Source organism: Nonomuraea rosea, from assembly GCF_039539705.1.
Lineage (GTDB): Bacteria > Actinomycetota > Actinomycetes > Streptosporangiales > Streptosporangiaceae > Nonomuraea > Nonomuraea rosea.
On record NZ_BAABDQ010000018.1, the window covers coordinates 56,939 to 114,342 of the forward strand.

A 57,404-nucleotide genomic window follows, 5' to 3' on the forward strand; every position below is an offset into this window, starting at 1 on the left:
CGTCCGGCACCGGCCCGGTGACCGGTCCGACCGGCGGACCAGGCGGCGTGGGCGTCACGCGCCGGCCGGCTCGGCGATGACGGTCCCGGCGGGGACCTCCACCGCGACCGGACCCTCTGACGGCTCCCACCGCAGCTGTTCGCTCATGCCGTTTCCCGTGCCGACGTCGAGCGCCGATTTTCGTGCGCCGCACTCAATGTAACAAGATCGGCGGGGACCGGCGCGGCCGGGCGGGCGTCGGCGCCGCACCCCGGCGACACCCTATCGCGGGCGTCGCCGGGGTGCGGCCGCGCGTGGTCAGCTCGCGCCGCAGGAGACCGACGGCCAGGTGTAGTTGCCGTTGTGCTGGATGGTCACGCCCCAGTTGTTGCCGCTGCCGTTGGGTTTGGCGGTCAGCACTTGGGTGCTGGGGTAGGTGGCGTTGATGTTCCAGGTGGACAGGACCTTCGCGGGGGAGGGGATGTTCATCGTCACGGTCCAGGTGCTGGATCCGCTGACCGAGACGTTGAGGTTGTAGCGGTCGCTCCACTGCTGACCGGCCGACAGCGTCGCGGTGCAGCCGCCGCCCGGGTTGCCCGGGTTGCCGGGGTTCGAGGTGCTGTCCACCGTCACGTTGGAGTTGCCGCTGCTCTGGTATCCCTCGGTCGCGAGGATCATGTAGTCATGGCTGCCGAGGCTCATGCCGTTACGGGCCCACGCGTCGAAGTGGTTGCCTGAGGTGATGGCGCCGCCGGTCTTCTTCGACTGGCGGACGCTCCAGTACTGGTTGAACGTCCTGGTGCCCTCGATGGAGGGGGCGTTGTAGCGCGTGGTCTGGTAGATGTCGTACGTGCCGCCGTCGCTGGTGACCGTGCCCTTGTACGTCCCCGTCGGCCGGTAGGTGCCCCAGTTGTCCACGATGTAGTACTCGACGAGCGGGTTTCTGGTCCACCCGTAGAGGGTCAGGTAGGCGTTGCCGGACGGGTTGAAGCTGCCCGAGTAGTTCACGGTCCTGCGGCCGCCGGTGCTCCAGCCCTTGCCGGCGACGAAATTGCCGGTGTTGCTCCACGAGGTGCTGTAGTTGCCGCCGGCTCCCAGCTCCATGGAGACCGTGCCGGAGCTGTCGGTCCAGAACGAGTAGAAGTAGCCGTTGTTGGTGCCGGTCTGATTCGAGGTGATGGCCGCGTGGGCGGTGCCGGGCATCGCCAGGGCCAGGAACAGCGCCGCGGCGGCGGCGCCGGCCCGGCCGATGAACGACCTGGTGCGACCGCGTCTACGGCTCTTCGGGTGGGTGGGGGCGCCGTTCATGTGCGTGCTTCCTTCCCGTGGGGGCGGGCGGGGGCGGGCAGCGTGCGTCGCGAAAGTATCGGTACGTTGGCGAAAGTATCGGCATCGGTTTGCTGGGTTGTCAATGATCCGGGTAATGTTCCGGAAACCTGGCGCGCGCGGGGGTGCGCGCCGCGCCTGGGCCGATGGCCCTGAGCTGGCCGCTGTCGCTCAGGGCCGCTCCCGGCCGAGGGCTCGGGCGCCGGGGCCGAGGTTTCCGAAAGTTTCAGAGGTGCCGGTGCTCAGCCCCGGTCCCGGGCCCCGCCATCGAGAACGTGGTCGATGCGCGCGGCCAGCTCGACGTCCCGCGCGGTCACCCCGCCCGCGCTGTGGGTGGACAGCGTGAAGCGGATGCCGTTCGCGGTGCGCTCGATCTCGGGATGGTGGTCGATCGCGCGGGCCTCGTTCAGCACCGCCTCGCTCAGCCAGCCGTAGCTGTCCGGCGTGATCGGAACGTCCTTGAGCAGCGCAGCGCCGTCGCGGCGCCAGCCTTCCAGCGCCGCCAGCGCGGTGTCGATCTCCTCGTCGGTCAGGAGTCCCTCGGCCATGCTGCCCCCCGGTGTCGTAGCTCTCGACGATGGGCTACCACCGGTCGGCGCGTTCACACCTGGCGGCGCCCGCACCCGAAATGTTTCGGTCGATGAAGACCGACGTGCGATGAATGCGGCGACGGACGTGAGCTTGGTGTTTCCGAAACATTTCTGATTGGCGTTGACATGTTTCGGAGGCGTCTCCACAATGACCGCAGGTGCAGCGACCCCCCAACGATCAAGGGATCAGCATGATCGATCGCAAACGCCGTCCAGCCCTCGCCGCCGCGCTCCTAGCCGCGATCTTCGCCGTCTGCCTGGCCGGCACCGCCACCTCGGCGGTGGCCGCCCATCGCAGCAGCGCCGCCGCCGACTGCGGCGCCGGATACGTCGGGCTGACCTACGACGACGGGCCCAACGCCGGCAACACCGCCAGCCTGCTCAACGCGCTGACGTCGAACGGCCTGCGGGCCACGATGTTCAACACCGGCCAGAACGCCCAGAACAACCAGGCTCTGGTCAGGGCGCAGCGCGACGCGGGCATGTGGATCGGCAACCACAGCTGGTCCCATCCGCACCTCACCCAGCTCGGCAGCGCGCAGATCTCCTCGGAGCTGCAGCGCACCCAGCAGGCCATCCAGTCGGCGACGGGGGCCGCGCCCCGGCTGTTCCGGCCACCGTACGGAGAGACCAACGCCACGCTGAAGTCGGTGGAGCAGCAGCTCGGCCTCACGGAGGTGCTCTGGGACGTCGACTCGCAGGACTGGAACGGCGCCAGTACCGCCGCGATCGTCCAGGCCGCCGGCCGCCTGCAGAACGGCCAGGTCATCCTCATGCACGACCAGTACGCCACGACGCTGGCCGCCGTGCCGCAGATCGCCGCGAACCTGCGCAGCCGCAACCTGTGCGCCGGGATGATCTCGACCGCCACCGGCAGGGCCGTCGCCCCCGACGGCGGCACCGGCCCGACGAGCCCGCCGCCCGGCGGCAGCTGCACCGCGACGCTGTCGGCCGGTCAGCAGTGGAGCGACCGCTACAACCTCAACGTCTCGGTCAGCGGATCCAGCACCTGGACCGTGACGATGAACATCCCCTCCCCCGCGAAGGTCCTGTCCACCTGGAACATCAACGCCACCTACCCCAGCACCCAAGTGCTGACCGCCAAACCCAACGGCAGCGGCAACAACTGGGGCGTGACCATCCAGCACAACGGCAACTACACCTGGCCGTCGGTCTCCTGCCGGACGGGCTGACGCCAGGCGGGTGTGGCGGTTCCGCGTGACACCGCCACACCCCCCGGCTTCCTAGGGGAGGGTCCATCTCTGGTTCGCGTTCGTGGTGCAGGACCAGATCTGCAGCGGGGTGCCGTCGGCCGAGCTCTGGCCGGCGGCGTCCAGGCATCGGCCGGTCGCCGGGTTGACCAGGCGCTGGGTGGCGCCGTCCCATCGCCACTGCTGGTTCGCGCTGCCTGCGGCGCAGTCCCAGAGCTGGACCCTGGTGCCGTCGGCGTTCACGCCGCCCCGCACGTCGAGGCATTTGCCCAGGGCGCGAAGCGTGCCGTCGGCGGCCACCGTCCACGACTGCGCCGTGCCGCCGGCGTCGCACGTGTAGAGCTGCACCTGTGTGCCGTTGGCCGGGTTGGCGGCGGCGACGTCCACGCACGTGCCGCCGAGTCCCTTGATCTTCCCGGTACGCGTGCCGCCGCCGACGGTGAACTCGCCCCTGTTGAGCACGCGCGGCCCGAAGTAGCTCGCCTGCACGCTCGCGTTGGTGTTGTAGGCCGGGTCGGTCAGCCATTCCGCCCACACCATGAACCAGGTCCAGCGCGGCTGCGCGTCGAGCAGCGCGGGGCTCGGGACCCGGCCCACCTCCGCCAGAGAGATCGGCTTGCCGCCCGCCACGTTCAGGAGCGCCTGGTAGTCGGCGGTGGACGGCTCCATCTTGACCCAGACGTCCAGTGACGCCACGTCCGCGTACGACGCGCCGGGCCAGTAGTCGCCGATCGAGCCCATGTTCAGGTCCTTGACGTTCCAGACCCAGACGAGGTTCGACAGGCCCTGCGCCGTGAAGTAGTCGTAGGTGATCTGGTAGAGCCTGCGGCTGCCGTTCGCGCCGGGCCGGCCGCCCCACCAGGACCAGCCGTCGTTCATCTCGTGGACGGGCCGCCACAGCACCGGCACGCCGGCGCTCTGCAGCTGGCGCAGGTAGGGCAGCGCTTCCGCCAGGCGGCTCTTGAACGCGGTGTTGAGCGCGGTGCCGTTGGTGACGAGCTGGCTCCACTGGCTGTCGGACAGGTGGCTGAGCACGCCGCCGGAGTCCCAGCCGCAGGTGGAGCCGGTCGTGGGCGGGCACATGTGCCAGGTCAGCGCCACGACGGAGCCGCCCTGCCACTGCCGGATGGCCTCGTTGACCATCGTCTGCCGGTTGGCGACGTCGGCGGCGGCGAACAGGAAGTCGCCGCCCCACAGGCCGGGCGTCTGGCCGGTGATTCCCTGGGCGACGCGGGTGTACTTGGTGGGGTCGCTGTTGGGCTCGCGGTTGTGCTGGCCGGACAGGGTGGAGCGGCCGGAGATGCCGGCCAGGTAGGTGGTCAGGTCGGTCCTGGAGGCCGACGGGAAGGCCTGTGCGGGCGACGCGACGACTGCGACGCCCAAGGTCAGTAACAGGGCCATCAGCAAGGACCGCCAGGTGCGGGGGGTGCGCATGGATCCTCCTCGATGCGGTGCGCGTGCCGCCGCAGGCCGATAGCACGCTTTACCGGATAAGTGACCTGACCATAGAACCGCTGTGACAACGATGTCAATGTCGAAGAACAGGCATGTTACGTTCTCTTACCCGGTTAATTCGGACCGGTCACGCGAAGAGCTGGCCGCCGTTGACGTCGATGGTGGCGCCGGTGACGGCGCGGGCGTGGTCGGAGGCGAGGTAGACGACCGCGCGGGCGACATCCTCCTCGGTGGCGATGCGCCGCAGCGCCATCGCCGAGACGTCGCGGGCCAGGATCTCCTCGTACGGCACGCCTTCCGCCGCCGCCCTCGTGCGCATCCACTCGTCGAGCGCGTCGCTGGCGATCCAGCCGGGCGCGACGCAGTTCACCCGCACCCCGTAGGGTCCGAGCTCGTCGGCGAGACAGTGGGACAGCAGGTGGGCGGCGGCCTTGCCGGCGGCGTAGTCGCTGCGTCCCGCGTAGCCCTTGCGGGAGGACATGGAGGTGATGTTGACGATCGAGCCCGAGCGCCGGGCCACCATGTGCGGTGCGATGAACCTGCAGGCCAGCAGCGTGCCGTAGCCGCCCGTCTCGACGGCTCTGCGCCAGGTCTCCAGGTCGCCGTCGGACATGTCGAGCACGTTCTTGCGATGTGATCCCGGGAAAGCGGCGTTGACCAGCACGTCCACCCGGCCGAAGCGGTCGATCACGGTGGCCGCGAGCCGGCGTGCGTCGTCGATGCCGGTCAGGTCGGCGGGCACGGCCAGCACGCCCGGCACCTCGTCCGCGATCCGATCGAGGGTCTGCGTGGTGCGGGCGGCCACGACCACGTGGGCGCCCTCGTCGCGGAGCAGTTGCGCCAGCGTCCGCCCCAGGCCCGGGCCCGCTCCGGCGATGACCGCGACCTTGCCCTCCAGCAACACGCCCTGATCTTACCGGCGGAGCCGTGCGACGCTTCGATCAGTTCTCTCATAATTGATGCAACTTCGATCACTTCGGATCGGTAGCATGGAGCGTCGGCGAGGAGGAGTATGACGAACACGGTGACCGGCCCAGTGACAGGCCCAGTGACGGGCCCAGTGACCGGCCCAGTGACAGGCGGGGTTGGTACGGCTGGGCCGTTGCTCATCGCGTGGGGGGCCAGGGCCGAGCCGGAGAGCCTGGCCCGCGACCTGTTGCCACCCGCGACGGCGCTGCCGGTCCCCGCTGCGGGGGCCGGGGTCTGGGGTCGTCTCCGGGAGAGTGAGGCCCTGTCCGACGTGCGCGAGCGGGCGCGAGCGGAGGCGGGGACGCCCTGGCCGCAGCCCCTGGCCTCGCAGTACGCGCGGTTCTTCCGCGAGGGCGACGGCAACCGCACGGTGTACGAGAGCCAGGTGTTCGAGCGCCAGGACCGGCTGACCAGGGCCGTGCTCATGGCAACGGTCACCGGCGCGGAGAACCGGCCGGACGGTCAGCCGGGCGGTCGGTTCGACGGTCAGCCGGGCGGTCGGTCGGACGGTCGGTTCGACGGTCGGCCGGACGATCAGCTGGGTGGTCGGTTCGACGGTCGGCCGGACGGCTGGCTGGACGAGGTGGCCGACGGGGTCGTCCAGCTGTGCGAGCAGAGCTCGTGGTGCTGGCCCGCGCACGAGGACACCTGCCGCCCTCGCGGGACGGTCCTGCCCGACCCCGCCACGCCCTGCCTCGATCTCGGCGCCGCCGACGTCGCCGCCCAGCTCGCCTGGATCGACCAGGTGCTCGGCGACCGGCTGGACGCGCGCTACCCCGGCCTGCGCGAACGCGTGCGCGCGGAGGTGCGGAGCCGGGTGCTCGACCCGTTCGTACGGCGGGACGACTGGCACTGGCTCGGGCTCGACGGCGATGTGCACAACTGGTGCCCGTGGATCTGCGGCAACATCCTCGTCGCCGCGCTGCGGCTGGGCGGGCGGCAGGAGGAGCGGGCCCGCCAGGTCGCGCTCGCCGTCGCGGGCCTCGACCGCTACCTCGCGGCGCTGCCGGACGACGGCTCCGTGGACGAGGGCTACGAATACTGGTGGAACGGGGCCTGCCGCGCGCTGGAGGCGCTCGACCTGCTTGAACACGCCACGTCGGGGGCGCTCGGCGCGGCGGACGTCCCGGTCGTGCGCGAGACGGCCCGCTTCCCGCACCGCATGCATCTCGGCGGGCCGTGGTACCTCAACGTCGCGGACGCGCGGGCCCGCCCGCCGGCCGACCAGCCGTGGCGCGAGCTGCACCGCTGGGGCCGCAGGCTCGGCGAGCCCGACGTGATCAGGCACGCGCGGTCGCAGCGTGCGGCCAGGATCGGGGCCACGGCCGAGCTCGGCCGCGCCCTCAGGGAGCTCGTGGACGACGAATGGCAAGCGCGTGGCCCTGCCGAGCCGCCCCGGGTCGAAGGGCAGGCGCCCGGCCTTGGCGAGCCGCCGCTGGTCGCGGGGCAGGCGTCCGGCTCTCACGAGCCGCCGCTGGTCGCGGGGCAGGCGCGTGACCGTGATGAGCAGGCGCGCGGCCTTGACGAGCCGCCGCTGGTCGCCGGGGTCTGGTTGCCCGGCACGCAGATCGCGCTCGCCCGGACCACCGGTGGCACGGCGCGCGGGCTGACGCTGGCCGTCAAAGGCGGGCACAACGACGAGCATCACAACCACAACGACGTCGGATCGGTCGTCGTGGCGGTGGACGGCGTTCCCGTGCTCGTCGACGCGGGGCGGCCGACGTACACGGCGCAGACGTTCGGGCCCGGCCGCTACGAGATCTGGACGATGCGGAGCGACTGGCACAACGTCCCCCTCGTGCGGGGCGCCGCGCAGGGACAGGGCCGGCAATTCCGGGCGCGGGACGTGCGGGTGTCGGACGAGCCCGGCCGGTTCGAGGTGCGGATGGACCTGGCCGCCGCCTATCCGGTGCCGGACCTGGAGCGGTGGTGGCGTACGGCCGCGCTCGACCGGGCCGGCGGCCACGTGACGATCGAGGATGCCTGGGACTTCACCGGCGGCGACGGTCCGGGCGTTCTGCACTTCGTCCTGGCCGGGCAGGTCGAGCGGCGCGCTCCCGGGCAGGTAGTCGTGCACCCGCCGGACGGCGCGCGGGCCGCGCTGGTCGCCTGGGATCCGGCGCGCGCGACCGCCGCGCTCACCGTCCGCACGCTGGACGACCCCATGCTGTCGGCCGTGTGGGGTGAGCGCCTGACCAGGCTGGAGCTGCGCCTGCCCGACACGCCGCGCGGCGCCTTCGAGGTGCGGGTGGAGGCGTGCGAGTGATGCGCCCAAGCCCCCGCTCCGGACAAGTTCCTTCGCCGGGCACCGCAAGGGTGCCTTCGAGAAAGACGGTGCCACAGTGACACTCCCGGACCCGCCGACCCCGTTGCCGGACGAGCGCCGGGCCCAGGTGGTCGAGCTGCTGCGCAGGCGCGGCGTCGTGCGCGTGAACGAGCTGGCCTCGGAGCTGGACGTCTCGGTCATCACCATCCGCCGCGACATCGCGCTGCTCTCCTCCCAGGGGCTCATCCGCCGGGTGCGCGGCGGGGCCGTGCTCCAGAACGGGCCCGTGGCCGAGACCCTCGGTCACGGGGAGCCGGAGGAGATTGCGGTCATCGCGGACGCGGGGCAGCCGCAGCCGACCATCGGGATGGTCGTCCCGTCGCTGGACTACTACTGGCCGGACGTGATCCGCGGCGTCCGCGAGGCCGCCGCGGCCTCCGGCGCGAAGATCGTCCTGCGCGGAGCCACCTACCAGGCCGCCGACGAGCGCCGCCAGCTCGCCCGGCTGGTCGAGACGGGGGAGGTGGACGGCCTGCTGGTGGCGCCGACCACGACCGGCGACGACGGGGAGGAGCTGGTGCGCTGGCTGCAGGGCACGGGGGTGCCGGTCGTCCTCATCGAGCGGGCCGCCGAGGTGGGCGACTACCGGGAGGCGATGGAGTCGGTGGTCAGCGACCACGTCTTCGGGGCCGCCATGGCCGTACGCCACCTCGCCGCCCTGGGCCACCGGCGCATCGGGCTGATCACCACCCGGCAGAGCCCGACCAGCGTGCACGTACGGCGTGGGTGGCGGCAGGCGTGCGAGGAGCTCGGGCTCGACGGCGCCGTGCCCGACGTCGACACGGTCGACCAGCGGGACCCGGGCTGGCCGAAGGCGCTCGACGACGTGCTCGACGCGTGCGTCTCCTCGCGGACGACGGCGCTGCTCGTCCACTCCGACCCGGAGGCCATCAGCCTGGTCGAACGCTGCCGGGAGCGCGGCATCCGGGTGCCGGGCGACCTGGCGCTGGTGACCTACGACGACGAGGTGGCCGATCTGTGCGACCCGCCGCTGACGGCCGTCCGGCCGCCCAAGGCGGCCATCGGGCGGGCGGCCTTCGGGATGCTCGCGGGGCGCCTGGCCGACCCCGATCCCGAACGGCCCGCGCACCGCGTCATCATCGAGCCCCGCCTGATCGTCCGGTTCTCGTCGTCGTAGGCGGCTACGACGACGAGGTTCCGGCCGTGTCCACGCGGTCCTCGGTGCCGCCCGGCCAGGTGGGCCGGGTGGTCTCCGTGCCGTCTCAGGACAGGGCTGTCGCCTCGGCTGTGTCCAGGTGGTCCTCTGTGCCGTCCGGCCAGATGACGCGGGCGGTTTCCGTGCCGTCCCAGGTCAGGGCCGGGGGGTCGGCAGGGTCCTGGGCGCCGAGGTAGATCGCCACGTCGTACCAGGTGCCCGGCTGGGCCGGGGCCGTGGTGGCGCACCACGGGACCAGCGTCCAGGCGGCGAGCGGCGCGGAGTCCGGCGCCTGGAGCACGCCGGACGTCTCCAGCCCCGGTCCGGGGACGAGCTGGGAACGCAGGGCGCCGTTCCACGCGACCTCCCGCCCCTCGCGCCCAGGCCCGTCCAGGGCGGGACCGTCGTGGTCGGCGGGGAGGGGCCAGCCGCCGATACGCAGCGGGCCGCCCGGCACCGCCGCCGCGCCGGTGCTCAGCGGGCCGCCTGGCACTCCCGCGGGCTCCGCGCCGATGGGCAGTGGGCCGCCCGGCACTCCCACGGATGCCGCGTCGATGGGCAGCGGGCTGCTCGGTACCGCCGCGGCCGACACCCGGACCAGGCGCAGCTCCCAGGGGCCGCGCACGGCGGAGATCGCCTCCAGCCACGGCCCCAGCCGGGGCGTTCCCGACCGGCCGCTGCCGTGGTCCGGCTGGCCGGCGTCGGGGGCGACCCAGTGGGCTTGCCAGCGCGACGCCCCGACCAGCGTCCCCGAGGGGAGCCGGCCGGTGAAGGTGGTCTCGAACCCCGTGCGGTGACTCGGCCGTCCGCCCTCGTCCAGGATCACGACCGACTGGTCGAAGGGCTCGGCGGAGTTCTCGCCGGCCAGCAGGGGCGAGGTCGCGGTCGAGTAGCCGAACCGCGCGTACAGCGGGGAATCGGTCAGGTTCGTCCCCGGATGCGAGTGGTCGGTGCCGTGGTTGACCACGCGGACGACGCCGTCCGAGCGGGTGCCGCTGACCAGCCAGCCGGGCGCGCGGACGGCGAGCTGGTAGTCGCCGGACTCGACCGGCAGAGGCTCCTCGACGGCCGTCCACACCGGGTGGCCGGCCGGCAGCGACAGGCCGAACAGGCCCTTGGCCGCCCAGTACGGGGAGCCGGGACCGGAGTAGGACTGCGCGATCGGCCGCCAGGCGTGGTGCCAGCCGAGCGTGAGAACCCCGTCCTCATCGGGCGCTCCGTGCTCGGCGAAGTGCCGGGCGATCCCCGAGGCGGCGCGGCGCAGGAGCCCGGGACCGGGAGACGGCGTGCCGGCGCGCGCCCCCATCCAGAACGGGGCGGCGGCGGCGAAGCGGTAGGTGAGGCTGCGGCCCTGGATGAGCGGCGAGCCGTCGGCGCCGACGAGGTGGACGGCGTCGTGCAGGAAGGGCCCGAGCCGCTCCAGGTACGCCGCCCGCCGCGTGTCCGCCACCGGGTCGCCGGCCGCCATCTCGGTCCACATCAGCGGGTAGAAGTGCAGCGCCCAGCCCACGTAGTGGTCGTAGGAGCGTTCTGAGCCGTCGGCGTACCAGCCGTTCTCCCGCACGAAGCCGTCGGTGAGGGCCAGGCCCTCGTCGATGTCCTTGGCCGAGCAGGGCCCGCCGACGGAGGCGAGGAACTGCTCGACGATGATCTGGAACCAGATCCAGTTGATCGGCGGATAGCCGGAGCCGATCGCGGGCGTGAGATAGGCGACGACCTGCTCCTGCACGAGCGGCGTGAGCCGGTCCCACAGCCACGGCCTCGTCAGGTGCAGCACCAGGGCGATGGAGGCGGCCTCGACCTTCGCCTGGTCGTGCTCGTCGAGCCGCACCCAGCGCTCCGGCGACCGGGGGTCGGTCCCCGCGGCGAGCCCCTGGGCGTACCAGTCCATCAGGCCCAGCGGGTCGCGCCCGCCCTCGCCCGCGACCCGGAACCCGGCGGCCAGGAACGTGCGCGCGAAGCCCTCCAGCCCGTCGACGTCGGACCCGTACCCGCCCGGCGCGCCGGGGAAGGAGATGCGCGCGTGGGAGTCCGAGGCGTACGGCCGGGCCGACAGGAGGAGATGGTCCGCGAGCGCCGCCCAATGGTCCCGCGTCCACCCGGTGTACGGCGAGAGCAGGCGATCGTCCAGTTCCCGCAGGGATTCGCGCAGCGTGCGCATCCATCCTCCTGAGCTGATCGAGCAAGCGCGATCAATATCGATCAGATAAACGTGATCGAACTGATTAACAAGGTATTGACGCGATTGTAACGATCGGACATGATCGGCGCCATCGGAAAGCGCTTGCCGCGATGGGGCAGAGTGAAGCGAGGCAACCATTAAGCACAGCACCATGGTCATGAGGTCGCACTCATGACGAGACGACCGCAGGCCCTGCTGGTCATGGATCACGCGACGTTCGGCGTGCAGTTCCAGGAACCGCAGCTCCGCCGGTTGCGTGCGCTCGCCGACCTGGGCGACCCTATCGTGACCGCCGACCTCGACTCGGCGGCGGGGCGGCGCAGGCTGCGCGAGGTCGAGGTGCTCCTGACGTCATGGGGCTGCCCGCCCCTGACGGCCGGCCTGCTCGCTGACGCGCCACGGCTGCGCGCGATCTTCCACTGCGCGGGCACGGTGCGCTCGTTCGCGACCGACGAGGTCTGGCGCCGCGGCATCCTGGTCACCAGCGCGGCCGACGAGAACGCGATCCCGGTGGCCGAGTTCACCCTGGCCGCGATCATCTTCGCCGGGAAGAAGGCGCCCTTCATCGCCCAGGACACGCTCATGCGCGGCGCGTCCTGGTCCTCCCTGGTCGAGCGCGAAGACCTGTCCAACCGGGGGCGCACGGTCGGGATCGTGGGCTACTCCCGGGTGGGCCGCCGGGTCGTCGAACGGCTGCGCGACCTGGAGCTGGAGATCCTCGTCGCCGATCCCTACGCCGACCCGGCCGAGGTGAGCGCGGCCGGCGCCCGCCTGGTCGAGCTGCCCGGCCTGCTGCCGCGCTCCGACGTGCTCTCCCTGCACGTCCCGGAGCTGCCGGCCACCCGCCACCTCATCGGAGCGGCCGAACTGGCCGCGCTGCCCGACGGCGCGACCGTGATCAACACCGCCCGCGGTGCCGTCCTGGACACCTCAGCCCTCGAACGGGAGTGCTCCGCCGGGCGGCTCAACGCGATCCTCGACGTCACCGACCCAGAACCGCTGCCCCTGAGCTCGCCGCTGCACGGCCTGCCCAACGTAATGATCACCCCCCACGTCGCCGGATCTCTCGGCTCGGAGACCCGGCGGATGAGCGAAAGCGCGCTCGACGAGCTGGAACGGTACCTGACCGGCCGGTCGCCCCGGGCGGCCGTGACCGTGGACGAGTTCAAGGTGAGCGCCTGAGCCCGATACCGGCTCAACGGAAAGGAACCGGATCAATGATCGCTTGGAACACTTCGCGCCGCCTGATGAGAGGTATGGGCGCGGTGGCCGCGCTCACCCTCGCCGTGACCGCCTGCGGCGGCTCCGGCGAGCCCGCCGCCGGCGGCGACGGGAGCCTCACCCTGACGGTCTCGGTGTGGAACCTCGCCAAGACCCCCGAGTTCACGGCGCTGTTCGACGCCTTCCAGAAGGCGAACCCGACCATCAAGATCAAGCCGGTGGACATCCTCGCGGACGACTATCCCGACAAGGTCACCACGATGCTGGCCGGCGGCGACAAGACCGACGTGATCACGATGAAGAACGTCATCGACTACTCGCGCTACTCCAGCCGCAAGCAGCTCCTCGACATCACCGACGCGGTCAAGTCCACCGACACCGCGAAGCTGGCGGGCCTGTCCGCCTTCGACGTCCAGGGCAAGTATTTCGCGATGCCGTACCGGCAGGACTTCTGGCTGCTCTACTACAACAAGAAGCTGTTCGAGAAGGCCGGCGCCACCATGCCGGAGCAGCTCACCTGGGACGAGTACGCCAAGCTCGCCCAGCAGCTGACCCGCGAGGAGGGCGGCAAGAAGGTCTACGGCACCTACCACCACACCTGGCGGTCGGTCGTGCAGGCCGTCGCCGCCGTCCAGACCGGCGGCGACCTGCTCAGCGGCGACTACTCCTTCTTCACCGACCAGTACGCGGTGGCGCTCGGGCTGCAGAAGTCCGGCGCGGTCCTCGACTTCGGCACCGCGACCGCGCAGAAGTCGGACTACCGCACGCAGTTCGAGACCGGCGCGACGGCCATGATGCCCATGGGCACCTGGTACGTCTCCGGCATCCTGGAGGCCAAGGGGAAGGGCACCACCGACGTGGACTGGGCGCTCGCCCCGATGCCGCAGCGCCCGGGCGGCACAGGGGTGACGACGTTCGGCTCGCCGACCGCCTTCGCCGTCAACGCCAGGTCCGAGCACGCCGACGCCGCCAAGAAGTTCGTGCAGTTCGCCGCCGGTCAGGCGGGCGCCGAGGCGATCACCAAGGTGGGCGTGGTGCCCGCGCTGCAGACGCCCGAGATCACCAAGGCGTACTTCTCGCGCGAGGGCATGCCGACGGACGAGCTGTCGAAGAAGGCGTTCCAGCCGGACAAGGTCACGCTGGAGATGCCGGTCAGCGACAAGTCATCCGACATCGACACGATCCTCAACGAGGAGCACCAGCTCGTCATGGTCGGCGAGAAGTCGGCCGCGGACGGCATCCGTTCGATGAACGAGCGCGTCAAGAGCGAGGCGCTCAACTGAGGGACGCGGCGGGCGCCCGCCGCGTCCCGTGCAGGACCCCAGTTCAGCTGTCACAAAGGACGGTCATGGCCCATGTGATGACGCCTCCGGCGCGGCCCGCGCCGGAGGCGCCGCCCCCCAGGAAGCGTGTGTGGCGCGACATCCTCATCGGGTGGAGCTTCATCCTCCCGAACTTCCTCGGCTTCGCGCTGTTCACCCTGGTCCCGATGGTGGCCGCGTTCGCGCTGGCGTTCCTGGACTGGGACTCCTACAGCACGCCCGAGTGGGTGGGGCTGAAGAACTTCCAGCGCATGCTCAGTGACGAGAACTTCCACGTCGCGCTCCGCAACACGCTCTTCTACGCGGCCGGGCACATCCCGCTCACACTGGTGGCCGCGCTCGGGCTGGCGCTCGTGCTGAACCGCAAGCTGCGCGGGATGGCCTTCTTCCGCACCGCGGCGTTCTTCCCGTACGTCACCTCGCTGGTCGCCGTGGCCATCGTCTGGAACATGCTGTTCAACCCGACGGCCGGGCCGATCAACCAGGTGCTGGAGGCGCTCGGACTCGACGACCCGCCCAGGTGGGTGGCGAGCACGGACTGGGCGATGCCGGCGGTGATCGTCACCAGCGTGTGGCGGGACATGGGCTACTACATGGTGCTCTACCTGGCCGGGCTGCAGACGATCCCGAAGGAGTACTACGAGGCCGCCACGGTCGACGGCGCGAACGCCTGGCAGCGCTTCTGGAGCATCACCGTGCCGAGCCTGCGGCCCACGACGTTCTTCGTCGTCGTGATGCTGACCATCCAGAGCTTCAAGGTCCTCGACCTCATCGTGGTCATGACCGAGGGCGGGCCGGGCCGCAGCACGAAGGTCCTGGCCCAGCTCGTCTACGAGCAGGGCATCCGAGAGGGCCGGTTCGGCTACTCCTCGGCGATCGCCCTGGTGCTCTTCCTCATCGTGCTCACCGCCACCCTCATCCAGTTCCGGCTCAACGAACGGAGGAACGGCTGATGACGACGCTGCGCGAGGCTCCGCCGGCCGCCGCGGGGCCGCGGCCGCCGTCGGCCCCGCCAGGGGCGGACCGGCCCGCCCGGGGGCCCGTCCGCGCGGCGGCGACGTACGCGGCCCTCACCGTGGTCACGGCGCTGGTGCTGGTGCCGTTCGGCTGGATGGTGTCGTCGGCGCTGAAGCGTGACAACCAGGTCCTGACCATCCCCATCCAGTGGATCCCGGACGAGCTGCGCTGGTCGAACTTCGTGGACATCTGGGAGCGCATCCCGCTGCTGACCTACCTGGGGAACTCGGCGTTCCTCGCCGTGACGATCACGCTGCTGCAGGTGCTCAGCGGGAGCTTCGCCGCCTACGGGTTCTCCAAGGTGCGCTTTCCCGGCCGGGACGCGTTGTTCGTCGCCTACATCGCGACGATCGCCGTGCCGTGGCAGGCGTACATGGTGCCGCAGTACATCATGATGCAGCGCGCGGAGCTGACGGACACGTACTGGTCGATCATCCTGCTGCAGGCGTTCGGCGCGTTCGGCGTATTCCTCATGCGCCAGTACTACATGTCGATCCCCGACGACCTGTGCGAGGCCGCGCGGATCGACGGCCTGAGCGAGTACGGCATCTACTGGCGGATCATGCTGCCGCTGTCCAAGCCGGCGCTGGCCAGCCTGGCCCTGCTCACGTTCGTCAACACCTGGAACGACTACATGGGGCCCTTCATCTACCTGACGAGCAACGAGCTGTGGACCGTGCAACTCGGGCTGCGTTCGTTCGTCGGGCAGTACGAGGCGGAGTACGCCATGATCATGGCGGGCGCGGTGCTGTCCGTGCTGCCGATCCTGGTCATCTTCCTGCTGGGCCAGCGGTACTTCATCCGCGGCATCGCGACGAGCGGGCTCAAGGGATGAGCGGGCACGGGCAGGTCACCGGGGTGCGCCGCCTGCTGCGGCCGGCCGCGCAGGGCACGTACGAGAAGGTGTTCGGCACCGTCTACGTCGGGTTGATGACGAACGTGCTGCTCGCCGTCGCCTGCGCGCCGCTCCTGGCGGCGCTCGCGATCGTGCGGGACCCGCTCGCGTCGTGGCCGTTCTTCGCCGCGCTGTCGCCGCTGTGCGCGCCGGCGCTGACGGGGGCGTTCGCCTGCTTCGCGGCGCTGGGGGAGGGGGGAACGGCCGTCGTGCTGCGCCCGTTCTGGGACGGCTACCGGCGCGGCGGGGGCCGCGCGGCGCTGGTCTGGGCGGGCGGCGCCGCGGCCGTCAGCGTGCTCGGGCTCGACGCCGCGGTCGTCGCGCGCACCGGCTGGGGGCCGGCGTTCGTCCCGTTCTTCGGCACGGCGGCGGCGCTGGTGGCGGCCGTGACCGTCGCGCTCCTGGTGCTGCTCGCCGAGCCGGGGAGCCGGCCGGTACGCGCCCTGCTCCGCCCCTGCGTCTACCTCGTGGCGCGGCGCTGGTACCTGGCCGCGCTCAACCTCGTCGTGCTCGGCCTGGCCGGGTACGTCGTGCTGACCAGGCCGGTGATCGGCGTGCTGCTCCTGGGCGCGCCCCTGCTGTACCTCGTGTGGGCCACGACCAGGTACATCGTCGCCCGCACGCCTGAGCGAACGAGCACCTCCATGTGACAACAGTCAGAGAGAGGACGGCACGATGCGAGGGAACAACCGGCTCTTACGGTTAGGGACGGCACTCGCCCTGGCGGCGGCGACGGCCGTGTGGGTGGTGGCCGCGGTCACCACCACCGCCCAGGCGGCGACGAACGGCTTCAGAGGCGTCAACTGGGCCGACCAGCGCGACAATTTCGTCGACGACACGCTCGTGCTCGGCGGCCTGAGCACCTCCGACACCTACGCGACGACCCAGGCCAAGGCGGACCGGATCCTGTCCGGCTTCCAGGCCAACCTGGGCGCCAACACGGTGCGCCTGCCGGTCAACTACCCGACCGTCTCGGGCTCCTACTGGAACTCCTACATCGGCGCCATCGACACCGCGACCGCCAAGGGCATGAAGGTCATCCTCAGCTACTGGGAGGCCGACAGCTCGCGTGACGGCCTGGTGGACGACACCACGCAGTTCTGGGCGATGTGGCAGAAGATCGTCACCAAGTACAGCGGCAACGGCCTCGTCCACTTCGAGCCGATGAACGAGCCCCACGGATACAGCGACGCGAACTGGAAGAACCTGGCCGCGCAATGGCTGACCACCTATCCGGGCGTGCCGCGGGGCCGGATCATCATCAGCGGCGCCGGCTACAACCAGCGGCTGGCCACCATCGGCGGTGACAGCCGCTTCGACGGCACGCTGATCTCCCTGCACACCTACGCGTTCTTCAACAGCAGCCTCACCAGTGAGCTGCAGTGGCGGCAGCACGTGCGCGACAGCGTCGGCGGTTACGCCGCCCGGGTCCTCATCACCGAGTGGGGCGCGCCCATGACCGACGGCCGCACCTACGATCAGCCCTCGCTCAGCGACTCGTTCGTCGCGTTCGTCCGCGGCGTCGCCGCCGAGGCCCGGTCGCTGGGCCTGGGCACGGTCTACTGGCCGGGCGTGCGCGTCAACGACTGGTACCGGCTGCAGGAGATCAACGGCAGCGGCACGAGCATCACGCTGTCGACCACCAGCGCCTCCGGCCGCGACCAGCTCCGTTACTCGTGGGGCATCTCCGACAGCCTGCCGCCGACGCCCGCGTCCGTCTACCACCGCGTGGTCAACCGCAACAGCGGCCGCGTCATGGACGTCATCGGCGCGTCGGCCGCCGCGAACGCCGAGGTCAAGCAGTACGCCTGGAACGGCGGCGAGAACCAGCAGTGGTACTTCGAGGACGCGGGCGGCGGCTACATCCGGATCGTCAACGTCAACAGCGGCATGTGCCTGGACGTGGCGAGCGCGTCGGCCGCCGACGGCGGCAACGTCATCCAGTACACCTGCGGCGCCGCCGCCAACCAGCAGTGGCAGTGGCGGGCCACCGGCTCCTACTACCAGCTCGTCGCCCGGCACAGCGGCAAGTGCCTGGACGTGTCCGGCTCCGGCACCGGCGACGGGGCCGACATCCAGCAGTACGCCTGCCACAGCGGCACCAACCAGCAGTGGTCACGCGTCCAGTCATAGGGACGCGATCCCGGCCGCCTGCCGGATCATCGCGGCAGGCGGCGTCGGGCGGCTCAGGACTCGCGGACGACCAGGTGGGCGGGCACGACGTGGACGCCCGGCGCGGGCCGCCCGTTGATGGCGTCGAGCAGGAGCTCGGCCGAGCGGCGGCCGATCTCCTCCAGGCCCAGGTCCACGGTCGTCAACGGCGGCCTGGCCGCCTCCGCGACGAGCCCCCAGTTGTCGACGCCGACGACGCCGATCTGCATGGGCAGGGAGATCCCGGCCTCGCGCAGCCCGTCGGTCACCCCGCGGGCCACCACGTCGTTGCCGCAGAAGACGCCGTCCACGTCCGGGTGGGCGCGCAGCATCTGAGCCGCGGCGAACCGTCCCCACGCCTCGGTCCAGTTGCCGAAGAACGGCTCGCCGACGAGCTCCAGGCCGTGGGCGGCGAGCGCCTCGGACATCCCCGTGGCGCGCTCGCGGGCCGAGGCGTGGGAGTGCGGGCCGGTGATGTGCGCGATGCGCCGGCGACCGGTCTTGGCCAGGTGCCGCACCGCCAGGCGTCCGGCGCCGCGCTCGTCGCTGACCACGCTGCAGTCGTGCGCGCCGCCGCTGGGCGCGAAGGCGTACACGACGGGGACGGGCAGGTCGTCGCCCAGCGGCCGGCGCACGTCGGTGCGGCGGCCGGCCACGATGATGCCGTCGACCCGGCGTTCCAGCAGTTTGCGCAGGTGGTGCTGCTCGCGGATGGGGTCGTCGCGGCTGTCGCAGAGGAAGGCGATCATCTCCCCCGCGGCGAGGGAGTCCTCGGCGCCGCGCATCACCGGGATGCCGAACCGGCCGTAGCTGTCGGTCGTGATGACGCCCACGGTGAACGTGCGCCCGGTCAGCAGGCTGCGCGCGACGTTGCTGGGCGCGAAGCCCAGCTCTTCCGCGGCGGCCCGCACCCGGGCGCGGGTTTCCTCACGGAGCCTGCCGCGGCCGTTGAGCGCCTTGGACGCGGTGCCCAGGGACACGCCGGCCCTGGCGGCCACGTCCGCGATGCCGACGCGGCGGGCGGCGGCCCTGGGGGCGGTTTCCTCGGTCATAAGTGCTGTTCCTGGTCTGTCGGGACAGCTGCTGGCTGATCGTGGCGGAAAACGGAAACTTCATCCGGTCGATTGGGAAAATTGTTTCCCAGAACCGTACACCGCGGACACCGGCGGCCGGCAAGGGGCCGACGCGCAAAGGTTGCGAAGAGTCCGAGGTAGAAGCGGATAGAGGTCTTGACCGGCGGATCGGGGAGTCTTAGGTTGACGACCGGGCAAACGTTTCATTCTTGTTTCCCGAGTGGCGGCCGGCCACGCATCACGCCCCTATCACCGATTCGAGAGGCAGCAGGTGAACGCGCACATTCAGGACGCGCCACTCCGTACCCGGACTCTGGGCCCGGCTGTGCCACGAAGGCCCGCGCGCCTTGGACCGTTGCCGTTGAGCGCGGTGCGGCTGAACCCCGCGTCGCTGCTCGGCGGCTGGCAGGAGCTCAACGCCGCCGCCACCATCCCGCACTGCGTGGCCAACGTCGAACGCACCGGCACCATCGCGAACCTGCGCCGCCTCGCCGAGGCCGGCCAGGACGGCCCGGAAGGGACCTTCCAGGGACCGTGGTTCGCCGACTCCGACCTCTACAAGACCCTTGAGGCCATCGGCTGGGAGGCGGGACGGTCCGGCACCGAGCGGTGGGCCGGGCTGCTGTCCGAGGTGGCCGGCCTGCTCGAACAGGTGCAGGCGCCGGACGGCTATCTCAACACCTACGTGCAGGGCACGCCGGACAAGGTGCCGTTCAGCAACCCCGAGTACACCCACGAGCTCTACTGCGCGGGCCACCTCATGCAGGCCGCCGTGGCGCTGCACCGCGGCAGCGGCGACGAGCGCTTCCTGGCGGTCGCCCGGCGCTTCGGCGATCTCGTCGTACGCGAATTCGGCGAGGACGGTGAGCCGGTCATCGACGGTCACCCCGAGGTGGAGACCGCGCTCGTCGAGCTCTACCGCGAGACGGGCGAGGAGAGCTACCTGCGCGCGGCCGAGCTCCAGGTCGAGCGGCGCGGGCACCGCACGCTGGCCGGCGGCCGCTTCGGCGCGCAGTACTACCAGGACCACCTGCCGGTACGTGAGGCGACCGAGGCCATCGGGCACTCGGTGCGCCAGCTCTACCTGGCCGCCGGCGTCACCGACCTCTACCTGGAGAACGGCGACGAGTCGCTGCTGCGCGCGATGGAGCAGCTCTGGGACAGCGCCTTCGGCACCAAGATGTACGTCATCGGGGGCCACGGCTCCCGGCACCGCGACGAGTCGTACGGCGACCCGTACGAGCTGCCGCCGGACCGCGCCTACGCCGAGACCTGCGCCTCCATCGCCGCCCTGCAGTGGTGCTGGCGCATGCTGCTGGCCACGGGCCAGGCCCGCTACGCCGAGGAGATGGAGCGCGCGCTGCTGAACGCGATCGCCGCGTCGATGGACCACAGCGGCACCGCCTTCTTCTACTCCAACCCGCTCCAGCTGCGCACCGGGCACGACGGCTCCAGCGAGGACGCGCCCAGCGAGCGCCTGCCCTGGTACGGCTGCGCCTGCTGCCCGCCGAACCTCGCCCGCCTGCTGGCCTCGCTGCACGGCTACGCGGCCACCGCGGACGCCGCCGGGCTGCAGGTGCACCTGCTCACCCCGGGAACGTTCGCGGGGGAGAGCCTGACCGCCGTCGTCGAGACCGGCTACCCGTGGGACGGCGACGTGCTGGTGACCGTCACCGGCAGGGGCGAGCTGGCCGTCCGCGTGCCCTCCTGGGCCGAGGGCGCCACGCTCGACGTGACCGGCGGGCAGGTGCTCGCCGGACCCGTCCCCGGCGACTACCTGCGCGTGACCTGCGCGGACGGCGCCACGGTGCGCCTCACGCTGCCGATGACGCCGCGCCTGGTGCGTGCCGACGAGCGCGCCGACGCCGTCCGCGGCTGCGTGGCCGTCATGCGCGGGCCGCTCGTCCACTGCGTCGAGCAGGCGGACCTGCCCGAGGGCGTCCTCGTCGAGCAACTGCGCCTGGACCCCGCGGCCCCCATCGCCGAGGAGCGCGGGCAGGACGCCGTCACGCCCGTCCGGCTGCGCCTGTCCGGCGTGGTCCGGCCGCTCGGCCAAGAGCTGTACGGAACGTACGACCCGGCTCCCCGCACCGGCACGCCGGTCACCTTCACCGCCATCCCCTACCACGCCTGGGCGAACCGGGGACCCGGAGCCATGCGCGTCTGGCTCCCGCTCGCCTGAGCAGACGCCGCGCCATCACACACCCCCCGCCCGCGGCGGCGCGGGCAGAAAGAAGTGACCATGAGAACCACGAGGCTCGCGGCCCTGGCCGCCGCGCTCGCGATCGCCGTCTCGGCCTGCGGTGGCGGCGGTGGCGGCCAGACGTCGGCCGCGAACGACAAGCCGACCGGCACCGCCACCATGTGGGTGCGCGACAGCGCGAAGGGCTTCATCAACCTGCTCGCCGACCGGTACAACAAGACCCACGACGGCAAGGTGCAGGTCACGATCGTGCCGACGGGGAACTTCGTGCAGAAGTTCGGCACGGCCGCCGCCTCGGGCTCCGGCCCGGACATCGCCTCGATCGACCTGGTTTACCTGCCGTACTTCGCCTCGAAGGGGGTGCTCGACGACCTCACCCCCGTGCTGAACTCCCTGACGTGGAAGGACGGCCTCAGCGAGGCCCACAAGAAGCTCGCGGTGTACGACGGCAAGACCTTCGCCCTGCCGTTCACCGCCGAGGCGTCGGTCACCTTCTACAACAAGGACCTGTTCAAGAAGGCCGGCCTCGACCCGGACAAGCCGCCGGCGAACTACGCCGACATGCTGGCCGCCGCCCGGGCGATCCGCAAGCTCGGCAGCGACTACTACGGCTTCACCATGGCCGGCCAGTGCGGCGGCTGCAACGTCTTCGAGTTCGCCCCGCACGTGTGGGCGAGCGGCGGGAAGATCCTCTCCGACGACGGCAAGAGCGCGTTGTTCGACAGCGCCGAGGTGACCGACGCCCTCACGTTCTACCGCCAGCTCTGGACGGAAGGGCTCATGCCCCCGTCGGCGAAGACCGACGGCGGCACCGTGCAGCCGCAGTCCTTCCAGAGCGGCAAGGTCGGCATGGTGAACCTCGGCGCCTTCTTCGTGCAGACCCTGGTGGCCGACAAGAAGATCGACTTCGGGGCCACGCCGATCGTCGGCAAGGACGGCGGCACCTCGTCGTTCGCCGGCGGTGACGAGATCGCGGTCACCAAGGGCGCCAAGAACAAGGCCGTCGCCTACGACTTCGTCAAGTGGGCCACCGGCGAGGAGGCGCAGACCATCCTGGCGAAGAACGCCATCGTCCCCATCAGGACCGACCTCGTGGACAAGATCTACGCGCCGCTCGACCCGCGCTACAAGGTCCTCGGCGAGGCCATGACCAGCGGGCAGACCCCGTACAGCGTGGTCGAGAACGGGATCATCAACGACAACAACGGCCCGTGGGCCAAGATGATCAACCAGGCGGTGTTCGGCACCGGCGACATCAAGACGGCGCAGGCGGCGGCGAAGCAGGCCGCCCAGCAGATCATCGACCAGGGCTGAGGGCCGCTGCCCGCCGCGGCGCCTGACCGCCGCGGCGGCGCGCCCCATGCCGGCCAAAGGAGGGCCGCATGACCGAGACGCACGTCGCGCCGGGTCCGCCGCGGGTCGCCGCTCCGGCGCGACCACGCGGACCCCGGCTCTCGACGAGACGACGCCGCCAGCTGCTGGGAGTGGCGATGGTGGCGCCCGCCCTGGCGGTCGTCACCGTGTTCTTCCTCGTCCCGCTCGTCATGACGTTCTGGATGTCCCTGCACGAGTGGCCGCTGCTCGGAGAGCACCACTTCATCGGGCTCGCGAACTATGTCAGGGCGGCCCACGACTCCGAGTGGCTGGCCGCCATCCGCTTCACCCTCGAATACACCGTGCTGATCACCCCGATCCTGCTGGTGTCGGGTCTCGGGCTGGCGTTCCTCGTGCACCGCGGGGGCCGGGCGGCGCGGGTCTTCCAGTCCGTCTTCTTCCTGCCCGTGGTCATCGGCTTCGCGGCGGCGGCCTACCTCTGGCTGTATCTCGCCCAGCCGGGTCTCGGCCCGCTGGCGGACCTGGCCGTACGGGCCGGGCTCGGCACCCGCGACACCAACTGGTTCGCCACGGCCACCAGCGGCCTGCTCGTCGTCACCGCGATGGTGGTGTGGAAGGTCACCGGCATGCAGATGCTCCTGCTGCTGTCGGGCCTGCAGTCCATCCCCGGCGAGCTGACGGAGGCGGCCCGCATCGACGGCGCCGGCCGGTGGAAGGCGTTCGTGCACGTCACGCTGCCGCTGCTGCGGCCGACCCTGGCGCTGGTGCTGGTCTTCTCGGTGGCCGGCTCGCTGCTGGCCTTCGACCAGTTCTACATCATGACCTCCGGCGGGCCGTCCAACGGCACGATCACCGCCGTCTACCAGATCTACCGCACCTCCTTCATCAACTTCGAGCTCGGCTACGGCGCCGCGCTGTCGGCCATGCTCATGGTGGTCCTGGCGGCGGTCAGCGCCCTGCAGATGCTCCTGCTGCGCAACTCGGAGCACGAATGAACACCCTCGCCGACATCCGGCGGGCACTGCCGCGGGCCGCCTGGTGGGCGGTGTGCGTGTGCGTGTCCGTCGTCATGCTCTACCCCCTGTACACGATGCTGGCCCAGTCGCTGAAGACCCCCGGCGAGGCCACGGAGAACCCGCCCACGCTCTTCCCGCACGGGATCTCGCCGGACAACTACGCGGCGCTCGGGAACACCGGCCAGGTCGGCGTCTGGCAGCACGTCGGCAACAGCCTCGTGGTGGCCGCGGGCGCGACGCTGCTGACCGTGGTGCTGGCCACGCTGGCCGGGTACGGCTTCGCCAAGCTGCGCTTCCCCGGCAGCGGGGTGCTGTTCTTCCTCATCCTGGCCACGTTCATGATCCCGTTCCAGGCGATCATCACGCCGCTGTTCTCGATCCTGCACGGCATGGGGCTGAGCGACACCCTGCTCGGCCTGACGCTCGTCTACACGACGTTCCAGCTCCCGTTCGGGATCTTCCTCATGCGCAACAGCTTCGCGGCGCTGCCGGCCGGCATCGAGGAGGCCGCGCTGGTCGACGGCTGCGGGCTCGTCGGCGCCATGGCGCGCGTGCTGCTGCCGGTCGCGATCCCCGGGCTCATCAGCACCGCGCTGTTCACGTTCTTCGCCTCCTGGAACGAGTTCTTCGCGGCCCTGATCCTGGTCACCGACGAGGCCAAGTTCACCCTGCCGGTGACGCTGACCGTGCTCGCCTCCAACCAGCTCGGCGCCCTCAACTGGGGCGTCATGCAGGCCGGCGTCGCCGTCACGGCCGTGCCGTGCATCGTGCTGTACCTGCTCCTGCAGCGCTACTACGTCGCGGGGCTGGTCTCGGGAGCCGTCAAGTGAAGTGTGGAATTTTCATGACCGGGTGGCCTGCCCCGACGGCCGTTCGCGGGGCCTTTCTGACACGTTCGGCCAGCTCGGCCTCCGCTTAACGGTTAAGGGGCCGGTCGGGGCGCGCGCGGGCCGATGAGCGGCGGCTGTACGGGCCGGGCGGTGCTGCGTACATTCCGACCGTTGCGAACCCAGCGAGGAGAGACCCGAGATGAGATCCACACCCTGGATCGCCGCGGCCGGCGCGGCGCTCGTCGCCTTAGTCCTGAGCACCGTCCTGTTCGCGCGAGTCCCGCCCGCGCACGCGGCCGTGGGGCTCCACATCAGCGGCACGAACATCGTCGAGGCCGGCGGCCAGACGTTCACCATGCGCGGGGTCAACCACCCGCACGTCTGGTACACGAACCAGACCAGCTCATTCGCCGCCGTCAAGGCACTCGGCGCCAACACCGTGCGCGTGGTGCTGGGCAGCGGCAAGCGATGGGGACCGTCCTCCGACGTCGCCAACGTGATCTCCCTGTGCAAGCAGAACCGGCTGATCTGCGTCCTGGAGGTGCACGACACCACCGGGTACGGCGAGGACGGCGCGGCGGCCACGCTCGACGAGGCGGTCAACTACTGGATCAGCCAGAAGAGCGCGCTCACCGGCCAGGAGAACCACGTCGTCATCAACATCGGCAACGAGCCGATCGGCAACACCAACGCCGCCCAGTGGACCAGCGCGACCACGGCCGCCATCCAGAAGATGCGCACCAACGGCTTCCAGCACCTGCTCATGGTCGACGGGCCGAACTGGGGCCAGGACTGGCAGTACGTCATGCGCGACAACGCCCAGACCATCCTGAACGCCGACACCCAGCACAACACGGTCCTGTCCATCCACATGTACGCCGTCTTCAACACCGCCGCGTCGATCACCGACTACCTCAACCGCTTCAGGACCAACGGCTGGCCGCTGGTCATCGGCGAGTTCGGCTGGCGGTTCGGCGCCAGCGAGGTGGATCACGAAACGCTGCTGTCCGAGGCGGTGTCGCGCGGTCTCGGCTACCTCGGCTGGTCCTGGAGCGGCAACACCGACCCGATCCTGGACATGGCGGCGAACTTCGACCCCGCCCAGCTCACCACCTGGGGCCAGCGGATCTTCAACGGCGCCAACGGCATCAAGGCCACGGCCAAGGAGGCGGCCGTCTACGGCGGCGCCACCCCGACCGTCACCCCGACCGTCACGCCCACGCCGACTCCGACGCCGGCGGGCTCGTGCAAGGTGGCGTACACGATGAACACCTGGAACACCGGCTTCACCGGCAACCTCACGATCACCAACACCGGTGCCTCGGCGGTCAACGGCTGGCGGCTGGCGTTCACGCTGCCGGGCGGGCAGACGATCACCAACGGCTGGGGCGCGTCGTACTCGCCGGCCAGCGGCCAGGTCACCGCGGTCAACGCCGCCTGGAACGGCGGCCTCGCGCCCGGCGCCGCCACCACCGTCGGCTTCCAGGCCACCCACACCGGCAACACCGCCAAGCCCGCCTCCTTCACCCTCAACGGAGCCGCCTGCCAGGTGGCCTGAGCATCAGCGACCGGTGACGTGCCGCCCGCGGCCGCAAGCGGGCGGCGCGCACCTCGGAAACATCGGATGGCACCCTTGTTGCGCGCCGGTTTCGGTGCTATTTCCTTAGGTCATGGTCCTTTGTGATCGGAGGAATCCGTGCCCCACCCCCCGAGGCGACGATTCGGAGCCGGTGTGATCGCCGCATTCGCCCTCGCAGCCGGCTTATCGGCCCCCGTGCACGCGCAAGCGGGCCCGGATCAGACACCCGATGACTTGACCCTCTGGTACGAGCAGCCCGCCACGAACTGGGAGACCCAGGCGCTGCCCATCGGCAACGGCCCGCTCGGGGCGATGGTCTTCGGCGGCGTCGCGTCCGAGCAGCTCCAGTTCAACGAGAAGACCCTGTGGACCGGCGGCCCCGGCTCCGCCGGCTACGACTTCGGCAACTGGAAGAGCCCGCGGCCGGACGCGATCGCCGAGGTCCAGCAGCAGATCGACCGCGACGGCAAGATGACGCCGGACGACGTGGCCGCCAAGCTCGGCCAGCCCAAGACCGGCTTCGGCGCGTACCAGACGCTCGGGGACCTGTTCCTGGACATCGCCGGCGCGCCGCGGAGCCCGACCGGCTACCGGCGCGAGCTGAGCCTGCGCGAGGCCGTGGCGCGGGTCGGCTACAGCGCGGACGGCGTGCGCTACTCGCGCGAGTACTTCGCCAGTAATCCCGGCAACGTGATCGCCGGCCGGCTGTCGGCCGACCAGGGCGGCAAGGTGTCGTTCACGCTGCGGCACACCTCGCCGCGCGACGACAAGACGGTCAGCGCCGCCGGTGGCCGGCTCACCATCCGCGGCCGGCTGGCGGACAACGGGATGCGGTTCGAGGCCCAGGTGCAGGTGATCACCCAGGGCGGCACCCGTACCGACGACGGCGACAAGATCACCGTCACCGGCGCGGACAGCGCCGTCTTCGTGCTCTCGGCCGGCACCGACTACGCCGGCGCCTACCCCGCCTACCGGGGCGCGGACCCGCACGCCAAGGTCACCGCCGCGGTGGACGCCGCCGCCGCCCAGGGCTACGACGAGCTCAGGAAGGCGCACGTCGCCGACTACCGCAGGCTGTTCGGCCGGGTCGCGCTCGACCTCGGGGGCACCATGCCGGCCGTCCCCACCGACCGGTTGCGCAAGAGCTACACCGGCGGCACGTCGGCCGCCGACCGCGCGCTGGAGTCGCTGTTCTTCGCCTACGGCCGCTACCTGCTGATCTCCTCCTCCCGCGAGAACGACCTGCTGCCCGCCAACCTGCAAGGCGTGTGGAACAACTCCACCAGCCCGCCCTGGTCGGCCGACTACCACGTCAACATCAACCTGCAGATGAACTACTGGCCGGCCGAGCAGACCAACCTGCACGAATCGACCGCGCCGTACGACCGCTACATCGCGGCGCTGGTCGAGCCGGGCCGCAGGACCGCCCAGGACATGTACGGCGCGCGCGGCTGGGTGGTCAACAACGAGACCAACCCGTTCGGCTTCACCGGCGTGCACAATTACCCCAGCGCCTTCTGGTTCCCCGAGGCCGCCGCCTGGACCACCCAGCACCTGTACGACACCTACCGCTTCACCGGCGACGTGACCTACCTGCGGAAGACCGCGTACCCGGTGATCAAGGGCGCGGCGGAGTTCTGGCTGGACTTCCTGCACACCGACCCACGTGACGACAGGTTCGTCGTCTCCCCGAGCTACTCGCCCGAGCACGGCGACTTCTCCGCGGGCGCGTCGATGTCGCAGCAGATCGTCCGCGAGGTGTTCACCAACGCGCTGGCGGCGGCCAGGAAGCTGAACGCGGACCAGGGCTTCCAGGCCGAGGTGAGCGCCGCCCTGGCCAAGCTCGACCCGGGCCTGCGCGTCGGCTCCTGGGGCCAGCTCCAGGAGTGGAAGAGCGACTGGGACTCCAAGACCGACGAGCATCGGCACGTCTCCCACCTGTACGCCCTGCACCCGGGCAACCAGCTCACCCCCGGCACCCCGCAGGCCGAGGCGGCGAAGATCTCGCTGACCGCGCGCGGCGACGGCGGCACCGGCTGGTCCAAAGCCTGGAAGATCAACTTCTGGGCGCGGCTGCTGGACGGCGACCACTCCCACAAGATGCTCGCCGAGCAGCTCAAGAGCTCCACGCTGGACAACCTGTGGGACACCCACCCGCCGTTCCAGATCGACGGCAACTTCGGCGCCACCTCCGGCATCGCCGAGATGCTGGTGCAGAGCCAGCACGACGTCGTGCACGTGCTGCCCGCCCTGCCGTCGGCCTGGCGCGACGGCTCGGTGTCCGGCCTGCGCGCCCGCGGCGACGTCACCGTGGACGCCACCTGGAAGAACGGCGCCCCCGACACCGTCACCGTGCACCCGGGCAGGACCGGCCCGATCAAGGTCAAGTCACCGTTCGTCGCCGGCCGCTACCGCGTCTACGACGAGCAGGGTCACGAGGTCGGCCCGCGCCGCGACGGCGACACCCTGAGCTGGAACGCGCGCGCCGGCAAGGCGTACACGATCCAGAACGAGGCCGCCGTCGCCCTGACCGCGCCCGCCACCGTGCAGCCGGGCGTCCCGTTCCAGGCCGAGGTGACGATCACGGCCACCCGCCGCCGCGCGGTGCCCGCCTCCGACGTGACGCTCACCGTGCCCCAGGGCTGGAGCACCGAGCCGGCCACCCGCCACGTGCCCGGCGTGGCACCGGGCGGCTCGCGCACCGCCGCCTTCACCGTCACGCCGGGGGCCGCCGACGGTTCGCGACGCGCGGTGCTCGCCGCCTCGGTCGCCGGCGACTCCTGGAAGGGCGCGGCCACCGCCGTCCTCGCCCTGGAGCCCTGCGCCGCCGCCCCGCCGGGCTCGGTCCTGGTCGCCTGGGACCCGAAGGAGGGCGGCACCGTCGCCGACGCCTCGGGCAACGGCCGCGACGCCACCCTCACCGGCGGGACCGCCGTCTACGACGCCACCGCCCCTTCGGGCAGCGGCCTGGTTTTGGACGGCGCCACGTACCTGACCACCGCCGACACCACACTCGGCCTGGTACGGGAGGCGACGTTCGCGGCCGAGGTCAAGATCGCGGGCAGTGGCTACCGACGGCTGTTCGACTCGCAGAGGTCCGGCGACCCCGGCACCGACGGCGTCCTCATCGACGTCACTCCGAGTAACACGCTGCGCTTCATCGGCGCCGGCGCGAACGTCGGGCTGAACACCACCCTGCCGGCCGGCCGCTGGATCGACCTCGTCGTCACCCTGGACCGCACCGGCGCCATCACCGTCTACGTGGACGGCGAACGCAAGGCCACCGGGCAGGCCACCTCCGACGGCATCACCGGCTGCACCGCCCGCTCGCTGCGCTTCGGCGCCGACCAGGGCGGCGGGCAGCGGCTCACCGGTTCGGTGGACCGCGCCGCCGTCATCGCCCGCGCCCTGACCGCCGGGGAGGTCGGGAGCTGGCGGGAGCTGGCCTTCGGCTGATCCCTGCGGGCGGTGCGGCACCTCGCCGCGCCGCCCTACGGGGTCCACTCGTTCGGTCACTCAGCGTCATGATCATTGTTATGACAACGGTATCCGCCGAAGATTCCGGCGTTCCTGGCAATCATGCGACCCTTGCCGCGATCAATTCAGTCGTACGGGGGAGTTCGCTGGTGACAGGCAGCCAGGAGAGGGATCGAGTCCACGAGGCCTTCGCGGATCAGGTGCGGCGTACCCCTGATCGAGTCGCCGTGGTGGCGGGTGAGACGCGGGTGACCTATGCCGAGCTGGACGCCCGCGCCGAGCGGATCGCCGGCGAGTTACGCGGCCGGGGCGCGGGGCGAGGCGACTCCGTGGGCGTGTGCCTGGACAGGGACGACTGGCTGATCGCGGCCCTGCTGGGCGTGTGGCGGGCGGGGGCGGCCTACGTGCCGCTGGATCCGGCCTATCCGGCGGATCGGCTGGAGTTCATCGCGGCGGACGCGGGGATGGCGCACCTGATCACCTCGGAGCCGGTGGCCTGCCGGCAGGAGGCCGTACTCCGGGCCTCGGGCGCCGCGGCCCTGCTGATCGAGTCGCTGCCTTCGGCCGCTGCGGGATCGGGCCCTTCGAGCCCGGATGCCGCTGGGTCGGACGCCGCGTACGTGATCTACACCTCCGGCTCCACCGGCCGCCCCAAGGGCGTGATCGTCGAGCACCGCAACGTCATGGCGCTGCTCCGTCACGAGGCCACCCGGTACCAGGACGAGCTGGGCGGCATGCTGTTCGCCACCTCGGTGTGCTTCGACCCCTCGGTGACCCAGATGTTCCTCCCGCTGCTCTGCGGCGGGACCGTGATCGTGGCCGACAACCTGCTGGCCCTGTCGGCGCTTCCGGCCCGCGACGAGGTGAGCACCGTCTACGGCGCCCCGTCCGCGCTGGTCGCGCTGCTGAGCGAGCCGTTGCCCACCGGGGTCCGCATGGTGATCGCCGGTGGCGAGCCGCTCACCAGGGCTTTGGCCGATCGTATCTACGCCAACCCCGGCGTACGCCGCGTTGTAAACGTATACGGGCCGACCGAATGCACGGTCACCTGCACCTCCCACGAGGTGCTGCGCGACGAGGACGGCGAGCCGCCGATCGGCTCGGCGTACGCCGGCTCGGTGCTCACCGTCCGCGACCCCGAGGGACGGACGCTGGCCGACGGCGAGATCGGTGAGCTGTGGGTGGCGGGGCCGCTGGTCGGCCGGGGTTACCTGAACCGGCCGGCGCTGACCGCCGAACGGTTCGTGACCGACGAGGAAGGCGTACGCCACTACCGCACCGGCGACCTCGTCCGCCGCGAGGACGGCATCTGCTCTTACGCGGGCCGTAACGACGACCAGGTCAAGGTGGCCGGGTTCCGGGTGGAGCTGGGGGAGGTGCAGGGCAGCCTGACCCGGCACCCGGGCGTGAACCACGCGGTGGTCCTCACCCAGGACGACGCGCGGGGAGTGCGGCGACTGGTCGCCTACGTCCAACCGTCCGAGCCGGTGCCGTCCGGTCCGGTGCCGTCTGGGGCGAAACCGTCTGAGCCGGTGCCGTCCGAGCCGCAGCCGGCCGAACTGTCTTCGGCTGGGCGGTCTTCGTCCGAAGTGCCTTCAAGCGGGCTGACCGAAGCCGGGTTGCGTGAGTGGATGCGCGACCGGCTGCCCGACTACATGGTGCCGTCCAGGATCGCCCTCATGGAACGCATCCCGCTCGGCCCCACAGGAAAGGTCGACCGGGCCGCGCTCCCCACGCTGGAGTTCGCCCCCGAGCTCGGCCCCTACGTCGCGCCGCGTGACGACACCGAGCGGCGGCTCGCCGAGATCGTCGGTGCGGTGCTCGGGGTGGAGCAGGTCGGCGTCCACCACCATTTCATCGACCTCGGCGGCGAGTCGCTGGCCGCCGCCCGCATCTGTGCGGTCATCGAACGTGAGCTGGGCGCGCGGGTGGCGCTCACCACGTTCCTGGGCCGGCCCACGATCGCCGAGCTGGCCCCGCTCGTGGTGGCCGCCGCCCAGGCCGCGGCTCCCGGGAGCGCCGCGCCCCGGCTGACCCGCCATTCGGGCAGGGACCGGTACCCGCTCACGGCCGCACAGCACGGCATGTGGCTGCTGCGCGAGGTCAGCCGCACCCAGAACGCCACGACGCTCGCCTTCCGCCTGCGCCTGACCGGCCTCGACTCGGCCGAGCCCGTCCGGCTCGCCCTGAACGCGCTGGTCCGCGAACACGAGGTCCTGCGCACCGTCACGGTGACCGGCCCGGACGGCGAGCCCATGGCAGAGGTACGGGCGCCGGCGCCGGTCCCGCTGGAGGAGCACCGCAACGCCCCCGGCCTGGCCGAGCGCCTCGCGGTCCACGGCTTCGACCTGTCCGCCGACGTCCCGCTCCTACGCGCCGCCCTGCTCTGGCACGACGATCAGACCACCGAGCAAACCCCCGGGCCGGCCGCTGGGCAGACGGCTGGGCAAGCCACCCAGCAGACGGCCGGTGTAGCCGCCGGGCATCCGGCCGGGCGGGTGGCGGAGCTGGTCGTGGTCACCGACCACACCGCCTACGACGGCTGGTCCAACGCGGCGCTCATGGCGGCGCTTACCGGCGTCGTCGCGGAGCAGCCCGTGCAGGTCGGTGACATCGCCCTGCTGGAGCAGGAGCTGGCCGCGGACCACGCGAGGACGGAACGGCTGCGCGCCTTCTGGGCGGAGGAGCTGGCCGGCGCGGAGCCCCCGTACGATCTGTCGGCCCGCGCCCAGAACGGTCCCAGCCGTTTCCGCGGCGCCCGCCTGATGCGGAGCGTGCCGGCGCAGACGGCCGCCGGGGTGGGGGAGCTGGCGGCGGCGACCGGCACGACCCCGTTCGCGGTCTACTTCACCGTGCTCGGCCTGCTGGTGGCGGCCCAGACCGACCGTCCCGACGTGCTGCTCGGCGCGGCGGTCGCCGACCGCGCCCACCCCGAGCTGGAAGGTCTCGTCGGCCCGCTCGTCGACGTGCTTCCCGTACGGCTGCGCCTCGACGGCCGCCTGTCCGTACGCCGGGCCATCACGCAGGCGGCGGCCGCCACGACCCGGTCGCTCGACCACATCGGCCTGGCGCCCGAGGAACGGCTGGCCGTCTCCGGCATCGGGCGTCCCCGTGGCACGATGCTCACTCCCGTCGTGCTGTCCTACCAGCCGCCCGCCGTACCGGTGCGGCTGGAGCGGGACGGGCGCACCGTGGAGCTGCTCGGCGAGCTGAGCGGCGGGGGTGCGCAGGCGCCGTACACGCTGTTCGTGAACACCACGGTGGAGGGCGTCGAGATCCAGGTCGAGTACGACATCGACCACTTCACCCGGGAAGAAGCTGAATCGTTCGCCGACCGGCTCATGCGGTTGCTCGAAGCCGCGGTGGCCGGGCCGGACCTGCCCTTGTCGGCGTTCGAGCTGGTCACCGCGGACGAGCGGGCCACGCTGCTGGCCTGGGGCGGCGGCGCGCCACTGCCCGAGCCCGGCTCGGCGACCGTCGTACACGAGGTGCTGGAGCACGCGGTCCGCCACCCCGGGCGGGTCGCGGTCGCGGACGGGGCGGGTGAGCTGACCTACGCCGAGCTGGCGGAGGTCTCGGCCCGCGTCGCCGCCGCCCTGCACGACACGTTCGCCGCCCATCCGGCCGCACCGGCCGACGTGCCCGGCGGCGAAGGCGGGGGTGGTCGCGTTGTGGGCGTGTGCCTTCCGCGTGACAGGCACCTGCCCGCCGCGCTCGTCGGCGTGGCGAGGGCCGGCGCGGCCTACGTGCCGCTCGAACCCGACCACCCGGCCGAGCGGCTGCGGCACCAGCTCGCCGACTCCGGCGCCACCGTGGTGCTCGCTGCCGGGGACACCCTCCAGACCGCCCGCGAGCTGGCCGGAGCCACCGGCGCGACCGTCCTCGACCTGGCCGCCCTGGGTCAGTCCGCTCTGGGTCAGGCCGTCCTGGGTCAGGCCGTCCCGGGTGCGCAGCCCGCCACGCCGCCTGCCACCGTGCCCGGCGATCTGGCCTATGTGCTCTACACCTCCGGCTCGACCGGCCGCCCCAAGGGTGTCGAGGTCACGCACGCGAACTTGACCGCTTTCGTGGCCGCCATGCGGATCACCCCCGGCGTCCGCGACGACGACGTCATGCTCGGCCTCACCCCGTTCTCCTTCGACGTGTTCGGCTTCGACCTGTGGGTGAGCCTGTGCAACGGGCTCCGGCTGGAAATGCTCGACCGCGCCGGCGCCGTGGACGGTCACGCTGTCGCCGCGCGCATCGACGGGGCGGGCGTCACGTTGTTCACCGCCACCCCCACCACGCTGCGCATGCTCGTCGCCGCCGGCTGGGAGGGCGGCGACCGGGTGCGGGTGGTCAGCATCGGCGAGGTCCTCGACCCGGCGCTGGCCGGCGAGCTGCTGGTCAGGGTGGGCGAGCTGTGGAACTCCTACGGGCCCACCGAGACGACCGTCTACTCCACCATGACCAGGATCGGGACCCCCGTCGGTGACAGCGTGTCCATCGGCGGGCCGCTGCCGGGCGAGCGGGCCTACGTGCTGGACCAGGAGGGCCGCCTCGTCCCGCCGGGTGTCCCGGGCGAGCTGTGGATCGGTGGCTCCGGCGTGGCCAGGGGGTATCGCGGGTTGTCCGTCGCGACGTTCGCGGACGACCCGCTGGCCCCGGGGGAGCGGCGCTACCGTACCGGCGACCTGGCGTGCTGGCGTCCCGACGGGACGCTCGACTTCCTCGGCCGCCGCGACCAGCAGGTGAAGATCCGCGGCCACCGGATCGAGCTGGGCGAGATCGAGGCGGCGCTGCGCGAGAGCGTGCCCGACGCGGCCGTCGCCGTGCATGGCGAGCACCTCGTCGGCTACCTGGTCGGCGCCCCGGACGCGGCCGGGATGGAGACCGCCGAGGTGGAGGCCGCGCTGCGGGAGCACCTGCCCGAGTACATGGTTCCGCGCCAGTGGATCAGCCTCGACCGGCTGCCCACCACCTCGTCGGGCAAGGTCGACAGGGGTGCGCTGCCCAAACCGGACCGCGCGGCCGGCCGGCCGCCCGTCCCGCCGGGCAGTGACGCCGAGCTGCTCGTCGCCGACGTCTGGCAGGCGGTGCTCGGCCTGGAGGCGGTCGGCGTGGACGACGACTTCTTCGCCGTGGGCGGCCATTCGCTGGCGGCCATGCTGGTGACCGCGCGGCTCAAGGAGGCGCTGGCGCTGGAGGTGCCGGTGCGGCTGCTGTTCGAGCGGCCGGTGCTGGCGACGTTCGCCGTGGCGATCGAGGAGCTGCTGGTCGCGGAGCTGGAGGAGGGCCGATGACGGAGACCCGGCAGAGCCTGAATGACCGGCTCGCGGTACGGCTGGCCGCCGCCCGCCGGGCCGCGGCCCGTACCGTGCCCGGCATCCCCGCCAGGGCGGAGGGCTCGGCCACGGCGCCGTCGCCCGCGCAGGCGCGGCTGTGGTTCCTCGACCAGCTCGCCGAGCCGGAGGATCGGGGCGCGTACAACGTGCCGACGGCGCTCCGGCTGCGCGGACCCCTCGACACGGCGGCGCTGCTGGCCGCCGTACGGGAGCTGGCCGAGCGGCACGAGGTGCTGCGCACCCTCGTCCATCAGGACGGCACCGCCGTGGTCGGCCCCGAGCTGGTGCCGATCACCGTCGAGGACCTGACCGGCCAGGCACCACCGGCACCCAAAGCCCTGGCCGAACGGGAGCCGCCGGCAGGGGGTCCGGGCGGCCGGGAGGCGTTGGCGGTGCGGCTGGAGGAGGAGGCGTACCGGCCGTTCGCGCTGGACGCCGAGCCGCCGGCGCGGGCCGTGCTCTTCCGCCTGGACGACGACGAGCACGTGCTGCTGCTGACCGTGCACCACATCGCCTTCGACGCCTGGTCCAGGGACGTGGCGATGGCCGAGCTGGCCGCGCTCTACACCGCCGGGCTGGGCCTGGCCGAGGGGCCGCCCGAGCCGCGCGTGCAGTACGCCGACTACGCGCAGTGGCTGGCCGCGCAGCCCGAGGGCGACGTGACCTGGTGGACCGACCGGCTGGCCGGCCTCGAACCGGTGCTCGACCTGCCCTCCGACCGTCCGCGCCCGGCCGTCGCCGACTGGTCGGGTGGCGAGGTGCCCGTACGGCTCGGCCCCGAGCTCGCGGCCCGGGTACGGGCGGCGGCGGCCGAGCTCGGCGGCACGCCGTTCATGGTGCTGCTGGCCGGATGGCAGGAGCTGCTCGGCCGGGTCTCGGGCACCGACGACGTGCCGGTGGGCGTCCTGGAGGCGGGCCGCCTGCACCCCGACACCGAGAAGATGCTCGGCTGCTTCGTCAACACGCTGGTCATGCGCGGCGACAGGACGGGCGACCCCACGGGCCGCGAGCTGCTGGCCAGGGCCCGCGACACCGCGCTGGAGGCGTTCGCGCATCGGGAGACGCAGTTCGAGCGCGTGGTGGAGGTGCTGCACCCGGAACGGAGCCTGGCCGCCACCCCCGTCTTCCAGGCCGTGCTGAACGTCGTGGACACCAGGCCGGAGCCGCCGCGCTTCCCCGGGCTGGACGCCGAGGTGTTCGAGCCGCCGCTGCGGAAGGTCAAGTACGACCTCAACCTGGCCCTGGCCAACGCCGGCGACGGGTACGAGGGCTCGCTGGCCTATCGCGCCGACCTGTTCGACGCGGCCACGGCCCGGCGGCTGGCCGGCTGGTACGTGACGCTGCTCGACGGCCTGCTCGGCGCGCTCGACTCGCCGGCCGGCGCGGTGCCGCTGGAGCCGGTCACCGGCCCGCTGGTCGCGGGCCCGCGCCGCGAGTACGACCTGTCCAGGCCGGTGCACGCCTTCTTCGAGGACTGGGCGGCGCGCACGCCGGACGCCGTCGCGGTCAGCGACCCGGCCGGCACCCTGACGTACGGGGAGGCCGACCGGCAGGCCAACCGGATCGCGCACCGGCTGCTCGCGGCCGGTGTCGGAGCCGACGACGTGGTCGGCATCCTCGCCGAACGCCACGCGCCCCTGGTCCCCGCGATCCTGGGCGTGCTCAAGTCGGGCGCGGCGTACATGCCGCTCGAACCGGCCTATCCGGACGACCGGCTGGCGTACATGGTGTCCTGCGGGGCCCGGCTGGTGCTGGCGGAACGGGCGCTGGCGCAGCGGGTGCCCGGCGCGCTGGTCCTGGAGGACGTACTGGCCCAGGATCTGCCGGAGACCTCGCCGGAGGTGGCGGTCTCGCCCGCGCACCTGGCCCACGTGCTGTTCACGTCCGGCTCGACCGGACGGCCGAAGGGCGCGGCGGTGGAGCACCGGGCCGTCCTGCACTACCTGCGCGCCGTGGCCGAACGCATCGACGGCACGCACGCCTCCTGGGGCGTGGTCTCCACGATGGCCTCGGACCTGGTGATGACCTGCCTGTTCGGGGCGCTCGTCAGCGGCACCGCCGTGCACCTGGTGGACCAGGACACCGCCACCGACCCCGACGCGTACACCGCCTACCTCGCCGCCCACCCGGTCGAGGTGATCAAGATGGTGCCCAGCCACCTGGAGCTGCTGGCGGCGCACGGCGACCTGTCCCGCATGCTGCCGTCGAAGCTGCTCATCCTGGCCGGCGAGGCGACCTCGTGGGAGCTCGCCGAGCGGATCAGGGCCGCCCGGCCGGGCCTGGAGCTGCAGATCCACTGCGGCCCCACGGAGACGACGGTGTCGGTGCTGAGCTGCGCCGCACCGCTGACGCCCACCGGATCCGCCGCCGTCCCGCTGGGCCGGCCGCTGGCGAACGTGGACTGCTACGTGGTGGACCCGGCCGGCCGGCCGCTGCCCGCGGGCGTGCCCGGCGACCTGTGGATCGGCGGGCCGAGCCTGGCTCGCGGCTATCTGGGCCGCCCCGACCTGACCGCGGAGCGCTTCGTGCCCGACCCGGTCACCGGCGCCACCAGGTGCTACCGCACCGGCGACCGGGTACGGCTCAACGCCGACGGCCTGGTCGAGTTCCTGGGACGGGTCGACGACCAGGTCAAGATCCGCGGGTTCCGGGTGGAGCTGGGCGAGGTCAAGGCCGCGCTGCACGACCAGCCGGGCGTGCTGGAGGCGGCGGTGCTGCCGGTCGGCGAGGCGCACAACCGCCGGCTGGCCGCGTGGATCGCGCCCGCCACCGTGGATCTCGCGGCGGTCCGGGCCGGTCTGCGGGAGCGGCTGCCCGAGTACATGGTGCCGCCGGCCATCGTCGTCCTCGACTCGCTGCCGCTCACCCCGCTCGGCAAGGTGGACCGGGCCGCGCTGCCCGTCCCGGAGGTGGCCGCGGCGGCCGTGCGGGTCGCTCCGAGCACGCCGGTCGAGGAGCGGATCGCCGCGATCTGGGCGAGCGTGCTCGGCACCGGCGACTTCGGCGTGGACGACGACTTCTTCGCCCTCGGCGGCGACTCGTTCATGGCGGTGCGCGCGGTCAGGGAGATCGATCCGGCGCTGCGCGTGATCGACCTGTTCACCCGGCCGACCGTGCGCGAGCTGGCCGCTCATCTCGACTCGGGCGACGCCGCGACCCCCGGCCTGCTGCACCGGCTGGCGGGACCCGCGGTGGCCACCCGTACCGTGCTGTGCGTGCCCTACGGCGGCGGCTCGGCCGCCGCATACGGGCCGCTCGCCACCGAGCTGGCGGCCCGGCATCCCGGCACCGCGGTGCTGGCCGTCGAGCTGCCGGGACACGACCCGGCGCGGCCGGAGGAGGCGATGCTCACGCTGCCGGAGCTGGCCGATCAGGTGGTGGCGGAGCTGGCCCCGCTGAGCACCGGGCCCGTCGCGCTGTACGGGCACTGCGTGGGCTCGGCCACGGCCACCGAGCTGGCGCTGCGCCTGGAGGAGTCGGGCGTGCCCGTGGCCGGGCTGTTCGTCGGCGGCAGCTTCCCCGACGCCCGGCTGCCCGGCCGGCTCTCCGCCTGGTGGAACCGCAAGTTCCCGGCGAACAGGTGGTCGTCCGACCGGTCGCAACGCGACTTCCTGCGTACGCTGGGCGCCCTCGACGAGGACACCGGCGACACCTCGATCATGCTGCGCGGCCTGCGGCACGACGTGGAGGAGGCGCAGGCCTGGTTCAGCGGCGAGCTGGCCGCGGCGGGCGCGCGCAAGCTGGCGGCGCCCGTGCTGTGCGTGATCGGCGAGCGCGACCGCTCCACCGAGCTGTACCAGGAGCGCTACCGGGAGTGGGGCGCGTTCGCGGAGCGGGTGGAGCTCGCCACGATCCCGCGAGCGGGCCACTACTTCATCAAGCACCAGGCCACGGGCCTGGCCGAGCTGATCGACGCGCACCTCGGGGACTGGGCGGCGGGCCGGGTGCCCGAGCCGGTCGCCGACGTGGAGGTGGTCGGCGAGCGCGCCCGCAGGGACCTGCGCCGCTTCTACACCGTGGCGGCCGGTCAGACCGCGTCGCTGCTGGGCAGCGCGCTCACCTCGTTCGCCCTCGGCGTGTGGGCCTACCAGGAGAGCGGGCGGGTGTCGGACTACGCGCTGGTCTCGATGCTGGCCACGCTGCCGTCGCTGCTGGCCTCCCCGCTCGGCGGCGCGCTCGCGGACCGGATGGACCGCCGCCTGGTGATGCTGGCCTGCGACGCGGTGTCCGCCGTCGCGACCGCCGCGCTGGTGGCCCTGCTGATCGCCGGCCGGCTGGAGGTGTGGCAGGTCGGGGCCGTCTCGGGTCTGCTGTCGCTGGTGACGGCGTTCCACCGGCCCGCGTACCTGGCGGCGGTGGCCCAGCTCGTGCCCAAGCCGTACCTGATGCAGGCCAACGCGGTCGCGAACCTCGGCACCGGCGTCGGCATGCTGATCGCCCCGCTGGGCGGGGCGGCGCTGATCACGCTGATCGGGGTGCACGGCGTGGTGGCGGTGAACATCGTCACCTTCGTCGCCGGCCTGTCGACGCTGCTGCTGGTGCGCTTCCCCGATCGGCTGTTCCGGCGGATGGAGGAGACGTTCACGCAGGCCGTGGCGGGTGGCTGGCGGTTCCTCGTGCGGCGGCGGCCGCTGATGATCATGATCGGGTTCTTCGTCGTGGAGAACTACCTCGGGATGCTCGCCCTCGCGGTGACCGTGCCCACGCTCGCGTCGTTCGGCGACGTGGCCGCCGTCGGCACGGTGACCGCGGCGCAGGGACTCGGCGCCGTGCTCGGGGCGCTGGTCATGGTCTTCTGGGGCGGTACGGAGCGCCGCGCCCTCGGCATGGTCGGCTTCGTCAGCGGCTTCGGGTTCGGCATCCTGCTGATCGGGCTGCGCCCGTCGGTCGCCCTGGCGGCGGCCGGCGGCCTGCTGTCGTGGATGTTCCTCAGCATCCTGAACGCGCACTGGCTGTCGATCATCCAGCTCAAGGTGGGGCTGGAGCTGCAGGGCCGGGTGCTGGCCACGAACCAGATGCTGGCGGTGTCCATGACGCCGCTGGCCTTCCTCACCGCGCCGCCGCTGTCGGACCTGTTCGGCCCGCTGCTGGAGCCGGGCGGGGCGCTGGACGGCACGGTCGTCGCGGACCTCGTCGGCGTCGGCCCCGGCCGGGGCGTCGGGCTGCTCCTCGCCGTCACGGGCGCGCTGCTGGTGCTGTGGGGCGGCCTGGGGCTGTGGTACCGGCCGCTGCGGCGGATGGAGGACGACCTGCCGGACGCGGTGGCGGGCGCGGAGATCGCCGACGACCTCGACGGCGTACAGGAGGCCGCCGACAAGGAGCTCACCCGCGGCGTCCCGGCCTGACCGCGAGCCCGCTCAGGTCTGTGCGCCGGCCTGAGCGGGCCTGTGCGCAGGCCTGAGCGGGCCTGTGGCGGTCAGGCGGTGGCGTAGCCGCCGAGTGCCGGCTCCAGCAGGTCGAAGACCTGCTCCGCCGCGCCGGAGACGACGGCGGCGATCCGCGCGTCGTCCTCTCCCGCGAGCGTCAGCTCCTGGATCCGCCCGAACAGGACGCGGTGCGCGGTCCCGAGCAGGGCGGCGGCGGCGCGCGGGGCGATGCCCCCCGGCTCCGCCCCGGTCGCGTCGGCCAGGACGCCCTCCAGGGCCTCCTCGCGCAGGTCGTGCAGGTCGCGCAGGCGGTTCGTCAGGGTGGGGCTCTTCGCGATCATCTGGACGAAGTCCGGGCCCGCGAACCCCGCGACCGGGTCGTGGGCCTCGATGGAGGCGGTGAAGACACGGCGGAGCGCCGCCAGCGCCGACTCGCCCGGGGCGCGGGATCGCACGGCGTCGGCCAGGCTCGCGACGAACTCCTCGTGATGGTCGAAGGCCAGGTCTTCCTTGTGCGGGAAGTAGTTGGTGACCGTCTTCTTCGCGACCCTGGCCGCCGCCGCGATCTCGGCGATCGTCGTGTCCTCGAAGCCGTGCTCCAGGAACAGCCGGGTCGCGTGGTCGGAGATCGACTGGCGCGTCTCGCGCTTCTTGGACTCGCGAAGCCCCATCGTCTCGATGCTCATGAAGAAAATCTTACCCCCATAGCAAAGATACGTTGAACCCCCGATGCGCTGGCCTCCGGCCGCGTGGCAGGATCCTGAGCCATGCCCATCGACACGCATCTGCTCGCCCTCTTCACGGTGACCACGATGATCGCCATGATCACGCCGGGCCCTGACATGCTCTTCGTGCTCGGCTGCGGCATGCGGGGCGGCGCGCGGGCCGGGCTGCTCGCCACGGCCGGGGTGGCGGCGAGCGAGACCGTGCACGTCGCCGTGGCGGCGGCCGGTCTGGCGGCGCTGTTCGAGGCGGTGCCGGTGGCCTTCACCGTCGTACGCCTCGTGGGCGCCGCCTACCTGATCTACCTGGGCGTCCAGATGCTGCGCAACCGCAAGGGCGTCGAGGACGAGGTGCCCGTGGCCCGCGAGGGGCTGTCGGGACGCCGCGCGTTCGCCAGCGGCATGCTGACGAACCTGCTGAACCCGAAGATGGTGACCTTCACCATCGCCTTCCTCCCCCAGTTCGTCAATCCTGAGCTGGGCCAGGTCTGGCTGCAGTTCGTGATCCTGGGCGCGATCCTGATCGTGCTGGAGTTCGCGGTGGACGGCACCGTCGGCGTGCTGGCCGGGCGCATCGGCGGCTGGCTGCGCCGCAGGCAGGCCGCCCGCCGCCGGATCAACGTCGCCACGGGCGGCATCTTCATCGGTCTTGGGGTGAAGCTGGCCGTCGAACGGTGACCGCGACCGGAGCGAGGCCGCGTACGTGAGCGTCGTCCCGCCCAGCGGCTCTCCGTCGGCCCTGGGACATGTCATCGCCCTCTCGTCGCGTCGAACGCGCGGTCCCGGAACGATCCGGTCGCAGATAATCTGCCCCAAAACCATATTGGGTAGGCTGGGTGGCATGACCGCGATGGCTCCCACCCGTACGGAAACCGACCTGTCCTTCCTGCTCGACCACACCAGCCATGTGCTGCGTTCCCAGATGGCGGCGGCGCTGGCCGAGATCGGCCTGACGCCGCGCATGCACTGCGTGCTGGTCCACGCGCTGGAGAAGGAGCGTACCCAGATCCAGCTCGCCGAGCTGGGCGACATGGACAAGACCACCATGGTGGTGACCGTCGACGCGCTGGAGAAGGCCGGGTACGCCGAGCGCCGCCCGTCCAGCACCGACCGCCGCGCGCGGATCATCGCGGTCACCGGCGAGGGCGCGGAGGTCGCCCGGCGCAGCCAGGAGATCGTGGACGGCGTGCACCGCTCGGCGCTCGGCACACTCCCGGACGACGAGCGCGAAGTCCTGGTCCGCGCCCTGAACCGGCTGGTGAGCGGGCATCTCGCGGCCCCCGAGGAAGGGCCGCAGCAGGTGCGCAGGGCACGAGAGCGCGCAAAGTAGGTCCGAAGAGGATCGTCTATTACGGAACTATCTGCTACGGTCTCTCTCGTAGGACGTTGAACGGGAGAGACCATGTCGTACTTGCGTAACTCGCGCTGGACCGCGCTGGGCGTGCTGTCCGCCGCCGGATTGATGACCATCCTCGACGGAAGCATCGTCACCGTGGCGATGCCCGCCATCCAGCAGGACCTGGGCTTCTCGCCCGCCGGGCTGAGCTGGATCGTCAACGCCTATCTCGTCGCGTTCGGCGGGCTGCTGCTCCTGTCCGGGCGGCTGGGCGACCTGATCGGCCGCAGGAAGATGTTCCTGGCCGGAAACGCGATCTTCACCGCCGCCTCCCTGCTGGCGGGCGCGGCCACCGGCCCCGGCATGCTGATCACCGCCCGGTTCCTGCAGGGCGTCGGAAGCGCGATGGCCTCCGCCGTCATCCTGGGCATCCTCGTGACGCTGTTCACCGAGCCCGGGGAACGGGGCAAGGCGATCGCCGTCTTCAGCTTCACCGGCGCGGCCGGCGCCTCGATCGGCCAGGTGCTCGGCGGGGTGCTCACCGACGCCCTGAGCTGGCCCTGGATCTTCCTCGTCAACGTGCCGATCGGCGTGCTCACCATCGCGCTGGCCCTCGTGGTGCTGCCCGCCGACCGCGGCAGCGGCCTGGCCGCCGGCGCCGACGTCCTCGGGGCCGTCCTGGTCACCTCCGGCCTCATGCTGGGCATCTACACGGTCGTCAAGGTGGAGGAGTACGGCTGGCTCGGCGCCCACACCCTCGGACTCGGCGCGGTGTCGCTGGCCCTGCTCGCCGGGTTCGTCGTCCGGCAGGCCACGGCCAGGACCCCGCTCATGCCGCTGCGCATCCTGCGCTCGCGCACCGTCGTCGGCGCCAACCTGGCCCAGATGCTGTCCCTGTCGGGGATGTTCGCCTTCCAGGTGCTCGTCGCGCTCTACATGCAGAAGGTCCTCGGCTACGGCGCCCTCGACACCGGCCTGGCGATGCTCCCGGCCGCCGTGGGCATCGGCTCGATCTCCCTGTTCGCCTCCGCCCGGCTCGCCGCCCGCTTCGGCGCCCGTGCGGTCCTGCTGGCCGGCCTGGTGCTCCTCGTCGTGGCGATGGGACTGCTCACCCAGCTCCCCGTACAGGCCGCCTACGTCACCCACCTGCTCCCGGCGATGCTGCTGATCTCGGGCGGCGGGCTGGTGCTCCCCGCGCTGGCCACGCTGGGCATGTCCGGCGCCAAGGAGAGCGACGCGGGCCTGGCCTCCGGGCTGTTCAACACCACCCAGCAGGTCGGCATGGCCATCGGCGTCGCGGTGCTGTCGACGATGGCGGCCTCGCGCAGCGAGCTCCTGAGCGCCGCAGGTGCGAGCCAGGCGAGCGCGCTGACCGGCGGCTACCAGCTGGCCTTCACCATCTCGGCGGGACTGCTCGCCGCGGCCTTCGTCGTCGGGCTCGTCGTCCTGCGCCCATCCGCCCCCGCAGGCCGCGCGGCGGAGGAGCGGGAGACCGTCCCGGTCGCCTGACGCGGGACCCGAACGCGGCAGCCCCGGACCTGCGTCCGGGGCTGCCGCATGCGTACGCGTCAGGAGACGGGCGCGGCGTGTTCGCGTTCCTCGGCCGCCACCAGCGCCCGCAGCAGCCCGGGGAAGCGCGCCTCCATCTCCTCGGCGCGCAGGGCGTTCATCTTCGTCGTGCCCACGTAGTACTGCCTGAGCACTCCCGCCTCCCGAAGCACGCTGAAGTGATGCGTCGCCGTCGACCGCGACACCGGCAGGTCGAAGGCCCCGCAGCTCAGATCCGCGCCGGCCCGCGTGAGCTGGCTCACCACCATCCGCCGCACCGGATCGGCCAGCGCCTCCAGCACCGCCTGCAGCGAGCACTCCTCCGGAGAGGGATGCTCCACACTGCGCGGCTGGGTACGCGGACGCGCCATCACCTGCTCCTCACAACCGACCGGCACAACACAGCCATGGTACGGCGGCCGCCGAACCACGTTCCCCGGCGTCATCGGGGCCCGAGCCGGAACGCGCGGCGATAGGCGGCCGGGGTGGTGCGCAGGGCGTCGTGGAACCTGCGCCGGAGGTTGACCGCCGACGACAGCCCGACCCGCGCCGCGATGGTCTCGACCGGCAGGTCCGTCTCCTCCAGCAGGGCGCGGGCGGCCGCGATGCGCTGGGCGAGCAGCCACTGCCCCGGACTGGTGCCGAGCTGCCCGGCGAACCTGCGGGTGAGCGTACGGGCCGAGACGCCCGCGTACGCGGCCAGGTCCTCGACCGACAGGGGGTCGGCCACGTGCTCCGCGGCCCACTCCAGCAGCGGCGCGAGAAGGTCGCCCGCGCCGGCCGGGGGAGTGGCGGCGTACTGGAGCTGCCCGCCCTCCCGGTGCGGCGGCATGATCATGTGCCGGGCGATCTGGGCCGCGTAGGCGGCGCCGAAGTCGCTGCGTACCAGATGCAGGCACAGGTCGATGCCCGCGGCCGTGCCCGCGCTGGTCGCGACGTCGCCGTGATCGACGTACAGGACGTCCGCGTCGACCTCGACGCCGGGGAAGCGGCTGGCCAGCTCCGCCGCCATCCGCCAGTGGGTCGTCGCCCTGCGGCCGTCGAGCAGGCCCGCCTGCGCGAGCAGGAACGCCCCCGAGCAGATGGCCACGATCCGGGCGCCCCTGCGATGCGCCCGGCGCAGCGCGTCCAGCACGGCGGGCGACGCCGGCTCGGAGCGGCGCTGCCAGCCGGGGACCACGACGGTGTCGGCCTCGCCGAGCGCGCCCAGACCCGCCGCCACCGCGATGTCGAACCCGGCCAGCGTCGGCACCGGCCCCGGCGCTTCCGCGCACGTGTCGAACACGTAGCGGTCGGCCACCTCCGGACGGGACATGCCGAAGACCTCCGCCGCGCAGCCCAGCTCGAACACGGACTGCGGCGGCAGGAGCAGGGCGACGACGCGGTGCGGGGGCATGGCGGAATAGTACTCATCGATGTCATTTCCGACACTTGGCCGGCGTATGCGGCCCGCTGGATCATGGGCGCATGAGTGAGGTACAGAGCGTCAACATCGACGAGGTCGAAGCGGTCGAGGTCGTGCCGGGCATCATGCGCCGGCGCCTGCCCGCGACGGATCACGCGCGCGGCTGGGTCATCGACTTCGCGCCCGGCACCCAGTGGCCGGAGGTGGACGTGCACGAGGGGGAGGAGCGCTACTTCGTGCTCAGCGGCGAGGTCATCGAGGGCGAGGTCCGCTACGGCGCCGGCTCGTACGTGGTGCTCGCCCGGGGTAGCTCCCACCAGCCGCGTACCGAGATCGGGGCCCGCATGCTCGGCATCAACCTGCCGGCCTGAGCCGTCAGGTCCCGGTCGGTGGCGCGCTCATCGCCGCCGCCAGGAACGTGATCGCCCAGCGCCGGGCCGCCTCGCCCGCCACCGGGGAGAGGCTGGCCGGGGGGCGCCGGTTGTAGACCTCGACGCGGTCCACGGCCGTCACGGCGAGGATCCCCCGCATCCGGAACCACAGCTCGTCCGGGGAAAGACTGGGCAGCGCGCGCTGGAAGGCCGCCAGGTAGCGGTCGCGGATCGTGTCCTCGGCCGGGCCGGTCCAGCTGCGCATCTCCTCGGCCGGGTCGACGATGATCGTCACGATCAGCCGGGAGGTCCGGGCGCCGCCCTCGTCGCCGGCCGGCATCTGGTCGAACAGCGGCCCCGCGAACGCCTCCACCAGCTCGGCCACCGGCGGGTCCGGGGTCCGGGCGAGCAGCCGGTCGAGCCCGGCGCCCTGCGCGGCGTTGATGGGCTCGATCACGCGGCGGGCCACCGCGGCCAGGAGCTCCGCCTTCGAGCCGAAGTGGTACCTGACGGCGGCCAGATTCGCTCCGGCGAGGTCGGTGATCGCGCGGATCGAGGTGCCGCGGAAACCGCGCTCGGCGAAGAGGTGCTCGGCCGCGTCGAGGATCTGGGTGCGGGTGTCGGATGACGCCATGTGTGCGTACTATACATACGTTTGAATTAATACGAACGTATGAAAGACGGCTGTCATGAACCTGCTCGTGTACGGCGCCGGAGTTCTCGGCAGCCTGTTCTCCGCCCACATGCATGAGGCCGGGCACGAGGTCTCGCTCCTCGCCCGGGGCGAGCGCCTGGCCGCCCTGCGCCGGCACGGCGTGCGGCTCGCCGAGGAAGACAGCCCGGCCGTCAGGCGGGTACCGGTGCCGGTGGTCGAGCGCCCGGCCGGCGGCTACGACCTGATCGCCGTCCTCGTCCGCACCCATCAGGTGGACGCGGTGCTGGAGTCGCTCGCCGACGTGGAAGGCGACGTGTTGTTCCTGCTCAACTGGGCGGCCGGCGCGGAGCCGCTGGGCGCGGTGATCGGTCACGAGCGGGTGCTGCTCGGCTTCCCCACGGCCGGCGGCACGATGGACGGCGACGTGGTCCGCCACCGCGCGACCAGCCTCATGACCCGCCTGGTCACGATGCCGATCGGCGAGCCCGGTGGCCGTACCACCCCGCGACTGGAACGGATCGTGCGGGAGTTCCGCGCCGCCGGGCTCAACGCGAAGGCCGAGCCGCGGATGGATGCCTGGCTCAAGACCCACGCCGCGTTCGAGGTGCCACTCGGGCAGGCGGTGCACGCGGCGGGCGGCCCGGTGGCGCTGGCCGGCGATCCGGACGCGGTCCGCGGCATGATCCGCCTCATGCGGCAGAACCTGGCGGCCATGCCGGCGCCGCCGGTCCCGCGCGCGTTCGTCGCGTTGCGGACGCTGCCGGAAGGGCTGCTCGTGGCCGTGCTGCGGCGCTTCTTGCGGGGCCCGACGGCCGCGCACAGCGGGCTCAACAGCGCCGCGCCCGCGGTGACGGCCGAGCTCGAGCGGCTGGCCGGACAACTGCGACAGGCGGCTGTGCCTCCTCGGCCGGATCGTGGTCAGAGCCGGAGTGACTGAGTGCCCAGGACGATGGCGAGGGCCAGGCGGTCGGCGTCCTCGGTGCCGGGCTCGGCGGTGTAGACGGTGATGCGCAGGTCGTCCAGGGCGACCAGCAGCGTGTCGCAGTCGAGGGTGATCGGGCCGACCGCCGGGTGGTCGATGGTCTTCTGCCGGGACATGTCGGTCAGGGGCGGTGGTGTCTCGGCGTCCCAGAGCTCGGCGAAGCGCGGGCTGCCGGAGGTCAGGTCGGCGATCAAGCGTCGCAGGGTGCGGTCGGAAGGGTAGCGCGAGGCCGTCATGCGCAGGTCGGCCACGAGCCGGGCTTCGTGCTCGGCCTGCTCCTGCGGGGTGTGCACGACCCGCGAGGGCAGGCGGGCGACGTTGCGCCAGACGGCGTTGCGTTCCAGGCCGCGCCAGGTGGTCGTCTCGCCCATGAGCGCGTCGTAGGGCTCGTTGGCCAGCACGAGTGTCCAACTGGCGTCGTACACGACGACCGGGGTGTGCGACAGCCGGTCGAGCAGCCGTTGCACGCTCGGGGTGACCCACGACGGCACGATGTCCGGGCCGGGCGCGGCGTGCCCGGCCAGCCGGTAGAGCAGGTCGCGTTCGGTGTCGGACACGCGCAGCGCCCGGGCCAGCGACTCCACCACCTGCGCCGACGGCGCGGTCGCGCGCCCCTGCTCAAGGCGGGTCAGGTAGTCGGCCGAGATGCCGGCGAGCGCGGCCAGCTCCTCGCGGCGCAACCCGCTGGCCCGGCGCCGGCGGCCTGCCTGCACACCGACGGCCTCGGGCGCCACCCGGTCGCGCCAGCGGCGCACCGTCCGGCCGAACTCCCACGTTTCCACGCTCTCCATTCTGCGCGAGCCCGCACGGGTTGTCCTGGCCCTGGCAGTCCTACGACAACCGGACGACTGCCTGCGGCCCGCCCGTTCCCGCAGGCTGGGGCCATGACCGAACCTGGAACCGTGCTGATCACCGGCCCGACCCGCAACCTGGGCCGGCACGCCGTGCTGGCCATGGCCGACCGCCCGGACGGGCGGCGACCCGACCTGCTGCTGGTCGGCCGCGCCGGGCGGGACCTGACGGCGGTCGCCGACGAGGCCCGCGCGCGCGGCGCCGAGGTCCGCGAGATCGGCTGCGACCTGTCACGCCTGGCCGACGTCCGTACCGCCGCGGCGACCGTGCGCGCCCTGCTCGCCGCCGGCACCGTACGGCCGCTGCGCGCGCTGGTCGCCAACGCCGGCACCATGTCGGCCGACACCCGGCGGGCCTCGCCCGACGGCTACGAGCTGACTTTCGCCGTCAACTACCTCGCCCACGCCCAGCTCATCGGCGACCTGCTCGGCTCGTTCACCGCCCCGGCGCGGGTCGTGCTGCTCGGCTCGAACACCTATTACGCCAACTTCTGGCGCAAGCTGCTGGGCGTGGCCGAGGCCAGGTGGGCCGATCCCGTCGAGCTCGCCCGCCCGGCCACCGGTGAGCAGGGGCCGGGCATGACCGCGTCCGGCGTCGCGTACTCCAACGCCAAGCTGGCGATCCTGTACTACGCCCATGAGCTGCAGCGTCGCGCCGGCGCCGGGATCGGCGTGTCGGTGTTCGAACCGGGATGGATGCCCGGCACCGCGCTGGGCCGCGGCGCCCCCGAGGCGGTCCAGGCGATGAGCCGCGCCTTGGGCCGCGTCCCCGGCGTGTCGACGCCGCAACGCTCGGGGCCACTGCTGGCGGCGCTGGCCCTCGACGACAAGTGGGCGGACTTGCGCGAGGGCGCGTTCGTGGTGAAGACCAAGCTGACCGAGCCGCTCCCGGTCGCCCACGACCGCGAGCGGGAGCGGCGCCTGTGGGAGGCGACCACCGAGCTGCTGGAACGCGCGGGCGCGTCGCATTAGGACGTACCACCCGGGCCGCCCATCTGCCCCGGACGAGCATGTTCGCCCAGTCCAGTCGCGCGCCCGCCGCCGGCGAAGCAAGATGGTGGGGTGGCCCAGCCGGTCGCCGGCGGCAACGCTGACCTGCCCATCGCGGAGGCCTGCACCTTGATGATCTGCACCGCCGCGGCGACCCTGGCCGGCGCCGCGGGGCTGGTCCTGCGCCGGCGGGCCGCCTGATGACCGGCGTGGTCCTGGGCGAGACTCGGGCAGCACGACTGGCTACCGCCCGCCGGCATGGCCATTTTCCGCCATGCCGGCGGGCGGTGGAGGTCCGACGAGGACTCCCGGCTCTTGCCGACAGCGGTAATCAGTTGGCGGGCTTGCCGAACCAGCGGGAGAGGTGGTCGTCCAGGTCCTGCTGATCGTCGCCGATCCAGGCGACGTGGCCGTCGGGGCGGAGCAGGACGCACGGGACGTCCAGTGCCGCAGTGGGATCCGCGAGGTGATCGACCCGGTCTGACCAGCCGCCGGCGGTCAGGCGTTCGGTGCGGTCCAGCAGCAGGCCGCGGCCGCGGTGCAGCAGACCGTAGAGGCTGCCCTGTTTCACGTCGATGTCGCGCAGGCGGCGGCCGAGCAGGTCGGGGCCTTCGCCGAGGTCGTAGCGGATGTCGATCGCGGTGATCTTCTCGATCAGACGGCGGTTCACCTCGTCGAAGTCCATCAGTTCGGTGAGCAGCCTGCGCACGGCCTGCGGGCCCGGCTCGGGGGACGACAGTTCCATCTGGGCGCGGGTGTTGTCCAGCACGTCCTCGGCGACCGGATGACGTTCGGCCTGGTAGGTGTCCAGCAGCGTCTCCGGGGCCCAGCCGCGGATCTGTGCGGCCAGTTTCCAGCCGAGGTTGAATGCGTCCTGAACGCCCAGGTTGAGGCCCTGGCCGCCGGTGGGTGGGTGGATGTGCGCCGCGTCGCCGGCCAGCAGCACCCGCCCGACCCGATAACGGTCGGCCAGCCGGGTGGCATCCCCGAAGCGGGACAGCCAGCGCGGGGAGTGCACGCCGAAATCGGTTCCGGCGACGGCGCGCAGCTGTTGTTTGAAATCCTCCAGGGTGGGCGGTTCGGCGCGGTCGCTGACTCCCGCGGCGGGGACCACGACGCTGTAGACCCCTTCGCCGAAGGGCCGGAGCCAGAACGGCCGATGGGGCTCGCGGATCTCGGTCGCCCTGGCGGCGATCTCCGCCTGCGGCATGCCCACTTCCATCTCGCCCATCAGCGTCTCGGTCCGTGAGGGCTCGCCGGGGAAGCCGACGCCGAGCAGTTTGCGCACCGTACTGCGCCCGCCGTCGCAGCCGACGAGGTAGCGCGAACGCAGCTGTTCCCCGTCGGCCAGCTCGACGGTCACACCCTCGTCGTCCTGCTCGAAACCGGCGACCGCGCAACCGCGCCGGACCTGCGCGCCCATGGCGATCGCATGTTCTTCGAGCAGGCGAACGATGACCGGCTGCGGGATGCCCAGCAGATAGGCGTGCGCGGAATCCAGGCCCTTGGGCGCGGGTTTGTAGATGGCGGCGAAGAACCCGGCGGCCGGACGCTGTCGTCCGTGCTGGAGAAGGCGATCCAGCAGTCCGCGCATCGCCATCAGCTCGAGACTGCGAATATGCAGACTGACTATGCGGACGAACGACACGGGCTCGGTTTCCTTCTCCAGGACGAGTACCCGCACATCGTGCAGCCGCAGTTCGGCGGCCAGCATCGCACCGGTCGGCCCGCACCCGGCGATGATCACATCGAACATGTGGGGCGCGCGATCGGCCCTGTCGTTCGACGGCGGCTCGGCGGGGACCTGCTGAGAATGCATAGGTGTTGCCTTTCGGGAGTGCCTTGTTGGTGCGGCGCTCCCGGCGACACCTACGTCAATCGCCCGGCCGTGACGGGAAGGGGGAGCACCCACGTCGATACATGTTCATGGGGCTCACCTCCTCAGGCGGTGTCACGGTCAACAGGAAGGTACAAGCCCGGGCATCATCCCGTCCAACCCTTTTTGACGGCCAGTACAGGTAATTCAAGCGCTTGACTTAATCTGACAACAGGCGTTAACTGTGAGCGTGGCAGACGGTTCGGACGGAGGCGGTGGCGATGACCGGGCGGGGTGAGCGGGCCAGCGCGACCCGCGAGCAGATCCTGACGGCCGCCGAGCGGCTGTTCGCCGAGCACGGCGTGTACGCGGTGTCCAACCGCCAGGTCAGCGAAGCCGCCGGTCAGGGCAACAACACCGCGGTCGGCTACCACTTCGGCACCAAGGCCGACCTGGTACGCGCCATCGTGCGCAAGCACGCCGCGCGGATCGAGCACGACCGCGAGCGGATGCTGGCCGGGGCCAGGGGATCGGACGAGGTGCGCGACTGGGTGGCCTGCCTGGTCCGGCCGGTCACCGAGCACCTGGCCGTCATGGAGACCCCGAGCTGGTTCGCCCGCTTCGCCGCCCAGGTGATGACCGATCCGGCCATGCGCGACATCCTGATCGACGACGCGCTCACCTCGCCGGCGCTCGTACAGATCCTGGACGGGCTCAACCGCTGCCTGCCCGACCTGCCGATGCCGGTACGCGCCGAGCGCAAGGACATGACCAGCCACCTGATGATGCACACCTGCGCCGAACGCGAACAGGCGCTGGCCGAGGGCCGGCCGACGCCACGGGCCACCTGGCACGCCGCCGCGACCGGCCTGATCGACGCCGTCGTCGCGGTGTGGACGGCGCCCGTGACCCCGGAGACACCGGAGCCGGACCTGATCGCCATTTCCCGGAAGGACGCAAGCCCATGACCGAGACGCTCGACCCCGCCGGACTCCAGCAGTTCCCCGGCACCAGGGCGGCGGGCTGCCCGTTCGACCCGCCGCCGAGCCTGCACGCACTCCAGAAGGAGGGCCCGCTGGCCAGGGTGCGGCTCTGGGACGGCGCCACCCCGTGGCTGGTGACCCGTTACGACGAGCAGCGCGCCCTGCTCGCCGACCCCCGCGTCAGCTCCGACGCCACCCGCCCCGGCTACCCGATCCAGGGCCCGTTCACCGGAGACGTCGTCAGCTTCATCCTGATGGACGACCCCGAGCACCACCGGCTGCGCCGGATGGTGCAGGCCCCGTTCACGGTCCGGCGGGTGGAGTCGATGCGCCCGGCCGTGCAGCAGATCGTGGACGACCTGATCGACGACCTGCTGGCCGGGCCGAAGCCGGTGGACCTGGTGGAGGCGTTCGCGCTGCCGGTGCCGTCGCTGGTGATCTGCGAGCTGCTCGGCGTCCCGTACGCCGACCACGGCTTCTTCCAGGACAACAGCAAGACCATCATCAAGCGGGACGCCAGCCCGGAGGACCGCGCCGCGGCCGGCGGCCGGCTGGCCGAATACCTGGACCGGCTGGTGGGGGAGAAGCTCGCCGATCCGGCCGACGACCTGCTGTCCAAGGTGGCCGAGCGGGTCAAGACCGGCGAGCTGACCCGTGAGGGGGCGGCGCGGATGGGCGTGCTGCTGCTGATCGCCGGGCACGAGACCACCGCCAACATGATCGCCCTGGGCACCCTCGCCCTGCTGCAGAACCCCGGCCAGCTCGCCCTGCTGCGCGACAGTGACGACCCGGCGCTGGTCGCCGGCGCGGTGGAGGAGCTGCTGCGCTACCTCAACATCACCCACAGCGGACGCCGCCGGGTGGCCCTGGCGGACATCGAGATCGCCGGCCAGGTCATCCGGGAGGGGGAGGGCATCATCATGCCCAACGACATCGCCAACCGTGACCCGGAGACCTTCCCCGACCCCGACGAGCTGGACATCCGCCGCGACGCCCGCCGCCACGTGGCCTTCGGGTTCGGCGTGCACCAGTGCCTCGGCCAGCCGCTGGCGCGGATGGAGCTGCAGGTGGCCTACAGCACCCTCTACAAGCGCATCCCCGGCCTGCGCCTGGCGACGGAGCTGGAGCGGATCCCGTTCAAGCACGACGGGCAGGTCTACGGCGTGTACGAGCTCCCCGTCACCTGGTAGCCCGCGCGTCTCAGTGGTCGTTGTCCAGATGGAGTTTCAGCAGGTCCACGCCGTAGTCGTTGCCGTTGGGGGTGCGCACGATCGTGTGGATGTGCTGCTGCGTCGGCTCCCCGCCCGGCCCGCCCATGCCGCCTGACTTGGTGCCGTAGGCGAGCGGGGACTGGGCGTCGTACTCGATGAGCAGCACCGGGCTGTGGACGCGGTAGTAGAACGCGGAGTCGTCGGCGCTCTCGCCGAGCCAGAAGAAGCGGGTCTCGTCCAGGTGCCGCTCCACCTCCTTCATCTTCACCTCCGCGTGCCCGGCGGCCAGGTGGCCGACGTAGACGCGTACCAGGTCGAGGAGCTTCTGCCGCTGCCCGGCGGTGAGCTCGGAGCCGGGCAGGCCCTGGTAGGGCAGCTTGAGGTTGTCGGCGCCCGCGCCGGCCTTCATGTTGACGCCGCTCTTCTTCTCCGTCGTGGAGATCACCTTGGCGCGCTGCGCGTCGGTCAGGGCGCGCAGCAGCGCCAGCCCGGCCTGGGTCTCCTTGGCGAAGGTGGTGATCTGCTCGCCCCGGTACGTGGCCGAGGTCGGCTCCGAGCCCATGAACGTCGGCGTCATGACGACCTGGTCACCCAGGACGAAGTAGTTGATGGCCACGTGGTGGCCCTCGTACTGGAAGCCCCAGGGCTTGGTGGCCGACGGCGTGCCCATGACGGTGAAGAAGTAGTGCCCCTCGGTGAGGGTCTCCCGGCCGCCGCCGCTGTAGTCGCCGAGGAACGCGTTCAGCTTCATGATGTTGCGGGTCTGCGTGAGCCCTTCGGCGGACAGGGCCGCACCCAGCAGTGTGTGGCCCAGCTCGCGCTGGCCGGTCGTCAGGTCGCCCATCCGGACGCCCTTGCGGTCGTAGCCGTCGACGTTGCTCCAGGCCAGCCACTCGTCGTCCCGCACGTCGAACACGGTGTCCTGGCGCTGCTGCGCGGAGAGCCCGGCCAGGAGCGCCTGCGCGGCCTTGACCACGGCGGCGGTGGAGACGCCGGTGGAGTGCACCGCGTACAGGTCCTCGACGATCTTGCCGTCGGTGGTGACGCCGACGAAGTCCGCGTACGTGACCTCGCTCGCCCCCGGGCCCATGCCGCCGGGAGGCCCGGACGGCCGCCCACTCGGGGCGGCGGTGGGCGAGGAGGAGGTGGACGAGCCGGACGAGCAACCGGTCATGGCCGCCACCGCGGCGGCCCCGCCGAGCAGCAGCGCCCTGTTCATGAACCAGCGGCGCGTGCGCTCGACCTCGGGAGTTCGGGGTGTGTGTCCGTGCATGTGGCCCAATGTCGCCGACGGACCTGAGGAATCCGTGAAGGGTTCCTGTGAACAGCCGATGAGACCGTGTCCGACCGGCCCGGAAAGCGGGCCGGTCGTCCGGCATCAGCCCCGCATGAGCGGAAGGCGGCGCACTCCTGTCAGGGACGGTGCGGGGATGAACTGCACGGGGTCCTCCGGGTCGGTGCGCAGGGAGCCGAACCGGTCGAGCAGGACGCCGAGCGCGATCCGTCCCTCCAGCCGGGCCAAGGGCGCGCCCAGGCAGAAGTGGATGCCGCGGCCGAAGCCCAGGTGCGGATTGGGATCGCGGCTGGGGTCGAAGACGTCGGGGTGGGGGAACTGGCGCGGATCCCGGTTGGCCGCCGCGAGCCAGACCATGACCATCTGGTCGGCCGGGATCGTCACGCCGCCGAGCTCGGCCTCGCGGGTGGTGGCACGGCCGAGGAGGGCGAACGGCGTCATGAACCGGATGGACTCCTCGATGACGGCCGGGATCGTGGAGCGGTCGGCGCGTACCCGGTCCTGCTGCTCGGGGAAGGCGTCCAGGCACAGGACCGTGTTGCCGAGCAGCATCGTCGTGGTGATGTGGCCCGCGAGCAGGAGGAGGATCGCGAAGTTGACCACCTGCTCGTCCGGCAGGTGCTCGCCGTCCACCTCGGCCTCCACCAGCCTGGTGAGCAGGTCGGCGCGCGGCTGCCGGCGGCGTTCGGCGGCGTGTGCGGCGAGATAGTCGGACATCTCCTTCCACGGCTTCATCGTGGCTTCGAGCTCCGCGCTGCGCTCCTCGGCGGACCGGTTGAGCGAGACCGGGGCGTCCTGCTGGAACAGCGCGTCGGCCCACCGCTTGAACAGGGCCCGGTCGCCGCTGGGCACCCCGAGCAGCTCGGCGATGACGATGACCGGCAGCGGATAGGCCAGATCGCGTACGAGCTCGAACCCGTCCTGCTCGCGCGCCGCGTCGAGCAGCTCGTGGGTGAGCTCGGCGATCCTCGGTTCGAGATCCGCCACGACCTTGCGGGTGAACGCGCTGCTGACCAGTTTGCGTAGCTTGCCGTGCTCAGGCGGGTCGATCTGCGTGATGAAGCCCCGCAGCGAGAAGTCGTCCTCGCTGGGCCGCAGCTCCTTGGGAACCACGCGCATGGTGTCGGAGGAGTACGTCGCGGGGTCGCTGAGAACCTCGTGCAGCTCCGGGTAACCGTAGACGCCCCACAGCCCGGTCTGGGCGTCGAACTCGACCGCCGGGCCCAATCGGGGCCCGTGCAGCCAGAAGTGCTGTTGGGGAATGTCGTACCGTTCGACGATGTCGGACATCGCCTCTCCTTGGTTGAAGGTCCCTCTGCTGATGTACGTCAGGACGGCTTCTCGCGATACTCCTTCCAGCGCTCGAACATCTCGTCCGAGTCCTGCAGGACGAAGGCGAAGAACTTCCGGGTGTCCGACAGCCGGTCGCGCTGGCCGGGCTGGTCGTCGCCGAGGATCGACAGCCCGAAGTCGAGCGTGTCGAGGCTCTGCCTGACGATGGCCAGCCGGCCCCGCATGATCTGGTCCCACCCGCCGCCGACCATGCGGTAGCGGTGCTCGCGGGTGGCGGCGGGAACGCGTTCGGCCATCCCGCTCAGCTCCAGCTGCCTGGCGACCGTGCTGACCGCGGTCTTGCTCACGCCCAGCTTGCTCGCCAGGTCGGTGAGGGACTGCTCGGGCGGGTCGCAGATCATGAGCCACGCGTACAGGCGGCCCATCGTGCGCGTCCCGCCCAGGCGCTCCATGATCAGCCCCATGCGGTCGACGAACTCGGTCTCCGGAAGATTCACTTGCACCAATTTCGTACTGAGACGTCAAGTACGTACTTTACGAAGTGTACGCCCGCGTCCGGCGCGCGTGAAGGGCCCGTGCGGGCTGGAGTCAGGCGCCCAGGAAGGTGATCTTGCCGCTGCCGTACACCGTGCTCAGGCCCTTGGTGGCGCAGATGCTGATGTTGGAGGTCGGGGTGGCCGTGCCGGTCGTGCGGGACCCGGCCAGCGGGCCTTTGGAGATCTGGCCGCTGAGCAGCATGTCGCCGGGGTTGTAGGTCTGGACACGGGCGGGGGAGGGGCGCAGGGTGGAGACGCCCGCGCGGCTGCCGTCCTGGCCGAACCAGACGATCCGGCCCTTGCCCTTGATGTCCTGTACGCCGCTGCAGGAGGCGCGGCCGGTGCCCTGCGCGGTCAGCAGGCCGGAGCGCAGGCCGGACGCCGACGGTCCCGTGCCGGTGCAGCCGGAGAGCTCCAGGGTGGCCTGCGCGGTGACCGTACGGGGGAGGAAGCCCACCGGCGGGCTGAACGTCAGCGGCCGCTGGGACGTGGTGGAGACCTGGCACGTGAGCAGGGTCTGCTCCGCGTGGGCGGCGGCCGCCGGCAGGACGGCCGCGGCGGCGATCGCCAGGCCGGTGGCTGCGGTCACGAGCGGCGCGTGCAGGCGGGATACGGGCATGTCATCTCCTTGACGTGGCGGCGGTCGCCGGGTGCTGCTCACGTTAGGGACGAAGGGGACGATCGGCGCCACGCGAACCGCGGAGTTGCCCGGCTCTTGACTCACAAAACTTGATCAACCTCTTAACGGCGGACGCCGCGTCAGGAGTGATCATTTATCGCGCCATCGGCGACGCTGAGTGACAAGACCGTGACGAAGGGATCAGACGTGAGCGATGAGGAGATCGTGGCGATGGTGCGCGACCGTTGCGTGAGCATCATGGAGATCCATCCGAGCAGGGTCGGCCTGGACGCCCGGCTCAAGGAGGACCTGGACGCCGACAGCCTCGATCTGGCCGAGCTCCACGTCTCCTTGGAGGAGGTATGGGGGCCGTTGCCGCGCGAGACGTTCGCCGCGGCGAAGACCATCGGCGACGTCGTCGCGCGGGCCCGTGAGCTGGAAAGCGTCTGATGGCCGCGCGCCGGCGGGTCGCCGTGACGGGCATGGGCGTGCGCACACCGGCCGGCGCCCACCCGAAGGAGCTGTGGAACGCGCTGCTGAGCGGGCGTTCCACCGCCCGGCGGATCACCTCCTTCGACACCGAGGGCCTCGGCGTCGGGTTCGCCTGCGAGGTTCCTGACCTGGACGAGGAGACGTACCTGACGCCGAAGGAAGTGCGCCGCCTCGACCGGGCGGCCCGGCTGGCGGTGTGCGCGGCCGGTGACGCGCTGGCCGACGCGGGAGCCGTACGGACGCCCGCGGCACGGCGGGCCGTCGTGACGGGCAGCTCTTTCGGCGGCATGCGGACGA

General features: G+C 71.9%; 45 protein-coding genes (2 of these 45 running past the window's edge). 28 read left to right on the forward strand and 17 right to left on the reverse strand.

The features are described 5' to 3' along the window. The 3 genes from ABEA43_RS34765 to ABEA43_RS34775 form a co-directional block, all read right to left on the reverse strand. Positions 1 to 58 carry the 5' portion of a NaeI family type II restriction endonuclease gene (locus ABEA43_RS34765; RefSeq protein WP_345568592.1) on the reverse strand. It extends 3,005 nt beyond the left edge of the window, so the window shows 58 of its 3,063 coding nt (coding positions 1-58); the start codon lies at positions 56 to 58; its stop codon lies off the left edge, out of view. Positions 59 to 297: 239 nt separating this feature from the next. Further along, on the reverse strand, positions 298 to 1,287 hold the full coding sequence (locus ABEA43_RS34770) for a glycoside hydrolase family 11 protein (protein WP_345568593.1): 990 nt from the start codon (positions 1,285 to 1,287) through the stop codon (positions 298 to 300). A gap of 260 nt (positions 1,288 to 1,547) precedes the next feature. Further along, on the reverse strand, positions 1,548 to 1,853 hold the full coding sequence (locus ABEA43_RS34775) for a 4a-hydroxytetrahydrobiopterin dehydratase (RefSeq protein ID WP_345568595.1): 306 nt from the start codon (positions 1,851 to 1,853) through the stop codon (positions 1,548 to 1,550). 233 nt (positions 1,854 to 2,086) lie between these two features. Between ABEA43_RS34775 and ABEA43_RS34780 the strand changes: the two genes are divergently transcribed. Further along, positions 2,087 to 3,088 (forward strand): polysaccharide deacetylase family protein, encoded by a 1,002-nt coding sequence (locus ABEA43_RS34780; protein ID WP_345568597.1) that lies wholly within the window; start codon positions 2,087 to 2,089, stop codon positions 3,086 to 3,088. 51 nt (positions 3,089 to 3,139) lie between these two features. Here ABEA43_RS34780 and ABEA43_RS34785 read toward each other — a convergent pair whose 3' ends face one another. Both ABEA43_RS34785 and ABEA43_RS34790 read right to left on the reverse strand, forming a co-directional pair. Next, positions 3,140 to 4,540 (reverse strand): glycosyl hydrolase, encoded by a 1,401-nt coding sequence (locus ABEA43_RS34785; RefSeq protein WP_345568598.1) that lies wholly within the window; start codon positions 4,538 to 4,540, stop codon positions 3,140 to 3,142. Positions 4,541 to 4,688: 148 nt separating this feature from the next. Then, positions 4,689 to 5,465 carry an SDR family oxidoreductase gene (locus ABEA43_RS34790; RefSeq protein ID WP_345568600.1) on the reverse strand — a complete coding sequence of 259 codons (777 nt, stop codon included), beginning with the start codon at positions 5,463 to 5,465 and terminating at the stop codon, positions 4,689 to 4,691. Between the two features lie 198 nt (positions 5,466 to 5,663). Between ABEA43_RS34790 and ABEA43_RS34795 the strand changes: the two genes are divergently transcribed. Together ABEA43_RS34795 and ABEA43_RS34800 are read left to right on the forward strand one after the other, a co-directional pair. Then, positions 5,664 to 7,796, forward strand: a complete 2,133-nt coding sequence (locus ABEA43_RS34795) for a heparinase II/III family protein (protein WP_345568603.1) — start codon at positions 5,664 to 5,666, stop codon at positions 7,794 to 7,796. Between the two features lie 76 nt (positions 7,797 to 7,872). Continuing rightward, positions 7,873 to 8,994, forward strand: a complete 1,122-nt coding sequence (locus ABEA43_RS34800; protein WP_345568605.1) for a substrate-binding domain-containing protein — start codon at positions 7,873 to 7,875, stop codon at positions 8,992 to 8,994. An 85-nt stretch (positions 8,995 to 9,079) separates the two neighbouring features. On the opposite strand, the gene ABEA43_RS34805 is transcribed toward ABEA43_RS34800, so the two are convergent. Then, entirely contained in the window at positions 9,080 to 11,173 is a 2,094-nt protein-coding gene (locus ABEA43_RS34805; protein WP_345568607.1) for a DUF2264 domain-containing protein, read from the reverse strand. A 192-nt stretch (positions 11,174 to 11,365) separates the two neighbouring features. Between ABEA43_RS34805 and ABEA43_RS34810 the strand changes: the two genes are divergently transcribed. The 6 genes from ABEA43_RS34810 to ABEA43_RS34835 all read left to right on the forward strand — a co-directional run bounded on the left by ABEA43_RS34810 (position 11,366) and on the right by ABEA43_RS34835 (position 17,782). Further along, positions 11,366 to 12,376: a hydroxyacid dehydrogenase gene (locus tag ABEA43_RS34810; RefSeq protein WP_345568609.1), complete on the forward strand. Its 1,011-nt coding sequence runs from the start codon at positions 11,366 to 11,368 to the stop codon at positions 12,374 to 12,376. Positions 12,377 to 12,411: 35 nt separating this feature from the next. Then, positions 12,412 to 13,698: an ABC transporter substrate-binding protein gene (locus ABEA43_RS34815; protein ID WP_345568610.1), complete on the forward strand. Its 1,287-nt coding sequence runs from the start codon at positions 12,412 to 12,414 to the stop codon at positions 13,696 to 13,698. Positions 13,699 to 13,763: 65 nt separating this feature from the next. Further along, entirely contained in the window at positions 13,764 to 14,690 is a 927-nt protein-coding gene (locus tag ABEA43_RS34820) for a carbohydrate ABC transporter permease (protein ID WP_345568611.1), read from the forward strand. Beyond that, a complete protein-coding gene (locus tag ABEA43_RS34825; RefSeq protein ID WP_345568612.1) occupies positions 14,690 to 15,589 on the forward strand; it encodes a carbohydrate ABC transporter permease in 900 nt (299 codons plus the stop codon). Before ABEA43_RS34820 ends, ABEA43_RS34825 begins: the two co-directional genes overlap by 1 nt. Then, positions 15,586 to 16,299 carry a hypothetical protein gene (locus tag ABEA43_RS34830; protein ID WP_345568614.1) on the forward strand — a complete coding sequence of 238 codons (714 nt, stop codon included), beginning with the start codon at positions 15,586 to 15,588 and terminating at the stop codon, positions 16,297 to 16,299. The genes ABEA43_RS34825 and ABEA43_RS34830 overlap by 4 nt, the downstream gene beginning before the upstream one ends. A gap of 25 nt (positions 16,300 to 16,324) precedes the next feature. Continuing rightward, positions 16,325 to 17,782, forward strand: coding sequence for an RICIN domain-containing protein (locus ABEA43_RS34835; RefSeq protein WP_345568616.1), 1,458 nt, complete (start codon positions 16,325 to 16,327; stop codon positions 17,780 to 17,782). 53 nt (positions 17,783 to 17,835) lie between these two features. On the opposite strand, the gene ABEA43_RS34840 is transcribed toward ABEA43_RS34835, so the two are convergent. Further along, positions 17,836 to 18,852 carry a LacI family DNA-binding transcriptional regulator gene (locus ABEA43_RS34840; RefSeq protein ID WP_345568618.1) on the reverse strand — a complete coding sequence of 339 codons (1,017 nt, stop codon included), beginning with the start codon at positions 18,850 to 18,852 and terminating at the stop codon, positions 17,836 to 17,838. 391 nt (positions 18,853 to 19,243) lie between these two features. On the opposite strand from ABEA43_RS34840, the gene ABEA43_RS34845 reads away from it, so the two are divergent. The 8 genes from ABEA43_RS34845 to ABEA43_RS34880 all read left to right on the forward strand — a co-directional run bounded on the left by ABEA43_RS34845 (position 19,244) and on the right by ABEA43_RS34880 (position 39,982). Further along, positions 19,244 to 21,055 carry a glycoside hydrolase family 127 protein gene (locus ABEA43_RS34845; protein ID WP_345568619.1) on the forward strand — a complete coding sequence of 604 codons (1,812 nt, stop codon included), beginning with the start codon at positions 19,244 to 19,246 and terminating at the stop codon, positions 21,053 to 21,055. A 60-nt stretch (positions 21,056 to 21,115) separates the two neighbouring features. After that, a complete protein-coding gene (locus ABEA43_RS34850) occupies positions 21,116 to 22,390 on the forward strand; it encodes an ABC transporter substrate-binding protein (protein WP_345568620.1) in 1,275 nt (424 codons plus the stop codon). 68 nt (positions 22,391 to 22,458) lie between these two features. Further along, positions 22,459 to 23,406 carry a carbohydrate ABC transporter permease gene (locus ABEA43_RS34855; RefSeq protein ID WP_345568621.1) on the forward strand — a complete coding sequence of 316 codons (948 nt, stop codon included), beginning with the start codon at positions 22,459 to 22,461 and terminating at the stop codon, positions 23,404 to 23,406. Further along, positions 23,403 to 24,257: a carbohydrate ABC transporter permease gene (locus tag ABEA43_RS34860; protein ID WP_345568622.1), complete on the forward strand. Its 855-nt coding sequence runs from the start codon at positions 23,403 to 23,405 to the stop codon at positions 24,255 to 24,257. The genes ABEA43_RS34855 and ABEA43_RS34860 overlap by 4 nt, the downstream gene beginning before the upstream one ends. 199 nt (positions 24,258 to 24,456) lie before the next feature. Then, entirely contained in the window at positions 24,457 to 25,815 is a 1,359-nt protein-coding gene (locus ABEA43_RS34865; RefSeq protein ID WP_345568623.1) for a cellulase family glycosylhydrolase, read from the forward strand. 255 nt (positions 25,816 to 26,070) lie between these two features. Further along, positions 26,071 to 29,292 (forward strand): glycosyl hydrolase family 95 catalytic domain-containing protein, encoded by a 3,222-nt coding sequence (locus ABEA43_RS34870; protein WP_345568624.1) that lies wholly within the window; start codon positions 26,071 to 26,073, stop codon positions 29,290 to 29,292. A gap of 170 nt (positions 29,293 to 29,462) precedes the next feature. Further along, positions 29,463 to 34,595 carry an amino acid adenylation domain-containing protein gene (locus ABEA43_RS34875; protein ID WP_345568625.1) on the forward strand — a complete coding sequence of 1,711 codons (5,133 nt, stop codon included), beginning with the start codon at positions 29,463 to 29,465 and terminating at the stop codon, positions 34,593 to 34,595. Further along, positions 34,592 to 39,982 (forward strand): non-ribosomal peptide synthetase/MFS transporter, encoded by a 5,391-nt coding sequence (locus ABEA43_RS34880; protein WP_345568627.1) that lies wholly within the window; start codon positions 34,592 to 34,594, stop codon positions 39,980 to 39,982. Before ABEA43_RS34875 ends, ABEA43_RS34880 begins: the two co-directional genes overlap by 4 nt. 71 nt (positions 39,983 to 40,053) lie before the next feature. On the opposite strand, the gene ABEA43_RS34885 is transcribed toward ABEA43_RS34880, so the two are convergent. After that, positions 40,054 to 40,689: a TetR/AcrR family transcriptional regulator gene (locus ABEA43_RS34885; RefSeq protein WP_345568628.1), complete on the reverse strand. Its 636-nt coding sequence runs from the start codon at positions 40,687 to 40,689 to the stop codon at positions 40,054 to 40,056. An 81-nt stretch (positions 40,690 to 40,770) separates the two neighbouring features. Between ABEA43_RS34885 and ABEA43_RS34890 the strand changes: the two genes are divergently transcribed. From ABEA43_RS34890 to ABEA43_RS34900, 3 genes are all read left to right on the forward strand, one after another. Further along, positions 40,771 to 41,403, forward strand: a complete 633-nt coding sequence (locus tag ABEA43_RS34890; protein WP_345568629.1) for a LysE family translocator — start codon at positions 40,771 to 40,773, stop codon at positions 41,401 to 41,403. 163 nt (positions 41,404 to 41,566) lie between these two features. Further along, on the forward strand, positions 41,567 to 42,055 hold the full coding sequence (locus tag ABEA43_RS34895) for a MarR family winged helix-turn-helix transcriptional regulator (protein WP_345568631.1): 489 nt from the start codon (positions 41,567 to 41,569) through the stop codon (positions 42,053 to 42,055). A 72-nt stretch (positions 42,056 to 42,127) separates the two neighbouring features. Beyond that, positions 42,128 to 43,570 carry an MFS transporter gene (locus ABEA43_RS34900; protein WP_345568632.1) on the forward strand — a complete coding sequence of 481 codons (1,443 nt, stop codon included), beginning with the start codon at positions 42,128 to 42,130 and terminating at the stop codon, positions 43,568 to 43,570. 59 nt (positions 43,571 to 43,629) lie between these two features. On the opposite strand, the gene ABEA43_RS34905 is transcribed toward ABEA43_RS34900, so the two are convergent. Beyond that, entirely contained in the window at positions 43,630 to 43,980 is a 351-nt protein-coding gene (locus ABEA43_RS34905) for an ArsR/SmtB family transcription factor (RefSeq protein ID WP_345568634.1), read from the reverse strand. A gap of 71 nt (positions 43,981 to 44,051) precedes the next feature. After that, complete coding sequence (locus tag ABEA43_RS34910) at positions 44,052 to 45,005, reverse strand: GlxA family transcriptional regulator (RefSeq protein WP_345568636.1); 954 nt, start codon at positions 45,003 to 45,005, stop codon at positions 44,052 to 44,054. A gap of 71 nt (positions 45,006 to 45,076) precedes the next feature. Between ABEA43_RS34910 and ABEA43_RS34915 the strand changes: the two genes are divergently transcribed. Continuing rightward, positions 45,077 to 45,385, forward strand: a complete 309-nt coding sequence (locus ABEA43_RS34915) for a cupin domain-containing protein (RefSeq protein ID WP_345568637.1) — start codon at positions 45,077 to 45,079, stop codon at positions 45,383 to 45,385. A 4-nt stretch (positions 45,386 to 45,389) separates the two neighbouring features. On the opposite strand, the gene ABEA43_RS34920 is transcribed toward ABEA43_RS34915, so the two are convergent. Then, on the reverse strand, positions 45,390 to 46,019 hold the full coding sequence (locus ABEA43_RS34920) for a TetR/AcrR family transcriptional regulator (protein WP_345568639.1): 630 nt from the start codon (positions 46,017 to 46,019) through the stop codon (positions 45,390 to 45,392). 55 nt (positions 46,020 to 46,074) lie between these two features. Between ABEA43_RS34920 and ABEA43_RS34925 the strand changes: the two genes are divergently transcribed. Continuing rightward, on the forward strand, positions 46,075 to 46,977 hold the full coding sequence (locus tag ABEA43_RS34925; protein ID WP_345568641.1) for a ketopantoate reductase family protein: 903 nt from the start codon (positions 46,075 to 46,077) through the stop codon (positions 46,975 to 46,977). On the opposite strand, the gene ABEA43_RS34930 is transcribed toward ABEA43_RS34925, so the two are convergent. Then, positions 46,959 to 47,804 carry a helix-turn-helix transcriptional regulator gene (locus tag ABEA43_RS34930; RefSeq protein ID WP_345568642.1) on the reverse strand — a complete coding sequence of 282 codons (846 nt, stop codon included), beginning with the start codon at positions 47,802 to 47,804 and terminating at the stop codon, positions 46,959 to 46,961. The genes ABEA43_RS34925 and ABEA43_RS34930 overlap by 19 nt on opposite strands. A 102-nt stretch (positions 47,805 to 47,906) precedes the next feature. Between ABEA43_RS34930 and ABEA43_RS34935 the strand changes: the two genes are divergently transcribed. Then, on the forward strand, positions 47,907 to 48,845 hold the full coding sequence (locus tag ABEA43_RS34935; protein WP_345568643.1) for an SDR family NAD(P)-dependent oxidoreductase: 939 nt from the start codon (positions 47,907 to 47,909) through the stop codon (positions 48,843 to 48,845). Between the two features lie 90 nt (positions 48,846 to 48,935). After that, the gene (locus ABEA43_RS34940; protein WP_345568644.1) at positions 48,936 to 49,064 is read left to right on the forward strand and encodes a hypothetical protein; all 129 of its coding nucleotides are present in this window, start codon (positions 48,936 to 48,938) and stop codon (positions 49,062 to 49,064) included. Between the two features lie 130 nt (positions 49,065 to 49,194). On the opposite strand, the gene rox is transcribed toward ABEA43_RS34940, so the two are convergent. Continuing rightward, positions 49,195 to 50,619 (reverse strand): rifampin monooxygenase, encoded by a 1,425-nt coding sequence (gene rox / locus ABEA43_RS34945; protein WP_345568850.1) that lies wholly within the window; start codon positions 50,617 to 50,619, stop codon positions 49,195 to 49,197. A 341-nt stretch (positions 50,620 to 50,960) separates the two neighbouring features. On the opposite strand from rox, the gene ABEA43_RS34950 reads away from it, so the two are divergent. Both ABEA43_RS34950 and ABEA43_RS34955 read left to right on the forward strand, forming a co-directional pair. Continuing rightward, positions 50,961 to 51,647: a TetR/AcrR family transcriptional regulator gene (locus ABEA43_RS34950; RefSeq protein ID WP_345568646.1), complete on the forward strand. Its 687-nt coding sequence runs from the start codon at positions 50,961 to 50,963 to the stop codon at positions 51,645 to 51,647. Next, positions 51,644 to 52,852 (forward strand): cytochrome P450, encoded by a 1,209-nt coding sequence (locus ABEA43_RS34955; protein WP_345568648.1) that lies wholly within the window; start codon positions 51,644 to 51,646, stop codon positions 52,850 to 52,852. Before ABEA43_RS34950 ends, ABEA43_RS34955 begins: the two co-directional genes overlap by 4 nt. Before the next feature lie 10 nt (positions 52,853 to 52,862). Here ABEA43_RS34955 and ABEA43_RS34960 read toward each other — a convergent pair whose 3' ends face one another. The 4 genes from ABEA43_RS34960 to ABEA43_RS34975 form a co-directional block, all read right to left on the reverse strand. Then, complete coding sequence (locus ABEA43_RS34960; RefSeq protein WP_345568649.1) at positions 52,863 to 54,146, reverse strand: DUF3500 domain-containing protein; 1,284 nt, start codon at positions 54,144 to 54,146, stop codon at positions 52,863 to 52,865. A gap of 105 nt (positions 54,147 to 54,251) precedes the next feature. Continuing rightward, entirely contained in the window at positions 54,252 to 55,457 is a 1,206-nt protein-coding gene (locus ABEA43_RS34965; RefSeq protein WP_345568651.1) for a cytochrome P450, read from the reverse strand. Positions 55,458 to 55,495: 38 nt separating this feature from the next. Beyond that, positions 55,496 to 55,957, reverse strand: a complete 462-nt coding sequence (locus tag ABEA43_RS34970) for a GbsR/MarR family transcriptional regulator (protein ID WP_345568652.1) — start codon at positions 55,955 to 55,957, stop codon at positions 55,496 to 55,498. Positions 55,958 to 56,048: 91 nt separating this feature from the next. Continuing rightward, positions 56,049 to 56,615: a hypothetical protein gene (locus ABEA43_RS34975; protein WP_345568653.1), complete on the reverse strand. Its 567-nt coding sequence runs from the start codon at positions 56,613 to 56,615 to the stop codon at positions 56,049 to 56,051. 207 nt (positions 56,616 to 56,822) lie between these two features. On the opposite strand from ABEA43_RS34975, the gene ABEA43_RS34980 reads away from it, so the two are divergent. Together ABEA43_RS34980 and ABEA43_RS34985 are read left to right on the forward strand one after the other, a co-directional pair. Further along, positions 56,823 to 57,065 (forward strand): phosphopantetheine-binding protein, encoded by a 243-nt coding sequence (locus tag ABEA43_RS34980; RefSeq protein WP_345568654.1) that lies wholly within the window; start codon positions 56,823 to 56,825, stop codon positions 57,063 to 57,065. Continuing rightward, positions 57,065 to 57,404 carry the 5' portion of a beta-ketoacyl-[acyl-carrier-protein] synthase family protein gene (locus tag ABEA43_RS34985; RefSeq protein WP_345568656.1) on the forward strand. It continues 887 nt past the right edge of the window, so 340 of the gene's 1,227 nt are visible here — the first part of the coding sequence; the start codon lies at positions 57,065 to 57,067; its stop codon lies beyond the right edge, outside the window. Before ABEA43_RS34980 ends, ABEA43_RS34985 begins: the two co-directional genes overlap by 1 nt.

Excerpts from the sequence above, each read along its gene's own strand:
- ABEA43_RS34770 (WP_345568593.1), bottom strand. The coding sequence starts at position 1,287 with ATGAACGGCGCCCCCACCCACCCGAAGAGCCGTAGACGCGGTCGCACC.
- ABEA43_RS34775 (WP_345568595.1), bottom strand. The coding sequence starts at position 1,853 with ATGGCCGAGGGACTCCTGACCGACGAGGAGATCGACACCGCGCTGGCG.
- ABEA43_RS34780 (WP_345568597.1), top strand. The coding sequence starts at position 2,087 with ATGATCGATCGCAAACGCCGTCCAGCCCTCGCCGCCGCGCTCCTAGCC.
- ABEA43_RS34785 (WP_345568598.1), bottom strand. The coding sequence starts at position 4,540 with ATGCGCACCCCCCGCACCTGGCGGTCCTTGCTGATGGCCCTGTTACTG.
- ABEA43_RS34805 (WP_345568607.1), bottom strand. The coding sequence starts at position 11,173 with ATGCGCACGCTGCGCGAATCCCTGCGGGAACTGGACGATCGCCTGCTC.
- ABEA43_RS34810 (WP_345568609.1), top strand. The coding sequence starts at position 11,366 with ATGACGAGACGACCGCAGGCCCTGCTGGTCATGGATCACGCGACGTTC.
- ABEA43_RS34815 (WP_345568610.1), top strand. The coding sequence starts at position 12,412 with ATGATCGCTTGGAACACTTCGCGCCGCCTGATGAGAGGTATGGGCGCG.
- ABEA43_RS34820 (WP_345568611.1), top strand. The coding sequence starts at position 13,764 with ATGGCCCATGTGATGACGCCTCCGGCGCGGCCCGCGCCGGAGGCGCCG.
- ABEA43_RS34825 (WP_345568612.1), top strand. The coding sequence starts at position 14,690 with ATGACGACGCTGCGCGAGGCTCCGCCGGCCGCCGCGGGGCCGCGGCCG.
- ABEA43_RS34830 (WP_345568614.1), top strand. The coding sequence starts at position 15,586 with ATGAGCGGGCACGGGCAGGTCACCGGGGTGCGCCGCCTGCTGCGGCCG.
- ABEA43_RS34835 (WP_345568616.1), top strand. The coding sequence starts at position 16,325 with ATGCGAGGGAACAACCGGCTCTTACGGTTAGGGACGGCACTCGCCCTG.
- ABEA43_RS34840 (WP_345568618.1), bottom strand. The coding sequence starts at position 18,852 with ATGACCGAGGAAACCGCCCCCAGGGCCGCCGCCCGCCGCGTCGGCATC.
- ABEA43_RS34850 (WP_345568620.1), top strand. The coding sequence starts at position 21,116 with ATGAGAACCACGAGGCTCGCGGCCCTGGCCGCCGCGCTCGCGATCGCC.
- ABEA43_RS34855 (WP_345568621.1), top strand. The coding sequence starts at position 22,459 with ATGACCGAGACGCACGTCGCGCCGGGTCCGCCGCGGGTCGCCGCTCCG.
- ABEA43_RS34860 (WP_345568622.1), top strand. The coding sequence starts at position 23,403 with ATGAACACCCTCGCCGACATCCGGCGGGCACTGCCGCGGGCCGCCTGG.
- ABEA43_RS34865 (WP_345568623.1), top strand. The coding sequence starts at position 24,457 with ATGAGATCCACACCCTGGATCGCCGCGGCCGGCGCGGCGCTCGTCGCC.
- ABEA43_RS34880 (WP_345568627.1), top strand. The coding sequence starts at position 34,592 with ATGACGGAGACCCGGCAGAGCCTGAATGACCGGCTCGCGGTACGGCTG.
- ABEA43_RS34885 (WP_345568628.1), bottom strand. The coding sequence starts at position 40,689 with ATGAGCATCGAGACGATGGGGCTTCGCGAGTCCAAGAAGCGCGAGACG.
- ABEA43_RS34890 (WP_345568629.1), top strand. The coding sequence starts at position 40,771 with ATGCCCATCGACACGCATCTGCTCGCCCTCTTCACGGTGACCACGATG.
- ABEA43_RS34895 (WP_345568631.1), top strand. The coding sequence starts at position 41,567 with ATGACCGCGATGGCTCCCACCCGTACGGAAACCGACCTGTCCTTCCTG.
- ABEA43_RS34900 (WP_345568632.1), top strand. The coding sequence starts at position 42,128 with ATGTCGTACTTGCGTAACTCGCGCTGGACCGCGCTGGGCGTGCTGTCC.
- ABEA43_RS34905 (WP_345568634.1), bottom strand. The coding sequence starts at position 43,980 with ATGGCGCGTCCGCGTACCCAGCCGCGCAGTGTGGAGCATCCCTCTCCG.
- ABEA43_RS34910 (WP_345568636.1), bottom strand. The coding sequence starts at position 45,005 with ATGCCCCCGCACCGCGTCGTCGCCCTGCTCCTGCCGCCGCAGTCCGTG.
- ABEA43_RS34915 (WP_345568637.1), top strand. The coding sequence starts at position 45,077 with ATGAGTGAGGTACAGAGCGTCAACATCGACGAGGTCGAAGCGGTCGAG.
- ABEA43_RS34920 (WP_345568639.1), bottom strand. The coding sequence starts at position 46,019 with ATGGCGTCATCCGACACCCGCACCCAGATCCTCGACGCGGCCGAGCAC.
- ABEA43_RS34925 (WP_345568641.1), top strand. The coding sequence starts at position 46,075 with ATGAACCTGCTCGTGTACGGCGCCGGAGTTCTCGGCAGCCTGTTCTCC.
- ABEA43_RS34935 (WP_345568643.1), top strand. The coding sequence starts at position 47,907 with ATGACCGAACCTGGAACCGTGCTGATCACCGGCCCGACCCGCAACCTG.
- rox (WP_345568850.1), bottom strand. The coding sequence starts at position 50,619 with ATGTTCGATGTGATCATCGCCGGGTGCGGGCCGACCGGTGCGATGCTG.
- ABEA43_RS34950 (WP_345568646.1), top strand. The coding sequence starts at position 50,961 with ATGACCGGGCGGGGTGAGCGGGCCAGCGCGACCCGCGAGCAGATCCTG.
- ABEA43_RS34955 (WP_345568648.1), top strand. The coding sequence starts at position 51,644 with ATGACCGAGACGCTCGACCCCGCCGGACTCCAGCAGTTCCCCGGCACC.
- ABEA43_RS34960 (WP_345568649.1), bottom strand. The coding sequence starts at position 54,146 with ATGCACGGACACACACCCCGAACTCCCGAGGTCGAGCGCACGCGCCGC.
- ABEA43_RS34965 (WP_345568651.1), bottom strand. The coding sequence starts at position 55,457 with ATGTCCGACATCGTCGAACGGTACGACATTCCCCAACAGCACTTCTGG.
- ABEA43_RS34975 (WP_345568653.1), bottom strand. The coding sequence starts at position 56,615 with ATGCCCGTATCCCGCCTGCACGCGCCGCTCGTGACCGCAGCCACCGGC.